The sequence below is a fragment of the Streptomyces rhizoryzae genome (genome assembly GCF_023155275.1).
Taxonomy (GTDB): Bacteria; Actinomycetota; Actinomycetes; order Streptomycetales; family Streptomycetaceae; genus Streptomyces; species Streptomyces rhizoryzae.
The window spans coordinates 1-54,963 of sequence record NZ_JALMUV010000013.1; the positions used below are offsets into that span (position 1 = coordinate 1).

The 54,963-nt window shown below is 73.8% G+C and carries 55 protein-coding genes and 1 riboswitch (1 of these 56 only partly in view); of the genes, 28 read left to right on the top strand and 27 right to left on the bottom strand.

The window, feature by feature from the left end; translation table 11 throughout:
• Positions 1-38: 38 nt before the first annotated feature.
• A complete protein-coding gene (locus MUU72_RS12965; protein WP_248013357.1) occupies positions 39-800 on the bottom strand; it encodes a class I SAM-dependent methyltransferase in 762 nt (253 codons plus the stop codon).
• A 92-nt stretch (positions 801-892) separates the two neighbouring features.
• Between MUU72_RS12965 and MUU72_RS12970 the strand changes: the two genes are divergently transcribed.
• A complete protein-coding gene (locus MUU72_RS12970; RefSeq protein WP_248013358.1) occupies positions 893-1,504 on the top strand; it encodes a CGNR zinc finger domain-containing protein in 612 nt (203 codons plus the stop codon).
• Here the strand turns inward: MUU72_RS12970 and sodX are convergent.
• Positions 1,426-1,872 (bottom strand): nickel-type superoxide dismutase maturation protease, encoded by a 447-nt coding sequence (gene sodX, locus MUU72_RS12975; protein WP_248013474.1) that lies wholly within the window; start codon positions 1,870-1,872, stop codon positions 1,426-1,428. The two genes, MUU72_RS12970 and sodX, sit on opposite strands and share 79 nt — an antisense overlap.
• Before the next feature lie 165 nt (positions 1,873-2,037).
• Here sodX and sodN point away from each other — a divergent pair, with 165 nt between their 5' ends.
• Complete coding sequence (gene sodN / locus MUU72_RS12980) at positions 2,038-2,433, top strand: superoxide dismutase, Ni (protein ID WP_033298259.1); 396 nt, start codon at positions 2,038-2,040, stop codon at positions 2,431-2,433.
• A 172-nt stretch (positions 2,434-2,605) separates the two neighbouring features.
• On the opposite strand, the gene MUU72_RS12985 is transcribed toward sodN, so the two are convergent.
• Complete coding sequence (locus MUU72_RS12985) at positions 2,606-3,583, bottom strand: LysR family transcriptional regulator (protein ID WP_248013359.1); 978 nt, start codon at positions 3,581-3,583, stop codon at positions 2,606-2,608.
• Positions 3,584-3,827: 244 nt separating this feature from the next.
• On the opposite strand from MUU72_RS12985, the gene snpA reads away from it, so the two are divergent.
• Positions 3,828-4,487, top strand: coding sequence for a snapalysin (snpA, locus tag MUU72_RS12990; protein ID WP_248013360.1), 660 nt, complete (start codon positions 3,828-3,830; stop codon positions 4,485-4,487).
• Positions 4,488-4,720: 233 nt separating this feature from the next.
• Here the strand turns inward: snpA and crcB are convergent, their stop codons facing one another.
• Genes crcB through MUU72_RS13005 form a run of 3 tightly spaced genes read right to left on the bottom strand, consistent with a single transcriptional unit; the run spans position 4,721 to position 5,918 of the window.
• Positions 4,721-5,095 carry a fluoride efflux transporter CrcB gene (gene crcB / locus MUU72_RS12995; RefSeq protein WP_248013361.1) on the bottom strand — a complete coding sequence of 125 codons (375 nt, stop codon included), beginning with the start codon at positions 5,093-5,095 and terminating at the stop codon, positions 4,721-4,723.
• Positions 5,092-5,484 (bottom strand): DUF190 domain-containing protein, encoded by a 393-nt coding sequence (locus MUU72_RS13000; RefSeq protein WP_248013362.1) that lies wholly within the window; start codon positions 5,482-5,484, stop codon positions 5,092-5,094. The genes crcB and MUU72_RS13000 overlap by 4 nt, the downstream gene beginning before the upstream one ends.
• Positions 5,481-5,918, bottom strand: coding sequence for a fluoride efflux transporter FluC (locus MUU72_RS13005; protein WP_248013363.1), 438 nt, complete (start codon positions 5,916-5,918; stop codon positions 5,481-5,483). Before MUU72_RS13005 ends, MUU72_RS13000 begins: the two co-directional genes overlap by 4 nt.
• A gap of 198 nt (positions 5,919-6,116) precedes the next feature.
• Between MUU72_RS13005 and MUU72_RS13010 the strand changes: the two genes are divergently transcribed.
• Together MUU72_RS13010 and MUU72_RS13015 are read left to right on the top strand one after the other, a co-directional pair.
• The gene (locus MUU72_RS13010; protein ID WP_248013364.1) at positions 6,117-6,872 is read left to right on the top strand and encodes a FadR/GntR family transcriptional regulator; all 756 of its coding nucleotides are present in this window, start codon (positions 6,117-6,119) and stop codon (positions 6,870-6,872) included.
• Positions 6,869-8,146, top strand: coding sequence for a CynX/NimT family MFS transporter (locus MUU72_RS13015; RefSeq protein WP_248013365.1), 1,278 nt, complete (start codon positions 6,869-6,871; stop codon positions 8,144-8,146). The genes MUU72_RS13010 and MUU72_RS13015 overlap by 4 nt, the downstream gene beginning before the upstream one ends.
• Positions 8,147-8,164: 18 nt before the next feature.
• On the opposite strand, the gene corA is transcribed toward MUU72_RS13015, so the two are convergent.
• Positions 8,165-9,250 carry a magnesium/cobalt transporter CorA gene (gene corA / locus MUU72_RS13020; protein ID WP_248013475.1) on the bottom strand — a complete coding sequence of 362 codons (1,086 nt, stop codon included), beginning with the start codon at positions 9,248-9,250 and terminating at the stop codon, positions 8,165-8,167.
• 209 nt (positions 9,251-9,459) lie between these two features.
• Between corA and MUU72_RS13025 the strand changes: the two genes are divergently transcribed.
• The 4 genes from MUU72_RS13025 (at position 9,460) to MUU72_RS13040 (ending at position 14,464) form a co-directional block, all read left to right on the top strand.
• Positions 9,460-10,500, top strand: a complete 1,041-nt coding sequence (locus MUU72_RS13025) for a helix-turn-helix transcriptional regulator (protein WP_248013366.1) — start codon at positions 9,460-9,462, stop codon at positions 10,498-10,500.
• A gap of 84 nt (positions 10,501-10,584) precedes the next feature.
• Positions 10,585-12,858 carry a heavy metal translocating P-type ATPase gene (locus tag MUU72_RS13030; protein WP_248013367.1) on the top strand — a complete coding sequence of 758 codons (2,274 nt, stop codon included), beginning with the start codon at positions 10,585-10,587 and terminating at the stop codon, positions 12,856-12,858.
• 159 nt (positions 12,859-13,017) lie between these two features.
• Positions 13,018-13,956, top strand: coding sequence for a beta-ketoacyl-ACP synthase III (locus MUU72_RS13035; RefSeq protein ID WP_248013368.1), 939 nt, complete (start codon positions 13,018-13,020; stop codon positions 13,954-13,956).
• A gap of 103 nt (positions 13,957-14,059) precedes the next feature.
• On the top strand, positions 14,060-14,464 hold the full coding sequence (locus MUU72_RS13040; RefSeq protein ID WP_248013369.1) for a VOC family protein: 405 nt from the start codon (positions 14,060-14,062) through the stop codon (positions 14,462-14,464).
• An 11-nt stretch (positions 14,465-14,475) separates the two neighbouring features.
• Here MUU72_RS13040 and MUU72_RS13045 read toward each other — a convergent pair whose 3' ends face one another.
• The 3 genes from MUU72_RS13045 to MUU72_RS13055 all read right to left on the bottom strand — a co-directional run bounded on the left by MUU72_RS13045 (position 14,476) and on the right by MUU72_RS13055 (position 16,540).
• On the bottom strand, positions 14,476-14,709 hold the full coding sequence (locus MUU72_RS13045; protein WP_248013370.1) for a hypothetical protein: 234 nt from the start codon (positions 14,707-14,709) through the stop codon (positions 14,476-14,478).
• Positions 14,710-14,838: 129 nt separating this feature from the next.
• Entirely contained in the window at positions 14,839-15,756 is a 918-nt protein-coding gene (locus tag MUU72_RS13050) for a glutaminase (protein ID WP_248013371.1), read from the bottom strand.
• Between the two features lie 10 nt (positions 15,757-15,766).
• On the bottom strand, positions 15,767-16,540 hold the full coding sequence (locus MUU72_RS13055; protein WP_248013372.1) for a helix-turn-helix domain-containing protein: 774 nt from the start codon (positions 16,538-16,540) through the stop codon (positions 15,767-15,769).
• 228 nt (positions 16,541-16,768) lie between these two features.
• On the opposite strand from MUU72_RS13055, the gene MUU72_RS13060 reads away from it, so the two are divergent.
• A complete protein-coding gene (locus MUU72_RS13060) occupies positions 16,769-17,002 on the top strand; it encodes a hypothetical protein (protein WP_248013373.1) in 234 nt (77 codons plus the stop codon).
• A gap of 49 nt (positions 17,003-17,051) precedes the next feature.
• A complete protein-coding gene (locus MUU72_RS13065; RefSeq protein ID WP_248013374.1) occupies positions 17,052-17,957 on the top strand; it encodes a 1-aminocyclopropane-1-carboxylate deaminase/D-cysteine desulfhydrase in 906 nt (301 codons plus the stop codon).
• A gap of 19 nt (positions 17,958-17,976) precedes the next feature.
• On the opposite strand, the gene MUU72_RS13070 is transcribed toward MUU72_RS13065, so the two are convergent.
• Positions 17,977-19,569 (bottom strand): Na+/H+ antiporter, encoded by a 1,593-nt coding sequence (locus tag MUU72_RS13070; protein WP_282504047.1) that lies wholly within the window; start codon positions 19,567-19,569, stop codon positions 17,977-17,979.
• A gap of 149 nt (positions 19,570-19,718) precedes the next feature.
• Here MUU72_RS13070 and MUU72_RS13075 point away from each other — a divergent pair, with 149 nt between their 5' ends.
• From MUU72_RS13075 to MUU72_RS13090, 4 genes are all read left to right on the top strand, one after another.
• Positions 19,719-19,979, top strand: a complete 261-nt coding sequence (locus MUU72_RS13075; protein ID WP_248013376.1) for a UBP-type zinc finger domain-containing protein — start codon at positions 19,719-19,721, stop codon at positions 19,977-19,979.
• A 66-nt stretch (positions 19,980-20,045) separates the two neighbouring features.
• On the top strand, positions 20,046-20,534 hold the full coding sequence (locus MUU72_RS13080; RefSeq protein WP_248013377.1) for a GNAT family N-acetyltransferase: 489 nt from the start codon (positions 20,046-20,048) through the stop codon (positions 20,532-20,534).
• A gap of 304 nt (positions 20,535-20,838) precedes the next feature.
• Positions 20,839-21,252: an ATP-binding protein gene (locus tag MUU72_RS13085; protein WP_066973894.1), complete on the top strand. Its 414-nt coding sequence runs from the start codon at positions 20,839-20,841 to the stop codon at positions 21,250-21,252.
• Between the two features lie 43 nt (positions 21,253-21,295).
• A complete protein-coding gene (locus MUU72_RS13090) occupies positions 21,296-22,258 on the top strand; it encodes an RNA polymerase sigma factor SigF (RefSeq protein ID WP_248013476.1) in 963 nt (320 codons plus the stop codon).
• Positions 22,259-22,434: 176 nt separating this feature from the next.
• On the opposite strand, the gene MUU72_RS13095 is transcribed toward MUU72_RS13090, so the two are convergent.
• Positions 22,435-22,896: a hypothetical protein gene (locus MUU72_RS13095; RefSeq protein WP_248013378.1), complete on the bottom strand. Its 462-nt coding sequence runs from the start codon at positions 22,894-22,896 to the stop codon at positions 22,435-22,437.
• Positions 22,897-22,991: 95 nt separating this feature from the next.
• Between MUU72_RS13095 and MUU72_RS13100 the strand changes: the two genes are divergently transcribed.
• Positions 22,992-23,975, top strand: a complete 984-nt coding sequence (locus MUU72_RS13100; protein ID WP_248013379.1) for a diacylglycerol/lipid kinase family protein — start codon at positions 22,992-22,994, stop codon at positions 23,973-23,975.
• A gap of 320 nt (positions 23,976-24,295) precedes the next feature.
• Positions 24,296-24,553, top strand: a complete 258-nt coding sequence (locus MUU72_RS13105; protein ID WP_003983230.1) for a WhiB family transcriptional regulator — start codon at positions 24,296-24,298, stop codon at positions 24,551-24,553.
• A gap of 178 nt (positions 24,554-24,731) precedes the next feature.
• On the opposite strand, the gene MUU72_RS13110 is transcribed toward MUU72_RS13105, so the two are convergent.
• The gene (locus MUU72_RS13110) at positions 24,732-26,204 is read right to left on the bottom strand and encodes a sensor histidine kinase (RefSeq protein ID WP_248013380.1); all 1,473 of its coding nucleotides are present in this window, start codon (positions 26,202-26,204) and stop codon (positions 24,732-24,734) included.
• A 389-nt stretch (positions 26,205-26,593) separates the two neighbouring features.
• Positions 26,594-27,229, bottom strand: a complete 636-nt coding sequence (locus MUU72_RS13115; RefSeq protein ID WP_248013381.1) for a TetR/AcrR family transcriptional regulator — start codon at positions 27,227-27,229, stop codon at positions 26,594-26,596.
• 137 nt (positions 27,230-27,366) lie between these two features.
• On the opposite strand from MUU72_RS13115, the gene MUU72_RS13120 reads away from it, so the two are divergent.
• Both MUU72_RS13120 and nagB read left to right on the top strand, forming a co-directional pair.
• On the top strand, positions 27,367-28,140 hold the full coding sequence (locus MUU72_RS13120) for an SDR family oxidoreductase (protein ID WP_248013382.1): 774 nt from the start codon (positions 27,367-27,369) through the stop codon (positions 28,138-28,140).
• A gap of 199 nt (positions 28,141-28,339) precedes the next feature.
• Entirely contained in the window at positions 28,340-29,122 is a 783-nt protein-coding gene (gene nagB / locus MUU72_RS13125; RefSeq protein WP_248013477.1) for a glucosamine-6-phosphate deaminase, read from the top strand.
• 246 nt (positions 29,123-29,368) lie between these two features.
• On the opposite strand, the gene MUU72_RS13130 is transcribed toward nagB, so the two are convergent.
• From MUU72_RS13130 to MUU72_RS13145, 4 genes are all read right to left on the bottom strand, one after another.
• The gene (locus MUU72_RS13130) at positions 29,369-30,895 is read right to left on the bottom strand and encodes a glycoside hydrolase family 3 protein (protein WP_248013383.1); all 1,527 of its coding nucleotides are present in this window, start codon (positions 30,893-30,895) and stop codon (positions 29,369-29,371) included.
• 3 nt (positions 30,896-30,898) lie between these two features.
• Positions 30,899-31,729: a carbohydrate ABC transporter permease gene (locus MUU72_RS13135; protein ID WP_248013384.1), complete on the bottom strand. Its 831-nt coding sequence runs from the start codon at positions 31,727-31,729 to the stop codon at positions 30,899-30,901.
• Positions 31,726-32,700 carry a carbohydrate ABC transporter permease gene (locus MUU72_RS13140; RefSeq protein ID WP_248013385.1) on the bottom strand — a complete coding sequence of 325 codons (975 nt, stop codon included), beginning with the start codon at positions 32,698-32,700 and terminating at the stop codon, positions 31,726-31,728. The genes MUU72_RS13135 and MUU72_RS13140 overlap by 4 nt, the downstream gene beginning before the upstream one ends.
• A 110-nt stretch (positions 32,701-32,810) precedes the next feature.
• Entirely contained in the window at positions 32,811-34,079 is a 1,269-nt protein-coding gene (locus MUU72_RS13145) for an extracellular solute-binding protein (RefSeq protein ID WP_248013386.1), read from the bottom strand.
• Between the two features lie 240 nt (positions 34,080-34,319).
• Between MUU72_RS13145 and MUU72_RS13150 the strand changes: the two genes are divergently transcribed.
• The 3 genes from MUU72_RS13150 to mctP all read left to right on the top strand — a co-directional run bounded on the left by MUU72_RS13150 (position 34,320) and on the right by mctP (position 37,180).
• The gene (locus tag MUU72_RS13150; RefSeq protein WP_248013387.1) at positions 34,320-35,081 is read left to right on the top strand and encodes a GntR family transcriptional regulator; all 762 of its coding nucleotides are present in this window, start codon (positions 34,320-34,322) and stop codon (positions 35,079-35,081) included.
• Between the two features lie 177 nt (positions 35,082-35,258).
• Complete coding sequence (locus tag MUU72_RS13155; RefSeq protein ID WP_248013388.1) at positions 35,259-35,519, top strand: DUF3311 domain-containing protein; 261 nt, start codon at positions 35,259-35,261, stop codon at positions 35,517-35,519.
• The gene (gene mctP, locus MUU72_RS13160; protein WP_248013389.1) at positions 35,516-37,180 is read left to right on the top strand and encodes a monocarboxylate uptake permease MctP; all 1,665 of its coding nucleotides are present in this window, start codon (positions 35,516-35,518) and stop codon (positions 37,178-37,180) included. The genes MUU72_RS13155 and mctP overlap by 4 nt, the downstream gene beginning before the upstream one ends.
• 67 nt (positions 37,181-37,247) lie before the next feature.
• Here mctP and MUU72_RS13165 read toward each other — a convergent pair whose 3' ends face one another.
• Positions 37,248-37,835 (bottom strand): Uma2 family endonuclease, encoded by a 588-nt coding sequence (locus tag MUU72_RS13165; protein WP_248013390.1) that lies wholly within the window; start codon positions 37,833-37,835, stop codon positions 37,248-37,250.
• A 172-nt stretch (positions 37,836-38,007) separates the two neighbouring features.
• Positions 38,008-38,157, top strand: a riboswitch (cobalamin riboswitch).
• Positions 38,158-38,315: 158 nt separating this feature from the next.
• On the opposite strand from MUU72_RS13165, the gene MUU72_RS13170 reads away from it, so the two are divergent.
• The 3 genes from MUU72_RS13170 (at position 38,316) to MUU72_RS13180 (ending at position 43,741) form a co-directional block, all read left to right on the top strand.
• The gene (locus MUU72_RS13170) at positions 38,316-40,742 is read left to right on the top strand and encodes a ribonucleoside-diphosphate reductase subunit alpha (RefSeq protein WP_248013391.1); all 2,427 of its coding nucleotides are present in this window, start codon (positions 38,316-38,318) and stop codon (positions 40,740-40,742) included.
• On the top strand, positions 40,733-41,755 hold the full coding sequence (locus MUU72_RS13175; RefSeq protein ID WP_248013392.1) for a ribonucleotide-diphosphate reductase subunit beta: 1,023 nt from the start codon (positions 40,733-40,735) through the stop codon (positions 41,753-41,755). The genes MUU72_RS13170 and MUU72_RS13175 overlap by 10 nt, the downstream gene beginning before the upstream one ends.
• A 105-nt stretch (positions 41,756-41,860) precedes the next feature.
• Positions 41,861-43,741, top strand: coding sequence for a transglycosylase domain-containing protein (locus MUU72_RS13180; protein WP_248013478.1), 1,881 nt, complete (start codon positions 41,861-41,863; stop codon positions 43,739-43,741).
• Between the two features lie 19 nt (positions 43,742-43,760).
• On the opposite strand, the gene def is transcribed toward MUU72_RS13180, so the two are convergent.
• From def to MUU72_RS13220, 8 genes are all read right to left on the bottom strand, one after another.
• Entirely contained in the window at positions 43,761-44,390 is a 630-nt protein-coding gene (gene def, locus MUU72_RS13185) for a peptide deformylase (protein WP_248013393.1), read from the bottom strand.
• Positions 44,391-44,459: 69 nt separating this feature from the next.
• A complete protein-coding gene (locus MUU72_RS13190) occupies positions 44,460-45,458 on the bottom strand; it encodes a tetratricopeptide repeat protein (RefSeq protein ID WP_248013479.1) in 999 nt (332 codons plus the stop codon).
• 331 nt (positions 45,459-45,789) lie between these two features.
• The gene (locus MUU72_RS13195) at positions 45,790-47,013 is read right to left on the bottom strand and encodes an HD domain-containing protein (RefSeq protein WP_248013394.1); all 1,224 of its coding nucleotides are present in this window, start codon (positions 47,011-47,013) and stop codon (positions 45,790-45,792) included.
• A complete protein-coding gene (locus MUU72_RS13200; RefSeq protein ID WP_248013395.1) occupies positions 47,010-48,500 on the bottom strand; it encodes an HD-GYP domain-containing protein in 1,491 nt (496 codons plus the stop codon). The genes MUU72_RS13195 and MUU72_RS13200 overlap by 4 nt, the downstream gene beginning before the upstream one ends.
• 208 nt (positions 48,501-48,708) lie before the next feature.
• Entirely contained in the window at positions 48,709-49,101 is a 393-nt protein-coding gene (gene rsrA / locus MUU72_RS13205; protein WP_248013396.1) for a mycothiol system anti-sigma-R factor, read from the bottom strand.
• A complete protein-coding gene (locus MUU72_RS13210; protein WP_248013480.1) occupies positions 49,098-49,799 on the bottom strand; it encodes a sigma-70 family RNA polymerase sigma factor in 702 nt (233 codons plus the stop codon). Before MUU72_RS13210 ends, rsrA begins: the two co-directional genes overlap by 4 nt.
• Positions 49,800-50,168: 369 nt before the next feature.
• Positions 50,169-50,825 (bottom strand): alpha/beta hydrolase family protein, encoded by a 657-nt coding sequence (locus MUU72_RS13215; RefSeq protein ID WP_248013397.1) that lies wholly within the window; start codon positions 50,823-50,825, stop codon positions 50,169-50,171.
• 55 nt (positions 50,826-50,880) lie between these two features.
• Positions 50,881-51,711, bottom strand: a complete 831-nt coding sequence (locus tag MUU72_RS13220; protein WP_248013398.1) for an SOS response-associated peptidase — start codon at positions 51,709-51,711, stop codon at positions 50,881-50,883.
• 35 nt (positions 51,712-51,746) lie between these two features.
• Here MUU72_RS13220 and MUU72_RS13225 point away from each other — a divergent pair, with 35 nt between their 5' ends.
• The 3 genes from MUU72_RS13225 to rsgA form a co-directional block, all read left to right on the top strand.
• Positions 51,747-52,460 carry a M50 family metallopeptidase gene (locus MUU72_RS13225; RefSeq protein ID WP_248013399.1) on the top strand — a complete coding sequence of 238 codons (714 nt, stop codon included), beginning with the start codon at positions 51,747-51,749 and terminating at the stop codon, positions 52,458-52,460.
• 202 nt (positions 52,461-52,662) lie between these two features.
• Positions 52,663-54,015: a 3-phosphoshikimate 1-carboxyvinyltransferase gene (gene aroA, locus MUU72_RS13230; RefSeq protein WP_248013400.1), complete on the top strand. Its 1,353-nt coding sequence runs from the start codon at positions 52,663-52,665 to the stop codon at positions 54,013-54,015.
• A 13-nt stretch (positions 54,016-54,028) separates the two neighbouring features.
• Positions 54,029-54,963, top strand: the 5' portion of a protein-coding gene (gene rsgA, locus MUU72_RS13235; RefSeq protein WP_248013401.1) for a ribosome small subunit-dependent GTPase A. It continues 73 nt past the right edge of the window; only the first 935 of its 1,008 coding nucleotides appear in the window; its start codon is at positions 54,029-54,031; its stop codon lies beyond the right edge, outside the window.

Below are 54,963 nucleotides of genomic sequence, written 5' to 3' on the forward strand. Positions count from 1 at the left end.
GACGGCACCCGCGCGGTCCGTCCGCCGCGCCGCCCGCGCTACTTCAGCGCCAGGACGAGGCTGTCCGTCGGCGAGGCCCACACCGGGCGCACCTCGCCGAACCCGGCCGCGCGCAGCGCCTCCGCGTGCCACCGCACGGCGGGCGTCTCCCCGTCCGCGTGCTCGCCGTAGAGGGCGAAGCGCTCGGCGACCGGTCCGGCCAGCCGCGGGTCGGCGGCCGCCAGCCGCCACCACTCGGCCCAGTCGACCGCGCCGGCCTCCTTGTCCCGCGCCATCCGCGCGTGCCGGAACTCCCGCTCGGCGGCGTTGATCCGCGGGGTGGCCGGATCGGGCATGTGGTCGGCGTTGAGGAACACCCCGCCGTCCCGGACCAGCCCGGCCAGCTGCCCGTACAGCGTCCGCAGCTCGGGGACGTGCAGCCAGTGCAGGGCGGTGGCGGTCAGCACCGCGTCGAACGAGGCGTGCGGCAGCCGCTCCGGCCACCGCGGGTCCTTCAGGTCGGCCCGGACGAACCGGATCCGCGGCTCCCCGGCGAAGTACCCCTCCGCGATCGCCAGCAGCGCCGGGTCCAGGTCCACGCCGACGCTTACCGCGCGCGGGAACCGCTTCAGCAGCCGGTCGGAGATACTGCCCGTACCGCACGCCAGATCGAGCACCCTGGGCTCGGGGCCCACCAGCGCCTCGACCATGTCGAGCATCACCCGGAACCGCTCCTCGCGGTCGGGCATGTACCACTCCTGCTGGCGGTCCCAGCTCTCCTGCCACGCCTGCCAGTCGCCGCCGACAACGGTCTCGGTCATCGCCACCCCTCCGGCCCGTAATACCCTCGTACTGACAACACCCATTACGCATGGGTAGCCGTACCCTAGCCCCCCGCCCGTAAGGACTACAAGTGGAACTGGCCTATTACTCGGACTACGCCGTGCGGCTGGTCAACACCGAGCAGCCCGAGCGCGGCGGCGACACCCTGACCTCCGTCGAAGCGGTCCGCGAGCTGTTCGGCGAGGCCCAGCAGGCGGCCCGACGGGCCACCGAGAGCGATGTGACCCGGCTGCGCACCGTCCGCTCCCGGCTGCGCGCGGTCTTCGAGGCCGCCGACCGCGGCGACGAGGTGCTCGCGGTGGACCTGCTGAACGCGCTGATGATGGAGTTCCCGGTCAGCCCGCAGATCTCCGGCCACGAGTACCGCGACGACGACAACCGCCCCAAGTGGCACATGCACATCGCCGACCACGCCGCCAACGCCACCGCAGGCTTCACCGCGACCGCCTGCATGGGCCTGGCCTTCCACCTCACCGAGCTGGGCGTGGACCGCCTGGGCATCTGCGAGGCCAAGCCCTGCCGCAACGCCTATCTGGACACCTCGACCAACCGGTCCCGGCGCTACTGCTCCGACCGCTGCGCCACCCGCGCCAATGTCGCCGCCTACCGCGCCCGCAAGCGCCGGGAGAGCGGCCGCACCGCCGTCGCCGCCCAGGAGAGCACCGCCCGCGGCGAGCGCTGAAGGCCGCGCGGCGGCCGCACCCGCAGCCACGCCCGGGCGATCACCAGCTCGTCGGGGACCGCCCCGAACTCCCGGCTGTCGTTCTCCACGTACGGGTTGTCCCCGCGCACCCACCAGCCGCCGTCCCGCCGCTCCACCGCGCGCTTGACGATCAGCAGGTCCTGCCGGAACGGATGCCGCAGCACGACCACGTCGCCGGGCCGCACCACCGCCCCGTACTGGACCACCAGCTGGTCGCCCGGCCGGAGCGTGGGCACCATCGAGGGGTTGTAGACCTCCGCCAGCCCGAACGCCCGCAGCGCCCCGGCCCGCCCGGCACCCGCGCCGCCGCCGCTCTCCCGCTCCGGCTCGCGCACCCGCTCCGGCATCCGTACCTCCCGGTCCAGCCCCCGTGGAACCTCCACCGGACCATCCTCCATCAGTCCCGCCCCGGCCCCGGACTTTTGCCCTAAGACCCCCGGGCCGCCCGAGAAAAGCCTTCCCGTACCGAGTAATCTCGCACCTGAGAAGACGATCACGAGGAAGGACTGAACATGCTTTCCCGCCTGTTCGCCCCCAAGGTCAAGGTCAGCGCGCACTGCGACCTGCCCTGCGGTGTGTACGACCCCGCCCAGGCCCGCATCGAGGCCGAGTCGGTCAAGGCCGTCCAGGAGAAGTACCAGGCCAACGAGGACGCGGACTTCCGCACCCGCGCCGTCCTGATCAAGGAGCAGCGGGCCGAGCTGGCCAAGCACCACGTCTCGGTGCTGTGGAGCGACTACTTCAAGCCGCCGCACTTCGAGAAGTACCCGGAGCTGCACCAGCTGGTCAACGACACCCTCAAGGCGCTCAGCGCCGCCAAGGGCTCGAACGACCCGGCCACCGGCCAGAAGGCGCTGGACCTGATCGCCCAGATCGACAAGATCTTCTGGGAGACCAAGAAGGCTTGAGCCTTACCCAGGCGGTCTGACCTGCACTTTCCCGGGTCGTCCCGCCTACCTGTCCGCACCCGGTCCGCAGACCGCCGCCCTCCGGCGGCAACCGCGGACCGGGTGCGGCCGTTCCGGGGCCGGGCGCGCGGTCGCCCGGACGGCGCAGGCCGGGCCCGGTGATAGTCCCGGGCTATAAGCCCCTGACGCCCTGGCGGCCGGTGGCCAGCAGGCCGCCGTGGCGGACCAGCCAGTCGTGGTACGCCTCGCTGGCCCAGGCGATCTCGGCGTAGGCGGCGGTGAGGTCGGCGAAGAGGTCCCCGGCGGAGGCGGCCGGCGGGCCGTCCGCGCGGCAGGCCATGAAGAGCCGGACCGCGAGCGGGTCGCCGTGCAGCGGGCGGATCGCCATCCCGGGGCGGGAGCGGGCGGTGGGCTGGCAGGGGGTGACCACCTCGCCGGCCATGACGAGGTCCACGGCGGTGAGGTAATCGCCGTGCACGACCCGGGGGTTGATGCCGGCCGCCGCCCAGATGCGGCGCAGCCCGGCCCATTCGCCGTCCACCGTCGGGTCGACCATCCACTGGTCGGCGGCCAGGTCGGCGACCCGGACGACGGGGTGCGCGGCGGCCGGGTGGCTCTCCGCCAGCGCGAGGAACTGCGGTTCGCGGGCGAGGAGTTCGTGGCAGACCAGGCCGTCCGGGATGCGCAGCGGGGCGCCCTCGACCTCGTGCACGAAGGCCGCGTCGAGCTGGCCCATGGCGACCATGTGCAGCAGGGCGTTGGCGGACACATCGGTCCGTATCGTGGTGTCGGTCTCCGGCAGGCGGGTGCGCAGCCGGCGCAACCACCCCGCGACGGCGGGGCTGTTGGTGCTGCCGATGCGCAGCCGGGTGCCCTCCTCGCGGACCGAGACCGAGGCGATGTCCTCGACAAGTGCCCGCATCTCGGCCACTATCGGGCGGGCGCGGCAGAGCACCGAATGCCCCAGCGGGGTGGGCCGGCTGCCGGTCGGCTCGCGGAAGAAGAGCTGGCCGCCCAGGGCCTTCTCGATGCGGTGGAGCTGGGTCGTCAGGGAGGGCTGCGTCATCCCCAGCTGACGGGCCGCCTTGCGCACACTGCCGGTGTCGGCGATGGCGCACAACGCGCGAAGATGCCTTACCTCAAGCTCCACGCCGGGAGCATAAACGCGCGGGCGCGGCTCACACCAGCCTCTTCCGGCTCCTGCGAACTCCCGCCTTTCACCAGCACGTTGCCCGCCCGCCACCGGGGGTATTGCCCGGCGCTATCGCCACCTGGCATCTCCGCCGGGCGGGTGAACTCCGTCCACACTCAACGGCACCAAGAAATCCGCAGGGCCCCGGCCGCCGCCCCACACGGCGGCCGTACGGCCTCTCGGAAATGAAGGAGCCCCCCACATGAGATCTCACAGGACGGCGCTGTCGGCTGCGCTCGGTCTTGGTCTCGCCGCCGCGCTCGCCGCGGCGGCGCCGGTGTCCGCGACCCCCTCCGCGCACCCCGCCCCGCACCGCAGCACCCCCGCCTCGATCGCCGCCTACACCGGCTCGGCGGCCGAGAAGGCGGACACCAAGGCGTTCTTCGACGCCGTGATGGCCTCCGCCCGGGCGAAGCTGAAGGCCCACCCGGAACTGAAGACGGTCACCGTCACCTACGACGCCAGCGCGGCCCCCACCTTCGCCGGCGAGATATCCCAGAGCGCGTCCATCTGGAACAGCGCGGTCAAGAACGTCAAGCTCCAGGCCGGCAGCGGCGGCGACTTCCAGTACCGCGAGGGCAACGACCCGCGCGGCTCGTACGCCAGCACCGACGGCCACGGCAAGGGCTTCGTCTTCATCGACTACAGCCAGGCCCAGCAGTACAACCGCACCCGCATCGTCGCGCACGAGACCGGCCACGTGCTGGGCCTGCCGGACCACTACGAGGGCCCGTGCAGTGAGCTGATGTCCGGCGGCGGGCCCGGCCCGTCCTGCCAGAACACCCAGCCCGACGCCAACGAGCGGGCCCAGGTGGACCAGCTCTGGGCGAACGGCCTGGCCGGGGCCCGCTTCGGCGGCTGACCTCGCGGGCCGTTCCGGGGCGGCGTGACGGCGGTTGGCCCGCCGCTCCCCGGCCGGGCTGACGGCGGCCGGGCGACGGACGGGCCGGGGCTGACGGAGCCGGTACCTGGCGGCCGGCCCCGTACCCCCCACCAGTCCCCGCGATCCCGTGCGTCCACCCCCGCGGTGGGGCTCCTCCCCGAGCCCCACCGCTTCGGCGTGCCAGGGCGGCCGGCGGCCGGGCCCCCGGGCGGTCAGGACAGCAGCGCGTGGCCGAGGGCGACCCCGGCGAACGCGGCGGCCAGCCCGGCCACCAGACTCATCGCCACATTGAGCGCGGCGTACCCGCGGGCGCGGTCGGCGGCCAGCCGCAGCGTCTCGTAGGAGAACGTCGAATAGGTCGTCAGCGCCCCGCACAGGCCGGTGCCGAGCAGCAGTTGGAGGTGCGGGCCGGCGGCGCCGGCCGCGACCGCGCCGGTCAGCAGGCCGAGGACCAGGCTGCCGGCGGCGTTGACGGTGAACGTCCCCCAGGGCAGCACGGAGTCGTGCCGGGCCTGCACGAAGCGGTCGGTCAGGAAGCGCAGCGGTGCCCCGACCACGGCACCGGCCACCACCAGCAGCCAGTTCACGCGTGTGTGCCCTCCCCGCCGGTGCCGTCCGCCCGGCCCCCGAACGCGATCACCTCGCACGGATCGAGGGTCACCAGGCCCCCGCCGGCGAGCAGTTCCGCCAGGTGCGGGAGGAAGGCCCGCACCCGCTCCTCGGTGTCCACGACGACCACCGCGACCGGCAGTTCCTCGCTGAGCGACAGCAGCCGCTGGGTGTGGATCACCGACGTCGCCCCGAAGCCCTCGACGCCGCGGAAGGCGCTGGCGCCGGCGAGCCCGGCCGCGCGGGCCCGGTGGACGATCTCGGCGTAGAGCGGCCGGTGGTGCCAGGCGTCCTGCTCGCCGACGAGCACGGTCATCCGCAGCCCCGGCCGCCCGGGGGGCACCGCGTGCGCCGCCCCGCCCGTCATGCCGTCCGCCGCCGCAGGCCGAGGAGCGCACGGGTGGCCGACGCCGCCAGCGCCACCGCCGCGAGCGCGGCGAGCAGGGTGCCGGCGAGGTAGGCCGCCGCGAGCGGCAGCCGGTCGGCGTCCACCAGGCGCGCGATGTCCACGGCGTACGTCGAGAAGGTGGTGAAGCCGCCGAGGATGCCGGTGCCCAGGAACGGGCGGAGCAGCCGGTGGGCCGTCCACGCCTCGGTGATCAGCACCATCAGCACGCCCATCGCGGCGCAGCCGGCCACGTTGACCAGCAGGGTGGTCCAGGGGAAGGTGCCGGCGGGGGTGGACCAGAGCAGGCCGGCGCCGTAGCGGGCCGTGGCACCGAGGGCGCCGCCGGCGGCCACCGCGCCGATCACCGGCCACTCGCCCCGCCAGGGCAGCGCCCGGCGGGCTCGCTCGTCCATGCTCCGCGGTCTTCCTGTCCGTCCGGTCCGTCGGCGGGTCCGGCCGCACAGGGCGCGGCACTCGCCGCCCCCAGGCTAAACCCGGCCGTTTGACACCGCTAAACATGGGATGTTCCCATCACCGGTGGAATCCGGCGCCCGGACGGCGGGCGCCGGCGGGGCGCGGCCCCGGGCACGACGGACGAGAGGACGGCGCCGATGCCGCTGCGCAGCACCGCCCGCACCAGCCTGGTCGAGCTGGTCATCGAGCAGATGGAGCGGCTGATCGCCGACGGCGAGTGGCCGGTCGGCGAGAAGATCCCGGCCGAGCCGGTGCTCGTGGACCAGCTCGACGTCGGCCGGAACACCGTCCGGGAGGCGGTCCGCGCGCTGGTGCACACCGGGATGCTGGAGCCCCGCCAGGGCGACGGGACGTACGTCCGGGCCAGCAGCGGCTTCGGCGCCGCGGTCCAGCGCCGGCTGCGCCGGGCCGCCGACCTGGAGACGTACGAGGTCCGCGCCTGCCTGGAGCGCGATGCCGCCCGGTACGCGGCCGAGCGCCGCACGGACGAGGACCTGGCGGCGCTGCGGGAGGCGCTGGCGGTGCGCGGGCGGGCCTGGGAGGCCGGCGACGCGGCACGGTTCATCGAGGCGGACGTGCGGTTCCACCGGGCGGTGGCCGCGGCCGCCCACAACAGCCTGCTCGCCGAGCTGTACGAGCACGTCAGCGATGCGCTGCGGGAGGCGCTGGAGGCCGTGGTCGGCGCCCCGCTGCTGCCGGACGCGGTCCGCCACCAGGTGGCCGCGCACACCGCGATCGTCGACGCCATCGAGGCGCGGGACGCGGACGCCGCCGAGCGCGCCTGCCTGGCGCACCTCGCCGAGGCCGCCGCCGCGCTGCGCGAACCGCCCGCCGCCCCCGCCCCCGCCCCGCCCCCCACCCCCGACAGCACCCAGGAGGAGTCCCCGCGATGACCCACGGACCGGCAACGGACATACCCCAGGCCGGGCCGCGGCCGGCCGGCGGCGCGGTGGACGGCACCCCGGCGGCGCCCGCGCCCGCCGGCGTCACCGGCCGCCGCGCCCTCTTCCTGGGCGCCGGCGTGATCCTGCTGGCGCTGAACCTCCGGCCGGCCCTGGTCGCGGTCTCCCCGCTGGCCGGCACCATCCGCGCCGACAGCGGGATGTCGGCGGCCGCCACCAGCCTGCTGACCGCGCTGCCGCTGCTCTGCTTCGGGCTGCTGGCGCCGGTCGCGCCGCGGCTGGGCCGGCGGTTCGGGATGGAGCGGTCGCTGCTCGGCACCATGGCGCTGATCTGCGCGGGCACCGCGCTGCGGCTGCTGGACTCGGTGGTGGCGCTGTTCGCCGGGACGGTGGTGATCGGCGCCGGCATCGCGGTGGCCAACGTCCTGCTGCCCGGCCTGATCAAGCGGGACTTCCCGGCGCGGGCGGGCCTGATGACCGGGCTGTACTCGATGTCGCTGTTCGGCGGCGCGGCGCTGGCGGCCGGGATCACCGTCCCGGTGCGGCAGGCCGCCGGGCTCTCCTGGCAGGCGACGCTGGCCTGCTGGGGCGCGCTGGCGGTGCTGGCGCTGGTCGTCTGGCTGCCGCAGCTGCGCGCCCGTACGCGGGTGCCGGCGGGGGCCGCGCGGGACGCCGCGCACCCGGTCCGCGGACTGTGGCGGTCCCCGCTGGCCTGGCAGGTCACCGGCTACATGGGCCTCCAGTCGCTGAGCTACTACGCGGCCGCCGCCTGGCTGCCGACGATGCTCCGGGACGCCGGGACGGGCGCGGGCGACGCCGGCTGGCTGCTGTCGTACTCCTCGCTGCTGGGCATCGCCGGCTCGTTCCTGGCACCGGTGGTGGTCGGCCGCCGGCTGCGGGCCGGGACGCTGGCCGCGCTGGGCGCGGTGCTGTGCGCGGCGGGCTTCGCCGGGATGTGGACGGCGCCGGTGGCCGGCGCGTACCTGTGGATGACGCTGCTGGGCCTGGGCCAGGGCGCGGCGATCAGCCTGGCGCTGCTGTTCATCGTGGAGCGCGCCCCGGACACCCGGCACACCGCGCAGCTGTCCAGCATGGCGCAGTGCTTCGGCTACATCCTGGCGGCGACCGGACCGGCGGTGCTGGGCGCGGTGCACGACGCCTCGGGCACCTGGAGCGTGCCGCTGGCGGTGCTCCTGGTGCTGCTGGTGCCGCAGGTGGCGGCGGGGTGGGGGGCGGCCCGGCCCCGGCACGTCGCGGGCCGGTGAGCGCCGCCCCCGGCGCCGCTACAGCCAGCCGTTCCGCTTGAAGCCGCGGTACATCAGCCAGCAGACGACCACCATCACGGCCATCACCAGCGGGTAGCCGAAGGTCCAGCTCTTCTCCGGCATGTACTCGAAGTTCATGCCGTAGACGCCGGTGACCATGGTGGGCACGGCGAGGATCGCGGCCCAGGCGGACATCCGGCGCATCGCCTCGTTCTGCGCGTTGGCGACCTGGGCGAGGTGCGCCTGGAGTATCGAGTTCAGGAGTTCGTCGAAGCCGTTGATCTGCTCCCGGACCCGGTCGAGGTGGTCCGCCACGTCCCGGAAGTAGGTCTTGATCCGGGGGTCGATGTACGCCAGGGAGCGGGTCGCCAGCTCCTGGAGCGGGCGGTCCAGCGGGGTCACCGCCCGCTTCAGTTCGAGGAGTTCGCGCTTGAGCTGGTAGATCCGGCCGGCGCCGCGGCTGCCGCGGACCGAGAAGACCTCGCTCTCGACGTCGTCGATGTCGTCCTGGACGGCGGCGGCGACGTCGAGGTAGTCGTCCACGACGAGGTCGGCGATGGCGTGCAGCACGGCGGACGGACCGAGCGCGAGCTGGTCCGGGTCGCGCTCCAGCTGCTCGCGCAGCGGGCCGAGCGAGCCGTGGCCGCCGTGCCGCACCGTGATCACGAAGTCGGCGCCGGTGAAGACCATGATCTCGCCGGTGTCGACCACCTCGCTGGTGTCGGTGAGCTGGTCGTGCTCGACGTAGCGGACGGTCTTGAAGACGGTGAACAGCGAGTCGTCGTAGCGCTCCAGCTTGGGGCGCTGGTGGGCGTGGACGGCATCCTCGACGGCGAGCGGGTGCAGTCCGAACAGCTCGACGATGCCGGCGAACTCGACCTCGGAGGGCTCGTGCAGGCCGATCCAGACGAAGCCGTCGCCGGTCTCCCGGACCTGCCGGAGGGCCTCCTCGGCCGGCCGGTGGCCGTCCTGGCGCACCCCGGACACGTAGACCGCGCAGTTCACCACGGCGGTGCCGAGCGGCGAGCGGGCCGGGTGGCTGAGGTCCACCCCGGCCTGGCGCGGCTGCGGCAGCCGGACCGCTTTGCGGAGATTGCTGATCATCGACACCGGGCCAGTATCGCTCGCACCGGCGCGCGGCGGGTACGGCCGGGGCGCGATTTTGCGCACTCCGCACCGCGCCATGGTGCGGGCCGTGCCCGCCATGTGCCCGCGCGCCGGGGGGGGCGTGCGCCGGGCCCGCGGCGCCGGGACCGGCCCTGGTAGGACAGCATCTGTCCTGGATCCCCGGCTCCCCCGCCATCATCGACGCCATGAGTGAGACATCGGCACGTCTGCTGAACCTGCTGTCGCTGCTCCAGACGCCGCGCGAGTGGCCGGGCCGGGAGCTGGCCGACCGGCTGCGGGTGACCACCCGCACCATCCGCCGCGACATCGAGCGGCTGCGCGACCTGGGGTACCCGGTGCACGCCACGATGGGCGCGGACGGCGGCTACCGGCTTGCCGCGGGCGCCGCGCTGCCGCCGCTGCTGCTGGACGACGAGGAGGCGGTGGCCATCGCGGTGGGGCTGCGCTCGACCGCCGGGCACACCATCGCCGGCATCGAGGAGGCGTCGGTCCGGGCGCTGGCCAAACTGGAGCAGGTGCTGCCGGTCCGGCTGCGGCGGCGGGTGGCCACCCTGGGCACGGCCACCGTCCCGATGCCGGCCGGGGACGGCCCGACGGTCGATCCGGAGCACCTGACGGTGCTGGCCGCGGCGATCGCCAACCACGAGCGGGTGCGCTTCCGCTACCGCGCGGGCGCCGGCGAGCTGAGCCGCCGCGTGGTCGAACCGCACCGCCTGGTCCCCGCCGGCCGCCGCTGGTACCTCGTCGGGTACGACAACGACCGTGAGGACTGGCGGATCTTCCGGGTGGACCGGCTGAGCGAACCGTTCGCCACCGGGGTGCGGACCCCGCCCCGGGAGCTGCCGGCCGCGGACGCCGGGGCGTACGTCCGGGAGCGGATGCGCGGGCTGGCGGCCGCCTATCGGGCGGTGGTGACGGTGTCCGGGCCGGCCGAGGAGGTGGCCGCGCGGCTCGGCGGCCCGGCGGCGGGCGAGGTGGTGCCGCTGGACGGCGAGCGCTGCCGGTGGCACAGCGCCCCCGACTCGCTGGAGTGGCTGGCGATGCGGCTGGTACTGCTGGGCCGGGAGTTCACCGTGCACAGCCCGCAGGAGCTGACCGGGTACCTGCGGGAGCTGGGCGGCCGGGCGCTGCGGGCCGCGGCGGGCGAGGGGGCCGCGGGGGCCGAAACGCCCGGGGAGGGCGGCAGCGCGGCGGGCCCGATCCACGGGAATACCCCAGGGGGGTAGGCTGTCCACGCGGGGGCGGGCACACGGTGGGCGGGACGCCGTCCGGCCGTGCCCCACGGCCCCGCAAGGAGAGGAAGCAGCCGTATGACCACCGCGATCGACGGGCCCGTCGTCGAGCTGGAGATCGGCGGGATGACCTGCGCCTCGTGCGCGGCCCGGGTCGAGAAGAAGCTCAACCGCATGCCCGGGGTCACCGCCACCGTCAACTACGCCACCGAGAAGGCCCAGGTGGTGCTCGCGGAGGGCAGCGGCGTGGCGACCGCCGACCTGATCGCCACGGTGGAGCGGACCGGCTACACCGCCGCCGTCCCGGCGCCGCCCGCCCCGGAGCCCCCCGCCCAGGAGGCCGGCCCCCCGGCCGCGGAGGGGGACGCCGGCCCGCTCGCCGCGCTCCGGCAGCGGCTGCTGGTGTCCCTGGTCCTCACCGTCCCGGTGGTCGCGATGGCGATGGTCCCGCCGCTCCAGTTCACCCACTGGCAGTGGCTCTCGCTCACCCTGGCCGCCCCGGTGGTGGTGTACGGGGCATGGCCGTTCCACCGGGCCGCCTGGACGAACCTGCGGCACGGCGCGGCCACCATGGACACCCTGGTCTCGATGGGTACCCTCGCCGCCTTCGGCTGGTCGCTGTGGGCGCTCTTCCTCGGTACGGCCGGGATGCCCGGGATGACCCACCCGTTCACGCTGACCGTGGCCCGCACCGACGGCGCCGGGAACATCTACCTGGAGGCCGCGGCCGGGGTGACCACGTTCGTCCTGGCGGGCCGGTACGCCGAGGCGCGCGCCAAGCGGAAGGCCGGCGCGGCGCTGCGCGCCCTGCTCGAACTGGGCGCCCGGGACGTGGCGCTGCTGCGCGCCGGGCGGGAGGTGCGGGTGCCGGCCGGTGAGCTGCGGGTCGGCGACCGCTTCGTGGTCCGCCCCGGCGAGAAGATCGCCACCGACGGCACGGTGGTGGAGGGCTCCTCCGCGGTGGACGCCTCGATGCTGACCGGCGAGTCGGTGCCGGTGGAGGTCGCCCCCGGGGACACCGTCACCGGGGCCACGGTCAACGCGGGCGGCCGCCTGGTCGTCGAGGCCACCCGGGTCGGCGCGGACACCCAGCTGGCCCGGATGGCCAGGCTGGTCGAGGACGCGCAGAACGGCAAGGCCGCCGCCCAGCGGCTCGCCGACCGGATCTCCGCGGTCTTCGTCCCGGTCGTCCTCGTGCTCGCGCTGGCCACCCTCGCCTTCTGGCTGGGCACCGGCCGCGGCACGGTGGCCGCATTCACCGCCGCGGTCGCCGTACTGATCATCGCCTGCCCGTGCGCGCTCGGACTGGCCACCCCGACCGCGCTGATGGTCGGCACCGGCCGCGGCGCCCAGCTGGGCATCCTCCTCAAGGGGCCGGAGGTGCTGGAGACCACCCGCCGCGTCGACACCGTCGTCCTGGACAAGACCGGCACGGTCACCACCGGGGTGATGACCCTGACCGCCGTGCACCCCGCCGACGGAGTGAGCCGGGCGCAGGCGCTGCGGCTGGCCGGCGCGCTGGAACACGCCGCCGAGCACCCGATCGCCCGGGCCGTCGCCACCGCCGCCCAGGAGGAGGCGCCCGGCGGTGCCCTGCCGGTCCCGGAGGACTTCGCGGCCGTCCCCGGCCTCGGGGTCCGCGGCACCGTGGACGGGCACGCCGTCCTGGTGGGCGGGGAGCGGCTGCTCACCGGACAGGGTCAGCAGCTGCCGCCCGCCCTGGCCGCCGCCAAGGAGACCGCCGAGAAGGCCGGGCACACCGCGGTCGCGGTCGGCTGGGACGGTGCGGCCCGCGCCGTGCTGGTGGTCGCCGACGCGGTGCGGCCCACCAGCGCCGAGGCGGTCCGCCGGCTGCGCGCGCTGGGGCTGCGGCCGGTGCTGCTGACCGGCGACCACGAGGCGGTCGCCGCCTCCGTGGCCGCGGAGGCCGGGATCGACGAGGTGATCGCCGGGGTCCTGCCCGAGGAGAAGGCGGCGGTCATCGCCCGCCTCCAGGCCGAGGGCCGCTCGGTCGCCATGGTCGGCGACGGCGTCAACGACGCGGCCGCGCTGGCCCAGGCCGACCTGGGACTGGCCATGGGCACCGGCACCGACGCCGCCATCGAGGCCGGCGACCTCACCCTGGTGCGCGGCGACCTGCGCGCCGCGGCGGACGCCATCCGGCTCGCCCGCGCCACCCTGGGCACGATCCGGACCAACCTCTTCTGGGCGTTCGGCTACAACGTCGCCGCGCTGCCGCTGGCCGCGGCCGGCCTGCTCAACCCGATGATCGCCGGCGCCGCGATGGCCTGCTCCTCACTCTTCGTCGTCGGCAACAGCCTGCGGCTGCGGCGCTTCACGGCCCTGTCCTGAAGGCCCCGCCCGCCCCGGCCGCACACCGCGCGACCGGGGCGGCGCGTGGGAAGCCTCCAGTTCTGGCGCCCGAACATTGGCGGATCGCGCAGCCGCACGGGACCGCGCAGCGGCGACACTGTCCGGGTACCGCCCGCTCCACGTACCGCAGGGGACCTCATGACCGGGTCGCGCATCCTGGCCCTCGGCCATTACCAACCCTCCCGGGTGCTCACCAACGACGACCTCGCCCGGCTCGTCGACACCGACGACGCCTGGATCCGCAGCCGCGTCGGCATCCGCACCCGCCATGTCGCCGCGCCGGACGAGACGGTGGACGCGATGGCGGCCGCCGCCGCGGAGAAGGCGCTGGCCGCGGCCGGGCTGGCCGCCGGCGACATCGACCTGGTGCTGGTCGCCACCTGCACCGCCACCGACCGCAGCCCGAACACCGCGGCCCGGGTCGCCGCCCGGCTGGGCATGGCCTCCCCCGCCACGATGGACCTCAACGTGGTCTGCGCGGGCTTCACGCACGCCCTGGCCACCGCCGACCACGCCATCCGGGCCGGTTCCGCGGCCCGCGCCCTGGTGATCGGCGCGGAGAAGTTCACCGGCGTGGTGGACTGGTCGGACCGCTCGACCTGCGTCCTGGTCGGCGACGGCGCCGCGGCCGCGGTGGTCGCCGCCTCGCCGGAGCCGGGGATCAGCCCGGTCCTGTGGGGCTCGGTGCCGGAAATGGGCAACGCGGTCCGCATCGAGGGCGAACCGGCCCGCTTCGCCCAGGAGGGCCAGACCGTCTACCGCTGGGCCACCACCCAGCTGCCCGCGATCGCCCGCCAGGTCTGCGAACGGGCCGGCCTGGCCCCCGAGGACCTGGCCGGTGTGGTCCTGCACCAGGCCAACCTGCGGATCATCGAGCCGGTCGCGGAGCGCCTCGGCGCGGTCAACGCGGTGATCGCCCGCGATGTCGTCGACTCCGGCAACACCTCCGCCGCCTCGGTCCCGCTGGCCTTCGCCAAGCTCGTCGAACGCGGCGAGATCCCGGCCGGCGCGCCGGTGCTGCTCTTCGCCTTCGGCGGCAACCTCTCCTACGCCGGCCAGGTCGTCCGCTGCCCCTGAGGCCGCGCGGCGGCGGGCGCGGCGGCGGGTCCGCCGGGGGCGCGCCGGCCGGTGTCCGTTTCCTTCAAGACCGGCCCGCCGGGGACCCCCTACGCTCCCCGCCATGAGCACTGTCCCCGTACCCCGACTGGACGCGATCGGCCTGGTCACGGCCGACCTCGCGGCGTCCCTGGCCTTCTACCGCCTGCTGGGCCTGACCGTGCCCGACGGCGCGGAGAACGCACCCCACGCCGAGGCCCCGCTGCCCGGTGGCCTGCGCCTGATGTGGGACACCCACGAGACCGCCCGCGCCCTGGACCCCGGCTGGACGCCGCCGGCCCCCGGCGGCCACACCGGGCTGGCCTTCCGCTGCCCGGACCCGGCGGCGGTCGACGCCCTGTACGAGGCGCTGACCGCCGCCGGGCACAAGGGCGCCAAGGCCCCCTGGGACGCCGACTGGGGCCAGCGCTACGCGGTCGTCCAGGATCCCGACGGCCAGGGGGTGGACCTGTTCGCCCCGCTCCCGTAGGCCGGCGGCCGTCAGTCGGTGTCCTGCGGGTGCTCCTCCAGATACATCACGCCGCAGGTCCGGCAGAACGGCTGCGCCTTGGCCGTCCCCCACTGACCGGCCGTTTGGGTGGCGGCGGCCGGGGCGAGCGGCTGTCCGCACATCGCCGTGGTCGCTCCCACCCGGGTCATGTGCCACTTCTTGACCGGCGTGTCCTCGTGCGGCAGCACGCCTTCCTCGTACTCAGCGCGCATCTCGTGCTCCATGGCGGGTGCACCTCCTACCGCCCACCATGCGCCCGCGCCCCGGCCGCCACAACGCCGCCCGCGCCCGGCGGCCCGGCGCCCGTCCGGGTGACCGGCGGGGCGGGCGGCGCGGGCGGGGCGGGGTCCGGCCTAGAAGACCGACCACCCGGTGAGCGTGGTGAACTGGTCGAGCGCGGCCATGCCCGCCACGGAGTTCCCGCGCGCGTCCAGCCCCGGGCTCCACACGCACAGCGTGCACCGGCCCGGTACCACGGCCACGATGCCGCCGCCCACCCCGCTCTTCGCCGGCAGCCCCACCCGGTAGGCGAACTCGCCCGCCGCGTCGTACGTCCCGCAGGTGAGCATCACCGCGTTGATCCGCTTGGCCGCGCGGGCCTCCAGCAGCCGGCTGCCGTCGGCCCGCAGCCCGTGCCGGGCCAGGAAGCCGCCGGCCACCGCCAGGTCCCGGCAGGACATCTCGATGGAGCACTGCCAGAAGTAGTGCTCGATGACGGTCGGGACCGGGTTCTCCAGGTTGCCGAACGAGGCCATGAAGTGCGCCAGCGCCGCGTTCCGGTCCCCGTGGTCGGCCTCCGAGCCGGCCACCGCCTGGTCGAACGCCACGTCCGGGTTGCCGCTCTCGGCCTGTAGGAACTCCAGCATCGAGGTGCTGGCGTCACCGGTCATGGTCAGCAGCCGGTCGGTGACCACCAGCGCGCCGGCGTTGATGAAAGGATTCCGCGGAATGCCGTTCTCCCACTCCAGCTGCACCAGGGAGTTGAACGGCGACCCCGAGGGCTCCCGCCCCACCCGCCGCCAGATGTCCTCGTCCCCGTGGGACCCGGCCATCACCAGCGCCAGGGAGAACGCCTTCGAGATCGACTGGACGGAGAACGGAACCTCCCAGTCGCCGGTCCCGTGCACCTCGCCGTTGATGTCCGCGACGGCGATGCCGAAGCGGTCCGGGGAGACCCGTTCCAGCGCCGGGATGTAATCGGCGACGTGCCCGCGCCCCACGAACGGCCGCGCATAGGCCGCTACCTCCTCGAGAACGGCCTGGTAGTCCATGCCGCACACGCTATCCCGCGCCGAGCAGTACCCTCATCGGAGCCCCCGCGAGCGACTTCACCTCGCGCGCCAGATGGGCCTGGTCCGCGTAGCCGGCGCGGGCGGCGACCTCGGCGTACGGGACGCCGGCCCGGGCCAGTTCGAGCGCCCGCACCAGCCGCAGCACCCGGGCCAGGGTCTTCGGCCCGTACCCGAACACCGCCAGGCTGTGCCGGTGCAGCCGCCGTTCGCCCATACCGGCCAGCCGGGCCACCTCGGCCACCGGCAGGCCGCGCCGGAGCCCGGCCACGATCGCCCCGGTGCGGCCGGAGCGGCCGGGCAGCGCGCCCGGCCCGCCGGTCCACGCCCCGCCGTCCCGCAGCCGGTCCCGCGCGGCCGCCTCCAGCACCGCGCCCGGCGCACCGGCCGCCGCCCGCTCGGCCAGTTCCCGGGCCCGCCGGTCGCCCCACAGGTCCGCGAGCGGTACCCGGCGGTCGCGCAGTTCGCCGGCCGGCACCCCGAAGACCGCCGGGCCCTGGCCCGGTGCGAACCGCAGCCCCGTCCAGCGGGTCCCGGCCGGCGCCCCGGCGCCCGCCCGCTGCGGCCCGGTGTCCGGTCCGGCCACCAGCAGCCGCCCGCCGCCCCAGATCAGGTCGGTGCAGCCGTCGGGCAGCACCGGTCCCGCCCCGGGCACCGTGGTGGTCGTCCACAGCACGGCCCCCGGCACCCGCGACGCCCGCTCCTGGTAGACCCCGGCGGCCGCCCGGCCGCCGTCCGCCCCCGGTGCGCCAACCGGCTCACCCATGTCGCGCTCCTCGCCCACATCCCCCAGCCTGGCACGGGAACCCCGTGGCCGTCCCCGCCGTTGATCCCTTGCAGAGCACGGAACGACAGCACGGAACCGGCAAGCACGGCACCGGCACAGCACAGAACCGACACGTACGGAACCGACACCGCGGACCGCCGCCCCCGGCAGCGCGTCCCCGGCACCGACACCGACCGGGTCCACCGACCCGTAGCCCAGGAGGCAGCAATGTCAGGGTTTCTCGACCGCGCCAAGGAGCAGGCCAAGCAGGGCCTGGCCCAGGGCAAGCAGAAGGTCGACGAGCTCCAGCAGCAGCGGGCCGGCAACGAGCTCCTGCGCAAGCTCGGCGCCGCCTACTACGCCGAGCACCGCGGCAGCGGCACGCCCGAGGCCACCCAGAGCGCGCTGACCGCCCTGGAAGCGCACATCGCCGCGCACGGCGACAGCTTCCTGCACGGCTGACGCCCCGCCCCGCACCCCCGTCCCCACCCGTCCCGCTCCCCTCCCCCTCGTGACCAGCCCCGGCCCACGGCCCCTGCGCCCCCGCCTGCCCTCGCCCCTCCAGCCCCTCGACGACGCGCCGTTCGCCCGCCGCGGCGTCCGCCTCGTCCTCAAGCGCGACGACCTCATCCACCCGGACCTGCCGGGCAACAAGTGGCGCAAGCTCGCCCCCAACCTCCGGGCCGCGGCCGAGGCCGGCGACCGCACCCTGCTCACCTTCGGCGGCGCGTACTCCAACCACCTGCGCGCCACGGCCGCCGCGGGCCGGCTGCTGGGCTTCGCCACCATCGGCGTGGTCCGCGGCGACGAGCTGGCCGGCGCCCCGCTGAACTGGTCCCTGGCCCGCTGCGCCGCCGACGGCATGCGCCTGCACTTCACCGACCGCGCCACCTACCGCCGCAAGGCCGAGCCGGAGGTGCTGGCCGCCCTCCGCGCGCGCTTCGGCGCCTTCCGGGTCATACCGGAGGGCGGCAGCAACTCCCTCGCCGCCCAGGGCTGTTCGGAGCTGGGCCGGGAGCTGCGCGGGCAGGCCGACACGGTCGCGGTGGCCTGCGGCACCGGCGGCACGCTGGCCGGTCTGGCGGCGGGCCTCGGCCCCGGCCAGCGCGCCCTGGGCGTCCCGGTCCTCAAGGGCGGCAGCCCGCACTTCCTCCATGACACGGTCGCCGGGCTCCAGCAGGCGGCCTTCGGCGGCGTGCGCGGCGACTGGTCGCTGGCCGAGGGCTTCGACTGCGGCGGCTACGCCCGCAGCACGCCCGAACTCGACGCGTTCGCCGACGCCTTCGAGCAGCGGCACGGCCTGCCCGTGGAGCGGGTCTACGTCGCCAAGCTGCTGTTCGCGCTGACGGCGCTGGCCGGGCGGGGCGCCTTCCCGCCGGGCAGCACCGTCGCCGCCGTCGTGACCGGCACCCCGTGAGGGCCCGTTCGGCGGGCCGCTACGACGTGCCCTCCCGGTAGGCCGCGGCCTCCTCCAGGTCCAGCCGGCGCAGCAGGGTCCGCATCATCTCGTCGTCGATCCGGCGGGCGTCCCGCAGGGCGACGAAGACCCGCCGCTCGGCCTCGATCATCTCGCGGGCCAGCCGGCGGTAGGTGTCGTCGGCGGTCTCCCCGGTCACCTCGTTGACCGTGCCCAGCCGCTCCCAGACCGCGTTGCGGCGGCGCTCCAGAACGGTGCGCAGCCGGTCGGCGAGGGGGCCCGGCAGGGCGTTCCGCTCGTCCTGGAGCAGGGCGTCGAGCCGGTCCTCGGCGGCCCGCGACGCCTCGTTCTGGGCCTGCGCCTCGGCGAGCGTCTCGGCCTGGACGTCCCGGCCGGGCAGCCGCAGCGCCCGGATCAGCGGCGGCAGCGTCAGCCCCTGGACGACGAGGGTGCCGATGACGGTGGTGAAGGTCAGGAAGAGCACGAGGTTGCGGGCCGGGAAGGGCCCGCCGCCGGGCAGCTGCGCCGGGATGGAGAAGGCGATGGCCAGCGAGACCACCCCGCGCATCCCGGCCCAGCCGACGATGACCGGCGCGGTCCAGGTGGTGTCCGGCTCCCGGGTGCGGATCCGGGCCGAGAGCAGCCGCGGCAGGTACGTCGCGGGGAAGACCCACAGGTACCGCGCCAGCACCACCACGGCGAACACCACCGCCGCGTACGCCAGGGCCTGCGCGGTGCTGAACGCGCCCAGCCCGCGCAGCACCACCGGCAGCTGGAGCCCGATCAGCGCGAACACCGCGGACTCCAGCACGAAGGAGACCATCTTCCACACCGCCTCCTCCTGGAGCCGGGTCTCGAAGTCCACCTGCCAGGAGCGGTGCCCGAGGTAGAGGCCGACCACCACGACGGCCAGCACCCCGGACGCCTTGACCTGCTCGGCGGCGGCGTAGGCGGTGAACGGGATGAGCAGCGAGAGGGTGTTCTCCAGGAGGGGCGAGGTGCGCAGCCGGCGCCGCAGCCAGTGCAGCGGCACCATCAGCACGACGCCGATCCCGATGCCCCCGAGGGAAGCCAGGGCGAACTCCGACAGGCCGCTGCCCCAGGTGGCCGCCGTCCCCAGCGCGGCGGCCAGCGCCACCTTGTAGGCGGTGATCGCGGTCGCGTCGTTCACCAGCGATTCGCCCTGGAGGATCGTGGTGATCCGGTGCGGCAGCCCCAGCCGGCGGGCGATGGCGGTGGCCGCGACGGCGTCCGGCGGGGCGACCACGGCGCCCAGCACCAGTGCGGGGGCCAGCGGCAGCCCCGGGATCACCAGGTAGGCGGCGTACCCGACGGCCAGCGTCGCGAACAGCACGTAGCCCACCGAGAGCAGCGCCACCGGCCGCAGGTTGGCCCGCAGGTCCAGGTAGGAGCTGTCCAGCGCGGCGGTGTGCAGCAGCGGGGGCAGCACCAGCGGCAGCACGATGTGCGGATCGAGCGGGTAGGCGGGGACGCCCGGGAGGTAGGAGGCGCCCAGCCCCGCGGCGACCAGCAGCAGCGGCGCCGGCACCGGCGTCCGCCGCGCCAGCCCGGCCACCCCCGCACTGCCCGCCACCAGCAGCAACAACGGCATCACGTTCACGCCCGCACCGTCCCCACACAACTCCCCCGCCGGCCGTCCCGGCGATCTAACCTGGCCATCATGAGCGAGCGCAGCGAACGGATCATCCGAAGGCGGGGCGCGCCCGGTGCGGGCGGGGCCGGGCGGAGCGGGGTGCCGGCATGACCGACTGCGCGCACGCCTCCGGTCTGCCGGACCCCGAACCGGCGCCGCTGAGCGAGACCTGCCGGGAGTGCCTGGCCGCCGGCAGCCACCCGGTGCAGCTGCGGCTGTGCCTGGTGTGCGGGTACGTCGGCTGCTGCGACTCCTCGCCGTACCGCCACGCCACCGGGCACTTCCACGAGACCGGCCACCCGGTGATGCGGTCCTTCGAGCCGGGCGCCTCGTGGCGGTGGTGCTTCGTGGACGAGGTGCTGGTCTGAGCCCGCGCGGCGGCGGGCGGGGCACCGCCGTCGGCCCCGCCGGGGCGCCGGTCTAGCCTGTGCGGCATGATCCGCGAAGCGACACCCGACGACGTCCCCGACATCCTCGCCATGATCGGCGAACTCGCCGCCTACGAACGGGCCGCCGAGGCCGCGCAGGCCACCGAGCCGCAGCTGAAGGAGGCGCTGTTCGGCCCCCAGCCGGCCGCCTTCGCGCTGATCGCCGAGGACGCCGGTACACCGGTCGGTTTCGCCCTGTGGTTCCGGAACTTCTCCACCTGGACGGGCACGCACGGTGTCTACCTGGAGGACCTCTACGTACGCCCCGAGGCGCGCGGCGGCGGCCACGGCAAGGCGCTGATGGCGGCCCTGGCCCGGATCTGCGTGGCGCGCGGCTACCAGCGTTTCGAGTGGTCGGTCCTGGACTGGAACGAACCGTCCATCGGTTTTTACCGGTCCATCGGCGCCCGCCCCATGGACGAATGGACCGTCTTCCGGCTCACTGGAGGGGCGCTGCACACGCTCGCGGAGACCGCGCCCGCCAACGGAGCGTGACCGAACGCGATTTGACGGCGCAGACCCCTACCACCGTCCGTGCCCGAGGTTTTACACTCTGTAACAGACGCGCCGCCGGCGAGCCGGCCGTCGCCGTCCGGACGGCTGCCCTGCTCCTTCCGGGCGACACCGGCCCGCCGATCGCGATAGCGTCACAGCCGAACCACGACCCGCGCCGGATCGTTCTCCTTGCACCAGGCGGGAGAGCCGCCCGGCACGGATACCCCGAAGTACGCGAAGTACGCGAACGCAAGAGCTTCAACGCATTCCAGCTCTACCAGCTTGTGCCACCTTGGAGGTGAGGGTGTCCCAGATCGCAGGCGAGCCCGGGACTCAGGACTTCGTGGAAGTCCGTCTGCCCGCTGCGGGTGCCTACCTGTCCGTGCTGCGAACGGCCACGGCCGGGCTCGCAGCCCGCTTGGACTTCACCCTCGACGAGATCGAGGATCTGCGCATCGCGGTCGACGAGGCGTGCGCGATCCTGCTGCAACAGGCCGTCCCCGGCTCCGTGCTCAGCTGCGTCTTCAAGCTCATCGACGACGCGCTGCTGGTGACGGTGTCGGCCCCGACGACCGACGGCCGCGCCCCGGAGCGCGACACCTTCGCCTGGACGGTGCTCTCCGCACTGGCCGGCAAGGTCGATTCCGACGTCGCCGAGGACCGCACGGTCACCATCAGTCTGTACAAGGAGCGCGGCGCCGGTCCCGGACCGTCATGACCGAACAGGGGGCCCCGTGAAAGATCTCGAAGGCGGCGCGAGGATGGCGGCGGGCGCGGTCATCCCCGAGCAGCATGTCCGGCCGCACCCGGTGGGCGCGGACGACCACGGCGGCAGGTTGGACGCGGAGCAGGCGGAGCGGGCGGACCACATGGACCACAGCGAGCAGCAGGACGAGCGCGCGGACCGGCAGAGTCCGCCGGCCTCCGGCGACCGGCCCCGGGACGGGCAGGCCCCGGAGCCGGCGGCGGCGCAGGACCGCGGCGGCGCCCGCGCGATGTTCTACGAGCTGCGCAAGCTCCCGGACGGCTCCCCGGAGCGCGCCGAGCTGCGCAACACCCTCGTACGGATGCACCTGCCGCTGGTCGAGCACCTGGCCCGGCGGTTCCGCAACCGCGGTGAGCCGCTCGACGACCTCACCCAGGTCGCCACGATCGGTCTGATCAAGTCGGTGGACCGGTTCGACCCGGAGCGCGGCGTGGAGTTCTCCACGTACGCCACGCCCACCGTCGTCGGCGAGATCAAGCGGCACTTCCGCGACAAGGGCTGGGCGGTCCGCGTCCCGCGCCGCCTCCAGGAGCTGCGGCTGTCGCTGACCACCGCGACCGCGGAGCTGTCCCAGCGGCACGGCCGGGCGCCCACGGTGCACGAGCTGGCCGAGCACCTGAGCATCTCGGAGGAGGAGGTGCTGGAGGGCCTGGAGTCCGCGAACGCCTACAGCACCCTCTCCCTGGACGTCCCGGACACCGACGACGAGTCCCCGGCGGTCGCCGACACGCTCGGCGCGGAGGACGAGGCGCTGGAGGGCGTGGAGTACCGCGAGTCCCTCAAGCCGCTGCTGGAGGACCTGCCGCCGCGCGAGAAGAAGATCCTGCTGCTGCGGTTCTTCGGCAACATGACCCAGTCCCAGATCGCCCAGGAGGTCGGCATCTCCCAGATGCACGTCTCGCGCCTCCTGGCCCGCACCCTGGCCCAACTCCGCGACAAACTCCTCGTCGAGGAGTAACCCCCACCCGAAAAGCCCCACCGGCCCCCGACCCGGCCGGCCCAGGCCCCCACCCCGGGGCCCGCCCGCCGACTGGGCTGCCACGACCCGTCTCGGGCCCCGCTCGGCAGTCGAGCTGCCACGCCCGTGCCGGGGACCCCGCCCGGCGGCCCCGGCCCGCGGTGGCCGGTACGGGCCTACGGTGCTTCGCGCGGCCCGATGCCGAGGGCCGTGGTGGCCGTCGGGTTGACCAGCAGGACGAGCACGACCACCGCGGCCACCGCCAGCGCGGCCCCGGCGGCGATCAGCGCCCCGCCGCCCTTCACCAGCGTCCAGGCGACCGGCAGCGCCACGATCTGGGTGATCAGCGAGGGCCCCCGGCTCCACCGGCGGCGCAGCCACAGGCCCCGCGCGGCGACCAGCGGCAGCAGCGCCAGCGCCAGGATCGTCACCCCGCCCATCTCCGCCTGCTGCGGGCTGTCGGGCGACCCGGTCAGCCCGTCGATCAGCATGTACGCGCCGAGGGCGGCCAGCGCCAGCCCCTCGACGGCGGTGAGTGCCGCGGCGGCGCTCAGCCGGGCGGGGCGCGGGCCGGCCGGCTCGGCCACCGCGGGGGCGCCGGCGGCTCGCTTCGGGGACTGCTTCTGCTGACTGGTCACCCCAGCAGGGTAGCGCCGGGCCCCGGCCGGTCCCGGGCCGCCCGCACCGTGGACAGGGACGAGGCCGGTACCGGCAGGTAGGTACGCTGCTGCATATGCGCGCACTTCTCGTGGTCAATCCCGCTGCCACCACCACGAGTGCCCGTACCCGTGAGGTACTCGCCCATGCACTGGCCAGCGACCTCAAACTGGAGGTCGCCGAGACGCGGTACCGCGGGCACGCCCGCGACCTGGCCCGGGAGGCCGCCGAGGGCGGGGAGACCGACCTGGTGGTGGCGCTCGGCGGCGACGGCACGGTCAACGAGGTCGTGAACGGCCTGCTGTCCACCGGCCCCGACCCGGAGTCGCACCCCCGGCTCGCGGTGGTCCCCGGGGGCTCCACCAATGTCTTCGCGCGCGCCCTGGGCCTGCCCAACGACGTCGTGGAGGCCACCGGCGCCCTGCTGGACGCGCTGCGCGACCGCAGCGAGCGCACGGTCGGGCTGGGCCTGGCGTCGGGCACGCCGGGCAGCGCCGACGAGGGGGTGCCGCCCCGCTGGTTCACCTTCTGCGCGGGTTTCGGCTTCGACGCGGGCGTGGTCGGCCGGGTCGAGCAGCAGCGCGAGCGCGGCAAGCGCTCCACCCACGCCCTCTACGTGCGACAGGTCGTACGGCAGTTCCTGGGCGAGGCCAACCGCCGCCGGGGCTCCATCACGCTCGAACGGCCGGGCGAGGAGCCGGGGACCACGCAGACCACCGAGAACCTCGCGATGTCGATAATCTGCAACACCGCGCCGTGGTCGTACCTGGGCAACCGCCCGATCTACCCGTCGCCGGACGCGTCCTTCGACACGGCCCTGGACCTCTTCGCGCTGGACAAGTTCTCGGTGCCGGCGGTGACCCGGTACGCGTCCCAGCTCCTGGCGTCCACACCGGAGCGCGGCCCACGGGGCAAGCACGTCCTCTCCCTGCATGACCTCACCGACTTCACCTTGCATTCACAGGTTCCGCTGCCGTTTCAGATGGACGGTGACCACTTGGGACTGCGGACGAGTGTGACGTTCACAGGCGTACGCCGTGCACTGCGTGTGATTGTGTGAGCAGTAGGGCCTAAAGTCCTTTCACTCGAACGTTTAGGCTGGCTTCCACCCCCTGGAATGACGGCTGTGAGCTAGGCGACACCAAGGAATCAAAAAAAAGTTTCCGGAAGGGGTTGTATCCGCCGCCGAGGTTTGCGAGTCTCTTCATGGCGATCGGGACGGCCGCTTTACCGGCCCCCTTGAGAGCCCGAATCCTCCTCCTCATCCCACAGGACCGCACCAGTCCTTGACTGGCTTTCGGCCCTTCCCTTGTGGAGGGATTCGTGAAAGCGTTCACATTCACAAGCAACGTTCCCGTCACACGAGGAGATGGAGCAGCCATGGACTGGCGTCACCGCGCCGTTTGCCGCGAAGAAGACCCCGAGCTCTTCTTCCCCATCGGCAACACCGGTCCCGCGCTGCTGCAGATCGAGGAAGCCAAGGCCGTCTGCCGCCGCTGCCCCGTCATGGAGCAGTGCCTGCAGTGGGCGCTCGAGTCCGGCCAGGACTCGGGCGTCTGGGGTGGTCTGAGCGAGGACGAGCGCCGCGCGATGAAGCGCCGTGCAGCTCGCAACCGGGCGCGCAACGCCAGCGCCTGAGCCAGCCTCCCCGTGGCCCCCGAGCCGCAGCGCGCAGTACCTTCGATGCCCGCCCGGAGCTGAGACCCGGTCGTGACCGCATCGCAATAGCTTTGAGCCCCGGACCGACACCGGTCCGGGGCTTGTTGCTGTCCTGGTCCGAGACCGGCCTCCCCGGGAGGGGCGGCCGACCGGGCGGTCAGTGCTTCTTCTCGGCGCGGACGGGGATATCGAGCAGCACCCGGGTGCCGCCCTCGGGCCGGCGGACCATGTCGAACGTGCCGCCCAACTCCCCCTCCGCGAGGGTCCGTACGATCTGGAGCCCGAGGTTCCCGGCACGGTGCGGGTCGAAGCCCTCGGGGAGTCCGCGGCCGTTGTCCTGGACGGTGACCAGCAGCCGGGGTTCGGTGCGGCTGCCGCCGCGGACCGCGCCGACCTCGACGGTGCCGTGCTGCACCTGGTCGAAGGCGTGCTCCAGGGCGTTCTGGAGGACCTCGGTGAGGACCATCGACAGCGGGGTCGCCACCTCGGCGTCCAGGACGCCGAAGCGGCCGGTGCGGCGGGTGGCGACCTTGCCCGGGGCGATCTCGGCGACCATGGCGAGCACCCGGTCGGCGATCTCGTCGAACTCCACCCGCTCGTCGAGGGTCTGGGAGAGCGTCTCGTGGACGATGGCGATCGAACCGACGCGGCGGACCGCCTCGTTGAGCGCCTCGCGGCCCTGCGCGGATTCCATCCGGCGGGACTGGAGGCGGAGCAGGGCGGCGACGGTCTGGAGATTGTTCTTCACCCGGTGGTGGATTTCCCGGATGGTGGCGTCTTTCGTGATCAGTTCGCGTTCGCGGCGGCGCAGTTCGGTGACGTCGCGCAGCAGGACCAGCGAACCGATATGCGTTCCTTTGGGCTTGAGCGGAATGGCCCGCAATTGGATCACGCCGTCGTTGCCCTCCACCTCGAATTCCCTGGGGGCCCAGCCGCTGGCCAGTTTGACCAGCGCCTCGTCCACCGGGCCGCGGGCCGGGGCGAGTTCGGCGGTGGCCCGGCCGAGGTGGTGGCCGACCAGGTCGGCGGCGAGGCCGAGACGGTGGTAGGCGGAGAGCGCGTTGGGGCTGGCGTACTGGACGACGCCGTCGGCATCCAGCCGGATCAGGCCGTCGCCGGCGCGCGGTGAGGCGTCCATGTCGACCTGCTGGCCGGGGAACGGAAACGTTCCGGCAGCGATCATCTGGGCCAGGTCGGAGGCGCTCTGGAGGTAGGTCAGCTCCAGCCGGCTGGGGGTGCGGACGGTCAGCAGGTTGGTGTTGCGGGCGATCACGCCGAGCACCCGGCCCTCGCGGCGGACCGGGATGGACTCGACCCGCACCGGCACCTCCTCGCGCCACTCCGGGTCGCCCTCGCGCACGATGCGGCCCTCGTCCAGGGCGGAGTCCAGCATGGGGCGGCGGCCCCGGGGGACGAGGTGGCCGACCATGTCGTCCTGGTAGGACGTCGGGCCGGTATTGGGACGCATCTGGGCAACCGACACATAGCGGGTGCCGTCGAGGGTGGGGACCCACAGGACGAGGTCGGCGAAGGAGAGGTCGGAGAGCAGCTGCCACTCCGACACCAGCAGGTGCAGCCACTCCAGGTCGGAATCGCTCAGGGCGGTGTGCTGGCGTACGAGATCGTTCATCGAGGGCACACCTGCGAGCCTACCGGCGTACGGTATGTGTTGTGCCTGCACGGCCATGGACAGGAAAGAATGGTCTAGTCCAGAATGTGCGGTGCGACACCCCGGGGGCGGAAGGCCCCCGGCGGCCAGAACTTCCGCTCTCCCCGCACAGGAGGGCGGATCGAGGCCCACGGCGCTCTCTGCCCTGACTGCGCCCGGGCCTCCGATCGACCGGTCCCGGGACGGGGCCGTGCCCCCAACCGCACAGGGGGCACCTCCCGCCCATCGGTACGGGGCCGGCCGATGTCAGCTCCGGGCTGCGGTGCCGGACAGGTTGAGGGTCCTGTCCCGGCGCCGCGGCCCGCGGGTGTTTTCGGGGCCGGGCGCCAGGCTCCGCCCCGGGCCGGGCGCTAGGGGGTGTCCGGGGCCGGCTGCTCGGTGCGCGGCCAGGCGTTCATGGCGAGGTCGGCGACCGCCTCCAGGGTGTGCCGGTCGGTGCCGTCCCGGGCGGACTGGGACATCCCGGCGAGGATCGCGCTGACGTATTCGGCCAGGGCGCGGGCGTCGGTGCCGGGCGGAAGGTCGCCGGCGGCGATGTCGGCCCGGACCGCGCGCTCGATCTCCCGGACGTTCTGCTGCCGCTTCTGCCGCAGGGAGGCGGCGACTTCGGCGGAGGCCGGTGCGGTGTTGAGGGCGGCGCTGATCACCATGCAGCCGCGCGGGCGGTCCGGGACGGTGTACTCGGCGGCGGCCTCGCGCAGGGCGCGCTCGACGCCGCGGCGGCCGGTGGGCTCCTCGGCCAGGGCACGGGTGATGAAGCCGCCGTAGAGCCGGCCGTAGACCGTGACCGCCTCCTCGAACAGAGCCCGTTTGTCGCCGAAGGCCGCGTAGAGGCTGGGGGCGCTGATGCCCATCTCGCGAGTGAGGTCGGAGATGGACGTGGACTCGTAGCCGTGCTCCCAGAAGGAGCGGATCGCCTTCTCCAGGGCCGTGTCGCGGTCGAAGGACCGGGGCCGGCCGCGCTGCTTGCTCTCCTTCGCCACCATGGAGGGAATTCTATAGCGGTCGATAAGAAAGGCGTGCTACGGTTTTTGTGTAGCGAGCGATACAGAAAGTTCGCCGAGGTCGGCGTGCGTACGGACGAGCCGTGCGGCGCCCGCGAGACGAAGGGGAGGGACCCGCGATGGGGGCACTCAGCGGCAGGACGGCACTGGTGACGGGCGGCGGCCGGGGGATCGGCCGGGCGATCTCGGAGCGGCTGGGGCGGGACGGCGCACGGGTCGGCGTGCACTACTCCGGTGACGAGACCGCGGCGAAGGAGACCGCCGCGGCGATCGAGGCGGCGGGCGGGGAGGCGTTCACGCTCCGCGCCACGCTGGGGGCGCCGGGGGACGCCGAAGCGCTGTGGTCGGCGTTCGACGCCCACGCCGACGGCCTGGACATCCTGGTGAACAACGCCGGGATCAACAAGACACTGGACAACACCCTGCGGCCGTTCACCGAGATGACCCGCGCCGACGTCGAGCACCTCTTCGCGGTCAACAGCACCGCGCCGTTCTTCGTCATCCAGGAGGGGCTGTCCCGGCTGCGGGACGGCGGGCGGATCGTCAACGTCTCCACCGGGCTGACCCAGACGGCGCCCCAGTCGGAGCTGCTCGCCTACGCGATGTCCAAGGGCGCGGTGGACGTGCTGACCCGCGGGCTGGCGCAGGAGCTCGGCCCGCGCGGCATCACGGTCAACGCCGTGTCCCCCGGCGCGGTCGACACCGATATGAACGCCGCCTGGCTGCGCGGTGCGGACAACGCCGCGGCGCGCGCCGCGACCGGTGCGCGCTCCCCGCTGGGGCGGGTGGCGGATCCGACGGACATCGGCGACATCGTGGCCTTCCTCGCCTCGAACGACAGCCGGTGGGTGACGGGCCAGTGGATAGACGCCACGGGGGGCGCCCTGCTGTGACGGGCGGCGCGGGCCGCGGCCGGCCCCTCCCCTGCCCCGTGGCCGCCGCCCCGCAACGGCCGTTCGGCGGTCACCGGGGCGCCGGGAAGCGGTGGGGAAAATGTGCCGTTCTGTTCAATGACGCCACGGGGTCGGCCGGGCCCAGCTCTGCTAGATTGGTCTATACCACATGAGACCACTCCAGAACGGCAGGCCAAGCGTGGAAGTTGTCATCGTCCCGGATGCCGCGGCAGGCGGCGAGCTCATCGCCGAGGCCCTCGCCACCCTGGTGCGCCGCAAGCCCGAGGCGCTGCTCGGCGTGGCCACCGGCTCGACCCCGCTGCCCGTCTACGAGGCGCTGGCGGCGAAGGTCCGGGCCGGCGAGGTGGACGCCTCGCGGGCGCGGATCTGCCAGCTCGACGAGTATGTGGGCCTGCCCGCCGGGCACCCCGAGTCCTACCGCTCGGTGGTGCTGCGCGAGGTGGTGGAGCCGCTGGGGCTCGACGAGAGCGCGTTCATGGGACCGGACGGCACGGCTGAGGACGTCCAGGCGGCGTGCGAGGCGTACGACCGGGCGCTGCGGGAGGCCGGTGGGGTGGACCTCCAGCTGCTCGGCATCGGCACCGACGGCCACATCGGCTTCAACGAGCCCTGTTCGTCGCTGGCTTCGCGCACCCGCATCAAGACCCTCACCCAGCAGACCCGGGAGGACAACGCCCGCTTCTTCGACAGCCTGGACGAGGTGCCGCACCACGTCATCACCCAGGGCATCGGCACGATCCTGGAGGCCCGCCACCTGGTGCTGCTGGCCACCGGCGAGGGCAAGGCGGACGCGGTGGCGCAGGCCGTCGAGGGCCCGGTGGCCGCACTGGTGCCGGCCTCCGCGCTCCAGCTGCACCCGCATGCCACGGTCGTGGTGGACGAGGCGGCGGCGGGCAAGCTGAAGCTGGCCGAGTACTTCCGCGCGACCTACGCCGCCAAGCCGGAGTGGCAGGGGCTCTGACCCCGCAGCGCCGGCGGCCCGAGGGCCCGTACCGGCACCGGGCCCTGACCGGCCGGTGCGGGTACGGGCCCTCGGTGGTGGGGGGCCGGTGCCGGGTGGACGGGTGGGCGCCGGGCCGGTGACGGGTGAGCCGACGGTGGGTGGTGCGGGGGCTCGGGGGCCGGGGGCCGGTGGGGCGGCGGCGGGCGGACCGGTGGCGGGTGGGGCAGGGGCTCGTGGGGCGGGCGTGGTCGGCCCGCCCGGGGGTCATGCCGTCCGGCCGGTGAGGGCTTCGGCGGCGGCCTGGGCGCAGACCCGGGCGGCGCCGTGGGTGGCGAGGTGCGGTGCGCCCTGCGGCGGGGCCTGGGGGACGCCCATCTCCACCACGGCGGTGCCGGGGCGCGCGGCGAGGAGGGCGTGCAGGGCGTCGGCCATCCAGGGGTGGCGGTGCAGATCGCGGACGACGGCGACGACGGGGCGTTCGCCGGCGGCGGTGAGCAGGGTCTCGACGAGGGCGGAGGTACCGGCCGCGGCCTGGTCGGCGGTGTAGGTGGCGGTGCCGGTGCCGGGCAGCAGCCGGGTGAGTTCGGCGGCCAGGCCCCAGGGGGTCTCGTCCCCGACGGCGATGTTGGCGAGGGGGGTGAAGGCGGCGACGTAGGCCGGTTCGGTGAGCGGTGCGTAGGGGGCGGTGGCGGTCAGGCGGAGGGCGCGGCGGGCGGCGGCCAGACCGATGCCGGGGGCGGGCGCGGCCCCCTCCCCCGCCCCCGCGACCCGGGTCCAGTGGGCCAGGGCGCGGACGCGGGCGGCGGCGTCGGCGAGCCGCTCCGCGGGGAGTTCGCCGTCCCGGACGGCGCGTACCAGTGCGTCGCGCAGGCGCAGCACGGTGTCCTCGTCGGACAGGCCGCCGCCCACGCAGATGGCGTCGGCGCCGGCGGCGAGCGCCAGGACGCTGCCGCGTTCGATGCCGTAGGTGGCGGAGATGGCCCGCATCTCGATGCCGTCGGTGACGATCAGGCCGTCGAAGCCGAGGCCGCCCTCGGCCTCGGGGGCGCGCAGCAGGCCGGTCAGGGCGGCCGGGCTGAGGGTGGCGGGGCGTTCGGGGTCGACGGCCGGCAGCAGCAGGTGGGCGCTCATCACGGCCCGGGTGCCGGCGGCGATCGCGGCGCGGAACGGCACCAGTTCGCGGTCCTGGAGGGTCGCCAGGTCGGCGGTGACGCGGGGGAGGTCGTGGTGGGAGTCGACGGCGGTGTCGCCGTGGCCGGGGAAGTGCTTGGCACAGGCGGCGACGCCGGCGGATTGCAGTCCCTCGATGTAGGCGGCGGTGTGCCGGGCGACGAGGTGCGGGTCGGCGCCGAAGGAGCGGACGCCGATGACGGGGTTGCGGGGGTCGGAGTTGACGTCGGCGGAGGGGGCCCAGTTGAAGGTGATGCCGCAGTCCGCCAGCCGGCGGCCGAGTTCCCGGGCGACGTCCCGGGTCAGCTCCGTGTCGTCGACGGCGCCGAGCGCGAGGTTGCCGGGGAAGGAGGAGCCGCCGCGCACTTCGAGGCGGGTGACGTCGCCGCCCTCCTCGTCGATGGCGACCAGGAGGTCCTCCCGGGCGCGGCGCAACTGGCCGCACAGGGCGGCGAGTTGTTCGGGGCTGCGGACGTTGCGGCCGAAGAGGGCGACGGAGACCAGGCCCTCGTCCAGCCGCCGCAGCAGCCAGTCCGGTGCGGTGGTGCCGGGGAAGCCGGGCTGGAGGACGGCGAGCGCGTCCCGGGTGAGGGTGTCGGCGGAGCTGATCACGGTGGCCATGGGCTATCCCTTCACTGCGCCGGAGGTGAGACCGCCGACCGCCTTGCGTTGCAGGATCAGGAAGAGGATCAGGATCGGGAGGGCGAACAGCGAGGCGGCGGCCATGGTCGCGCCCCAGTCGTTGCCGAACTGGGTCTGGAACTGCGAGAGCCACAGCGGCAGGGTGCCGGCGCCGGGCTCCTTGTTGAGGACCAGGACGAGTGGGAATTCGTTCCAGGCGGTGATGAAGCCGAAGAGGGAGGTGGCCATCAGGCCGGGGGCCAGCAGCGGCAGGACGACCCGGACGAACGCCTGGCGGCGCGAGCAGCCGTCCACCATCGCGGACTCCTCCAGTTCCTTGGGGACCGCGGCGACGTAGCCGCGCAGGGTCAGGAGGGTGAAAGGGAGGACCATCAGCATGTAGAAGACGGTGAGCGGCAGCAGGCTGTTGAGCAGGTCGGCGTCGCGGACGATCAGGTAGATGGAGATCACCATGACCTCCCAGGGCGCCATCTGGGCGACCATGAAGGTCAGCAGGATCCCCTTGCGGCCCTTGAAGCGCATCCGGGCGATGGCGAACGATCCGCAGAGCCCGACGACCAGCGAGAGCCCGACGGCGGCCACGGTCACCAGTACGGAGTTCCCGGCCAGCCGCCAGAAGTTGGGGGCGTTCACCGCGGTGGTGAAGTGGTCGAGGGTGGCGTGCAGCGGGAACCACACCGGGTTCTCGCTGAGGATGTCCCGGGTCGGTTTGAAGGCCGTGGCGAACATCCAGTACACGGGGAAGACGAAGCCGAGCGCGAGGACGGCGGCGGTCGCGTTGGGCCAGATCCGGCCGGCGAGTGAGCGCTTCACAGCGCGTCCTCCTCTTGCTTGAGCGTCAGGCGCAGGTAGTAGGCGGTCAGGACGAGCAGCACGGCGATGGTCAGGACGGAGATCGCGGCGCCCATCCCGAAGTGCAGGTTGCCCACGCCCTCGGTGAAGGCGTAGATCGGCAGGGTCTCGGTGAGCCGGTCGGGACCGCCCTGGTTGATGGCGAAGATCTGCGGGAACGCCTTGAAGACCCAGATGACTTCGAGGAACGTCGTGGCCATGAAGAACGGGCGCAGGAAGGGGAAGGTGACGGAGGTGAAGACCTTCCAGGTGCCGGCGCCGTCCATCCGGGCGGCCTCGTAGAGCTCCTTGGGGATGGTCGTGGTGGCCGCGTAGAGGTTGAGGGCCACGAAGGGCAGCGACTGCCAGACGATCAGCACGGTGATGACGAAGAAGGTGGACAGCTGGGTGCCGACCCAGTCGTAGCGGGCCATGCCGTGCCCGCCGAGGTGGTCCAGGACCCAGTTGACGACGCCGTAGCGGGAGTCGAAGAGCCACTGGAAGACGGTGGTGGCGGCGATCGAGGGCATCGCCCAGGCCAGGACGAGCGCCGCCGACAGCACCAGCCGCATGGTCTTGCCGAGCCGGGCCAGCAGCAGTCCGAGCAGGGTGCCGAGCAGCATGATCAGCACGACGTTGACGGCGGTGAAGACGATGGTGCGGCCGGTGACCCGCCAGAACTGCTCGCTGCCCAGGACCTCCTGGTAGTTGCCCGGCCCGCGCCAGTCGGTGAGGTGCTGGATCAGCTCCTTCATGTTGAGGTTCTGGAAGGAGAGCACCAGGTTGCGGACGAGGGGCCAGCCGAGGAAGACGGCGGTGGCGAGCAGGGCCGGGAGCAGCAGGAGGTAGGGCGCGGCGCGCCGGCCGCCGGGGCCGCGCCGGGCGGCCGGGGCGCCGTCCGGGCCGGTGCCCGGTCCGGTGTCCGCCGCCGCTTCGTCGAGCTGCACTGCCATGAGCGTGTGGTCCCCTCGTTCCCGTGGTTGCGCCGGTGGCCCCCGCGGCGGCGGGGGTTACGCCAGGCGTACGGGCCGGGGGCGGCCGGCCCGTACGCGGACGGTGGCGGCTACTGCTTGGCGAGCCGCGAGTTGATCTCGGCCTCGATGTCCTTGGCGGCGTCGGCCGGGGTCTTTCCGTTGAGCACCGCGGTCATGTAGTTCTTGATCGGGTTGGGCACGTTCTCCACCGCGGCCCACTGGGGGATCAGCGGGGTGGTGCCGCCGGACTTCTCGGCGGCCGGGGCGGCGGCCGCGGCGGCCGGGTTCTCCTTGGCGGCGCCGGCCAGGGCCGGGGACTTGGGCGTCCAGCCGGCTTCCTTGACCATCTGGGCGTCGTTGTCCTTGGAGAGGGCGACCTTCAGGAATTCCTTGGCGAGTTCCTGGTTCTTGCCCATTCCGGCGACCGCGAAGTTGGAGCCGCCGAGGAAGACGCCCTCGGGCTTGTCGGCGGTCTCCCCCGGAATGGTGAAGAAGCCGATGTCGTCCTTGATGGCGGGATTGGCCTTGACGGCGGTGGCGGCCTCATAGCCCATGGCGATGAGGGCGCCGGTCTTCCCCTTGGCGAAGATCTCGGCCTGCTGCGGGGTGGCCTCGTCCTTGTTCTTGGGGGCGGTGCTGAATGCCATGTACTGCTTGTAGATGTCCATGGCCTTGGCGACCTTGGGGTCACCGAAATTGGAGACCCATTTCCCGCCTTCCTGCTTCACCAGCTGCGCACCGGTGCCGATGGTGAGGCCGTCGAGGAAGTACCAGTTCTGGCCGGGCAGGTAGAGCGGCTCGGCGTCGGTCTTGTCCTTGATGGTCTGGAAGTCGTGGAAGAGTTCGGCGCGGGTGGTGGGCGGCTTGGTGAGCCCGGCCGCGGCCCAGATCTTCTTGTTGTACATCACCACGCGGTTACCGGCGAACCACGGCAGCGCGTACTGCTTGCCGTCCACCAGGGCGGCCTTGTTGAAGGCGTCGCTCCAGTCGGCGCCGATCTCCTTCTTGAGATCGCTGAGGTCGGCCAGCGCGCCGGCCTTGGCGTAGGCGGCGGTCTGGGTGTTGCCGATTTCGACGACGTCCGGCGGGGTGTCCTCGGAGAGCGCGGTGCTGAGTTTCTGCTGAATGCCGTTCCACTGCTGGACCTTGAATTCCACCGTGGCGCCGGTCTTCTTCTCGAATTGCTCGGAGACCTGCTTGGTCCATTGCGCCGGGTTGGAGCCGGACATCACCCAGACGGTCAGCTTCTTCCCCTTGAAGCCGTCGGCGCCGGCGCCGCTTTCGCCGCTCGACCCACAGGCAGCGACACTCACCAGCATTCCCGCGACCGCGGTCGCCGCTATGAGCCCACGCTTCATCGCGCTCTCTCCCTCAAGACGGGTGTGGCTTAAATGGTTTAGACCAGTTCCCGCAGCTTGGCCTAGACCTTTAGGGGTGTCAAGGGTGTATAAGAGTCGCTGTCAGGTCCGTTACCGGACCGACATCTGGCGGGGCGGGACCCGCGACAGCGCACGGCCACCCCGTCCGTGCCACGATGTGAGCCGCTACGTACGGAGGAGCCGGTGACGGCAGCAGGACAGGCAGCGGAGAGGCGGGTCATGGAGACCGAGGCGGGCAGCGCCGAGAGCGGCGGCGGGGCCACGCGCACCGCCCGGGTGCCCAAGTACTACCGGCTCAAGCGGCATCTGCTGGAGATCACCGAGACCCTGCCGCCGGGCACCCCGGTCCCGCCCGAGCGCACCCTGGCCGCCGAGTTCGACACCTCCCGGACCACGGTCCGGCAGGCCCTCCAGGAGCTGGTCGTCGAGGGCCGCCTGGAGCGCATCCAGGGCAAGGGCACCTTCGTCGCCAAACCGAAGGTCTCCCAGGCGCTGCAACTGACCTCCTACACCGAGGACATGCGGGCGCAGGGCCTGGAGCCGACCTCGCAGCTGCTGGACATCGGCTACGTCACCGCCGACGACCGGCTGGCCGGGCTGCTGGACATCACCCCCGGCGGCCGGGTGCTGCGCATCGAGCGGCTGCGGCTGGCCAGCGGGGAGCCGATGGCCATCGAGACCACCCACCTGTCCGCCAAGCGGTTCCCCGCGCTCCGCCGCAACCTCGTCAAGTACACGTCCCTCTACACCGCGCTGGCCGAGGTGTACGGGGTCCGCCCGGCGGAGGCGGAGGAGACCATCGAGACCTCGCTGGCCACGCCCCGCGAGGCCGGGCTGCTGGGCACCGACGTGGGCCTGCCGATGCTGATGCTCTCCCGGCACTCGCTGGACGCCGAGGGCCGGCCGGTGGAGTGGGTCCGGTCGGTCTACCGCGGCGACCGCTACAAGTTCGTCGCCCGGCTGCGGCGGCCGGCCGACTGACCGCGGGCGCCGGCCCGCCCCGCGCGGCCGCCGCCCGCCCCGGCCCCCGGACACCCAACTCCCCCGTGGTCACCGGTCCATACCGATATGCGGACAGCTGGTGACGCGTGCCGCGACCCTGGCTTACATTTCCAGCCTCTTGCACAGGAGTTCAGACAGGGACGGGAGCCAACGGTCATGGCCGAGAACGCCGCATCACCGGTCCGCAGACCGGTCGTCACCCCCACACGGGTGGTGGCCGGATTGTGTCTGCTCGCCCCGTTCATCGCGATGCTGTGGGTGAGTTCCTACGCCCGGATCGAGCCGACGCTGATCGGCATCCCGTTCTTCTACTGGTACCAGATGGCGTGGGTGCTGATCTCGACGGCGCTGACCGCCGTCGCCTACCGGCTCGTCCGGCGCGAGCAGCGCGCCCGCAAGGGCGGTGAGGTCCGATGACCACCCCCGTCACCACGCTCGCCGCGGGCTCCCAGGGCGTCGACGGCGTGGCCCTCACGGTCTTCGTCCTCTTCTTCCTCGCCGTGACGGTCATGGGCTTCCTGGCCGCGCGCTGGCGCCGCGCCGAGCAGTCCGCCAACCTCGACGAATGGGGCCTGGGCGGGCGGAGCTTCGGCACCTGGATCACGTGGTTCCTGCTCGGCGGCGACCTGTACACCGCGTACACGTTCGTGGCCGTCCCGGCGGCCGTCTACGCGGCGGGCGCGTCCGGCTTCTTCGCCGTCCCGTACACCATCCTGGTCTACCCGCTGATCTTCACCTTCCTGCCGCGCCTGTGGTCGGTCTCGCACCGGCACGGGTACGTCACCACCTCCGACTTCGTCCGCGGCCGCTTCGGCTCCAAGGGGCTGTCGCTGGCCGTGGCGCTCACCGGGCTGCTGGCCACGATGCCGTACATCGCGCTCCAACTGGTCGGCATCCAGGCCGTGCTGGACGTGATGGGCCTGGGCGGCGGCGAGCACGCCAACTGGTTCGTCAAGGACCTGCCGCTGCTGATCGCCTTCGCGGTGCTGGCCGCGTACACCTACTCCTCGGGGCTGCGGGCGCCGGCGCTGATCGCGTTCGTCAAGGACGGGCTGATCTACCTCGTCATCGCGGTGGCCATCATCTACATCCCCATCAAGCTGGGCGGTTTCGGCGAGATCTTCCACTCGGCCGGCACCGCGCTGGCCCAGCACGGCCCGACCGGCAAACCGCGCGGTGAACTGGCCAGCGGCCCCAACGCCCAGTGGGCGTACGCCACCCTGGCGCTCGGCTCGGCGCTGGCGCTGTTCATGTACCCGCACTCGATCACCGCGACGCTCTCCTCGCGCAGCCGCAACGTGATCCGCCGCAACACCACCATCCTCCCCCTCTACTCGCTGATGCTGGGCTTCCTCGCCCTGCTCGGCTTCATGGCGATCAAGGCCGGGACGGACACCCACGGGAACGCGCAGCTGGCGATCCCGCAGCTCTTCGAGGACATGTTCCCGAGCTGGTTCGCGGGCGTGGCGTTCGCCGCGATCGGGATCGGCGCACTGGTGCCCGCGGCGATCATGTCGATCGCGGCCGCCAACCTCTTCACCCGGAACGTCTACAAGGACTTCCTCAAGCCCGGTGCCACGCCCGAGCAGGAGCACAAGGTCGCCAAGCTGGTGTCCCTCCTGGTCAAGGTCGGCGCGCTGGCCTTCGTCCTCACCATGGACAAGACCGTCGCGATCAACTTCCAGCTGCTGGGCGGCATCTGGATCCTCCAGACCATGCCGGCGCTGGTCGGCGGGCTCTTCACCCGCTGGTTCCACCGCTGGGCGCTGCTGGCCGGCTGGGCGGTCGGCATGGTCTACGGCACGCTCGCGGCGTACGGGGTGGCCAGCCCGACCCAGAAGCACTTCGGCGGCTCCAGCGCGGAGATCCCCGGCCTCGGCCAGATCGGCTACATCGGTCTCACCGCCTTCGTCCTGAACGTCCTGGTGACGGTCGTCCTGACCGTCGTCCTCAAGGCCCTCAAGGCCCCCGGGGGCGTCGACGAGACCTCCCCCGGCGACTACACCGCCGACCTCGGCGACGAGGGCGTCACCGCCGACCTCCCCCCGGCCACGGCGGGCGCTCCGGCCGGCCACTGACGGCTCCTCACCTCCCGCCCGGGGCCGCCGCGTTCAGCCGAACGCGGCGGCCCTTCGCCGTGCGGGGTCAGTGCGCCCAATCCTTCAGCGCCTCGGTGTCGAGTGTGATACCAACCGGGTCGGGCAGGTGCAGGGACTTGCCGAACGGCACGGTGCGGACATTCTCGTAGCGATCACCATCCGGCTCGCTGTACAGCGACACCTGGCCCGACGTCCGGTCGATCAAGAGAGAGAGGGGGAGGCCGGTTTCCGCATAGGCGCGAGGCTTCTCGACCCTGTCACGCTGATCGGTGTCGGAGTCGTGGGAAGTGACCTCGACAACCATCAGCACCGGGTCGGGGTCAGCCCACTCGCCCTTCCCGACGAAGGCATCCATGTGCGCAAGTGTGCCGTCCGGCCGCGCCCGGCCATCACGGTACGACTGCACCTTGATGCCTTGGCTCGGGTCGAGCCAGAGCTCGGGACGGTGCTGCATGCAGATGCGCGTCAGCCACTGGATGATCCGCCCGTGGTCTCCGTCCGGCATGGGCTTGCTCTTGACCTTCCCGTCGATGAGTTCCAACCGCGTGCCCTCTTCCAGGCGGGCACGTATCCGGGCGGCCTCTTCGAAGTGCTCGGGAACAGTGATGTGCGGCCGGTCGGCGAGGGCGGTCATGGCGCTTTCTCCTTGCTGTCGGACCGAGCAGGGGAACCTGAAACCGACGATATCCGAGCCCACTGACAGTCACCCCGTGATCACAACTGCGCGGGCGACCCGGGCGGCGCGCACCCGAAGCCGCCCACCCACCGGCACAAGATGTGGGGCTGCGTGCGGACATCGGCACAAGATGTATGCTCGTGCTCGCTGTCGCCGCAGGGGAATCCGGTGCGAATCCGGAACTGTCCCGCAACGGTGTGAGCGCACACGACACGGCCCGCTCCCGCGGTCCGGCCGTGCGCGCTCGAGTCCGATGACCTGCCGACGGTACGTCCGCACCGCCACCGGTGCGGCGTCGATACGTCCGGGCCCCGAGGGATGGGCCGGTGGACGCCGCGCGGTCCGGATCGCGCACCCCGCTGTGCCCGGGGTGCCGCCGCCCGCGCGCCCGTCACGCCGCCGCCCTCCCGGCCCCCGCCGAGTGAGGGAGAGCATCAGGTGACCATCGCGCCAACGGAGCCCGCGTCAGACGCCGAGGCCGGACAGCAGCCCACCACCGCCACCGCGCCCGGCGCCGGGGACGGTCCGGGCGCCGCCCTGCTGCGGACGCTGACCGAGCTGACCGCGGACCTGGCCGCCACCGACCCCGGCAAGGTCGCCGCCGCCGCGCTGCGCGGCCGGCACCCCGGTTCCGACGAGGCCGAGCTGCGCGCCCTGGCGACCGAGGCCGCGGCCGGGCTGATCGGCGAGGAGCCGCAGTACTCCCGGCTCGCCGCCCGCCTGCTCACCCGCGCCATCGCCGAGGAGGCGGCCGGCCAGGGCGCCACCGCGTTCTCCGCGTCGGTCGCGGCCGGCCACCGGGAAGGGCTGATCGCCGACGCCACCGCCGCGTTCGTCCGCACCCACGCCGGGCGGCTGGACGCACTGGTCCGCGCGGCGCTGGAGTCCGGCGCCGACGACCGCTTCGGGTACTTCGGACTGCGCACCCTGTATTCCCGCTACCTGCTGCGGCACCCGGTCACCCGCAAGGTCATCGAGACGCCCCAGCACTTCCTGCTGCGAGTGGCCTGCGGCCTGGCGGAGGACGGTTCGCAGCGGGCGCTCGCGGACGTCGCCGAGCTGTACCGGCTGACCAGCACGCTCTCCTACCTGCCGTCCTCCCCCACGCTGTTCAACTCCGGCACCCGGCACCCGCAGATGTCCTCCTGCTACCTGCTGGACTCCCCGCTGGACGAGCTGGACTCGATCTACGAGCGCTACCACCAGGTGGCGCGGCTCTCCAAGCACGCCGGCGGGATCGGCCTGCCGTACTCCCGGGTCCGCGCCCGCGGTTCGCTGATCCGCGGCACCAACGGGCACTCCAACGGCATCGTGCCGTTCCTGCGCACCCTGGACGCCTCGGTGGCGGCCGTCAACCAGGGCGGCCGCCGCAAGGGCGCGGCCTGCGTCTACCTGGAGACCTGGCACGCCGACATCGAGGAATTCCTGGAGCTGCGGGACAACACCGGCGAGGAGGCCCGGCGGACCCACAACCTCAACCTCGCGCACTGGATCCCGGACGAGTTCATGCGCCGGGTGGCGGCCGACGAGGAGTGGTCGCTGTTCTCGCCGGCCGAGGTGCCGGAGCTGGTGGACCTGTGGGGCGCGGAGTTCGACGCGGCGTACCGCGCGGCGGAGGCGGACGGCCGGGCGGCCAAGCGGATCCCGGCCCGGGTCCTGTACTCCCGGATGATGCGGACGCTGGCGCAGACCGGCAACGGCTGGATGACGTTCAAGGACGCCGCCAACCGCACCGCCAACCAGACCGCCGAACCGGGCGCGGTGGTGCACTCCTCCAACCTGTGCACCGAGATCCTGGAGGTCACCAGCGACGGGGAGACCGCCGTCTGCAACCTGGGGTCGGTGAACCTCGCCGCCCACCTGGGCGAGGACGGCCGGATGGACTGGGAGCGGCTGGACGCCACCGTGCGCACCGCCGTGACCTTCCTGGACCGGGTGGTGGACATCAACTTCTACCCGACCGAGCAGGCCGCCGCCTCCAACGCCCGCTGGCGGCCGGTCGGGCTGGGCCTGATGGGCCTCCAGGACGTGTTCTTCCGGCTGCGGCTGCCGTTCGACTCGCCGGCGGCGCGGGAGCTGTCCACCCGCATCTCGGAGCGGATCATGCTCGCCGCGTACGAGGCGTCGGCCGATCTGGCCGAGCGGCACGGCCCGCTCCCGGCGTGGCAGGCGACCCGCACCGCCCGCGGCGTGCTGCACCCGGACCACTACCCGGACGCGGAACCGCGCTGGGCGGACCGCTGGGCGGCGCTGCGCGCCCGGATCGCGAGGACCGGGATGCGCAACGCGCTCCTGCTGGCCATCGCGCCGACCGCGACCATCGCCTCGATCGCCGGGGTCTACGAGTGCATCGAGCCGCAGGTCTCCAACCTCTTCAAGCGCGAGACGCTCTCCGGTGAGTTCCTCCAGGTCAACACCTACCTGGTCGAGGAGCTCAAGGAGCTGGGGCTGTGGGACGCGCGGACCCGGGACGCGCTGCGCGAGGCCAGCGGCTCCGTCCAGGAGCTGGCCTGGATCCCCGAGGAGGTCCGGCACCGCTACCGCACCGCCTGGGAGATCCCCCAGCGCGCCCTGATCGACATGGCCGCGGACCGCACGCCCTACCTGGACCAGAGCCAGTCGCTCAACCTCTTCATGGCGTCGCCGACCATCGGCAAGCTCAGCTCGATGTACGCCTACGCCTGGCAGCGCGGCATCAAGACCACGTACTACCTGCGCTCGCGGCCGGCCACCCGGATCGCCCAGTCGGCGCGCGCCGGCGCCGGCGCCGCCGTGCCCGCGCACCCCGCGCCACCCCCGGTGACCGGCCCCGAGGCCGTCGCCTGCTCCCTGGAGAACCCCGAGTCCTGCGAGGCATGCCAGTAATGACCACCACCCCCAAGAACCTCCTCGACCCGGGCTTCGAGCTGACCCTGCGCCCGATGCGCTACCCGGCCTTCTACGACCGCTACCGGGACGCGATCAAGAACACCTGGACGGTGGAGGAGGTCGACCTGCACTCCGACGTCGCCGACCTCGCCAAGCTCTCCCCCGGTGAGCAGCACCTGATCGGCCGGCTGGTGGCGTTCTTCGCGACCGGCGACTCGATCGTCGCCAACAACCTCGTGCTGACGCTCTACAAGCACATCAACTCCCCCGAGGCGCGGCTCTACCTGAGCCGCCAGCTCTTCGAGGAGGCGGTGCACGTCCAGTTCTACCTGACGCTGCTGGACACCTACCTGCCCGATCCGGAGGACCGCGCCGCCGCCTTCGCCGCGGTGGAGAGCATCCCCTCCATCCGGGAGAAGGCGCAGTTCTGCTTCCGGTGGATGGACCACGTCGAGGAGGTGGAGCGGCTGGAGACCAAGGCCGACCGCCGCCGCTTCCTGCTCAACCTCATCTGCTTCGCCGCCTGCATCGAGGGCCTGTTCTTCTACGGCGCGTTCGCGTACGTCTACTGGTTCCGCTCGCGCGGTCTGCTGCACGGGCTGGCCACCGGCACCAACTGGGTCTTCCGGGACGAGTCGATGCACATGGAGTTCGCGTTCTCCGTGGTGGACACCGTCCGCGAGGAGGAGCCGGACCTCTTCGACGAGGAGCTGGGGCGGCAGGTCACCGAGATGCTCGAGGAGGCGGTGGAGGCCGAGCTCCAGTTCGCCCGGGACCTGTGCGGGGACGGCCTGCCGGGGATGAACACCGCGTCGATGCGCGAGTACCTCCAATGCGTCGCCGACCAGCGGCTGCGCCGCCTGGGCTTCCCGGCCGTCTACGGCTCGGAGAACCCGTTCTCCTTCATGGACCTCCAGGACGTCCAGGAGCTGACCAACTTCTTCGAGCGGCGGGCCTCGGCCTACCAGGTCGCCGTCGAGGGCTCGGTCTCCTTCGACGACGACTTCTGAGAAACCCGCCCGGCCCCGGAACCCGGCCGTCCGCCGATTGTGAGCGTTCGATCAGCGGACGGCCGCACCGGCAACCGGAGCCTGTGCCACCACATCTACCGGAACATGGAGGGCAAAAAAACTCGCCGGTACATCGACTATCCCCGCCTGGGCCGGAAGGGGGTGCGCCGCTGGCTGCCGTCGTGGCGGCTGTGGCTGGGCACGTCCACCTTCGTCCTGGCCTGTCTGGCGGGGCTGTTCGCGTTCGTCTACGCCAAGGTCGACATCCCCGATGAGAACGCACTGGCCGGGAAGGAGGCCAGTGTCTACTACTGGGCGGACGGCAGCCAGATGGTCAGCGTCGGCGCCGTCAACCGGCAGAACGTCGCCCTCGACAGAGTGCCGAAGCACGTCCAGAACGCGGTGATAGCCGCGGAGAACGCCACCTTCTACAGCGATTCCGGGGTCTCCTTCACCGGGATCGCCCGCGCGGTGGTCACCATGCTCTTCGGCGGGGACACCCAGGGCGGTTCGACCATCACCCAGCAGTACGTGAAGAACACCTATCTCTCACCGGACCAGACCGCGACCCGCAAGGTGAAGGAATTCATCATCGCGCTGAAGGTCAACAACCGGAAAACCAAATCGGAGATCCTGCGCGGGTATCTCAACACCAGCTGGTTCGGCCGCGGTTCGAACGGCATACAGGCGGCCGCGCACGCCTATTACGGTATCGACGCCAAGGACCTGAATCCCAGCCAGGGCGCCCTGCTGGCCGCCGTCCTGAAGGGCTCCGAGCAGTACGACCCCGGGCTGAGCCGGGCCAACCACGAGCGTGCGGTGGCCCGTTGGAAGTGGATCCTCGACCGGCTGGTCGCCACCGGCGCGATGGACGCCGACGAGCGGGCCCGGTACCAGGAATTCCCCGAGCCGCGCCCGGTCACCAAACCCACCAGCCAGGCCGGCCAGATCGGTTATCTCGTCGATATCGCCAACAAGTTCGTCAAGAGCGCCACCGGGCTGACCGACAAGGACCTGGCCCGCGGCGGCTACCGCATCCACACCACCTTCGACAAACAGCGCACCCGCCGGCTGGAAAAGGCGGTGCAGGACGTCCGGGCGAAGCGCCTCGATCCGGAAAAGCGCGCCGAGGACACGTTCGTGGAATTCGGGGCGGCCTCCGTGCGGCCCGCCGACGGCGCGATCGTCGCGCTCTACGGCGGCACGGACGCCACCCGGCACTTCAGCAACAACGCGGACACCACGGCGGTCCCGGCCGGCTCCGCCTTCAAACCGTTCGTACTGGCCGCCGCCCTCCAGGAGGAGGCCGAGCGGTACGGGGACCGGGCCCGCCCGGTCGGCTCCCCCAGCCGGGCGGACGAGCTGCGCGGCGCCCTGATGCAGGGCCGCAGCGGCCCGTTCGTCCAGGCCGGGAAACAGCTCGGGCTGGAGCGCATCCGGGACCTGGTGCTCGCGGCCGGGCTGCGCAAGGAGAGCCTGGCCCAGCTGGAGCAGACCTTCCCGCTGGGCACCTCGGCGCCCAGCGCGGTCCGGCTGGCCAGCGCGTACACCACCTTCGCCAACGGCGGGCGGCACGCCGAGCCGTACGCGGTGGCGCGGATGACCTACCGGGGGAAGCCGGTGGCGGGCTTCGACCGGGCCGAACCGCAGCAGGTGGTCGGCCCGGCGGTGGCGCAGCAGGTGACGGCCACGCTGGAGGGGGTGGGCTGGCGCATCCTGGGCTCCCCGGACGCCAAGCCGGCGCAGCAGCCGCCGGCCGCCGGGTCCACCGAGTCCGGGGACCGGCTGAAGTCGGCGTGGTTCGTGGCCACCCCGCCGCCGTCCGGCAGCGGGGAGGGCACGGAGCCCACCACCGCCGTCACCCTCTTCCGGAACAAGCCGGGGGCGCCCCAGCTGCTGCCCCTGAACGGCGTCGGCGGCCCCGGCACCGGGCTGGGCACCGCGCTCCCGCCCCAGGTCTGGGCCGCCGCGCAGAACGCCGCGTAGGCCCCGCGCGGGGCCCCGCTCAGTCGTTGGGGACGACGGGGTAGCGGGGCTCCCGCTCGGCCATCTGCCGCAGCACGTCCTTGCGCTCCCGCTTGGAGAGCCGGTCGATGTAGAGGTAGCCGTAGAGGTGGTCGGTCTCGTGCTGGAGGCAGCGCGCGAAGTAGCCGGTGCCCTGGACCACGATCGGCTCGCCCTTGGCGTTCTGCCCGCGGACCACGGCGTAGTCGGGGCGGGGCATCGGGGCATAGGCGCCGGGGACGGACAGGCAGCCCTCGTTGGAGTCGTCCAGCACCCGCCGCTCGGCCGGCAGCTCGTCCAGGACGGGGTTGCAGACGTGGCCGACGTGGCGCACGCCCTCGTCGTCCAGGCAGTCGTAGACGAAGACCTTGAGGTCCACGCCGATCTGGTTGGCGGCCAGGCCGACGCCCTCGGCGGTGCGCTGGCTGGCGAACATGTCGTCGATCAGCCGCGCCAGCTCGTCGTCGAACGCGGTGACGTCCTTGCACTCCTTGTGGAGGACGGGGTTGCCGACCACGGTGATCGGGCGGGAGGTGCCGCGCTCCCGGTGGGCCGCCTCGCGCTCCTTCGCGTCCGTGACGTCGTCGAGGAACTCGACACTCACCTGCTGGTCACTGTCCTGCTGGGCCATCTCCGCCGCACGCCTTCCTGCAAAACCCTGGGGTAACGCCTTACAGCCTACGGGGACGCGGCCGGCCGCTCAGCAGACCTCTTCCAGATCACGCCATTCCCGGGTGTCCGGGCTGTCCGCGACCCAGCCGTCCAGCAGGCCGCGCACCAGGGCCGCGGGCGCCGCGATACCGCACTCGCGCTCGGGCACCCACAGCGAGCCGGAGCCGGCGGTGCGGTGGCCCAGCGGCCCGGGGTGGCCGGGCTCGCTGTGGTCGTGCGGGTCCAGGTGCTCGCCGTCGCCCTCGTCGCTGGGCATCCGGCTCTCCGAGCACGTGCGGCACAGCAGCCGCACCGACGAGGACCAGTCCTCGGCGGCGAAGCCGGCGTCGGCGGCCAGCTGCTCCAGGGCGTCCCGGTCGGCCTCGGTGGCGGCCTCCAGCAGCACCACCCAGGTGGGCACCGGGGACGGCGCCCACAGCTCGATCTCGTCGAAGACCGGGAAGGCGCGGGTCTCCCCGCCGGCGCCGGTCGTGGTCCGCTCGCCGTGCGGGACGCCGTCGTGCAGCACCACCTCGCCCCAGCGCCGCCCGGAGGACGGCAGCGGGATGGAGAGCACCTCGATCCGGGCCGGGTCCAGCCGGCGGCCCCAGACCACCTCGGCCTCGCCCTCGGGCGAGAGCCGGACCGCGGCGCTGCCCAGCGCCATGCCCACCGGCTCACCGGTCGGCGAGCCCTCGCCGGGCACCTTCAGGCCGTACGCCTGCCAGGCCCGGCGGGCCAGCGGCCAGTCCTGGAGGGCGGTGGCGGCGATGCCCACGTTCCACCAGTCGGGCGCTCCGGTCTCGCGGTCCAGCAGCGCCACCGCGCGCAGCCCGGCGGCCCTGGCCTGCTCCCAGTCGTGCCGGAACTTGTGCAGCAGCGCGAGGTTGAACCAGGACTCCGACAGCCACGGCTCCATGTCCGCCGCGCGGGTCAGCAGCGCCCCCGCGTCGTCGTAACGGCCGTCACCGATCAGCGTGAAAGCGCGGTCGGTCGTCTGCCGCCACGAGGCGGAGGGCCGGTGCCGTACCTTGCCGAAGATCCTCACGATTCCCGCCTGCTGGTTGCTCTTGTGCCGCTCCGGAGAGTCCCGGGCGGCGCCCGGGGCCTTCTGGGGGCCCACTCGACAACCTGCCACAGATTGCCGTCGGGCTCAGCCCGGTGTGCTGCGCCCCTGTTGCGGCTCTTGCCCTGCGCCGACCCCCTGAACCCCCTGCGGGGGCCTTCCTTCGCATCCAACCATGCCCATCTCGCGGGCCGCTCATTACCCATGGGTTCCCGCTCGGTGGACGGGCCGGGAACACGGGGCGGCGGGGGTGTGCGGGGGCCGCCGCGGGGCTTGCGGGCCGCTTCCGCGCCCCGGCGCGCACCCGGGCGGTTCAGGCCGCCGGGCCGCCGCGCGCCAGGACCCGGCCGAGGGCCTCGACGACCCGCGGCTCGTGGTCCCGGGCGGTGGCCAGCCGCAGCGCCTCCAGGGCCGCCGGCCCGCCCCCGGGCCCGCCGCCCGCCACCAGGTCGTCGTAGGCGTCGACGGTGCGCACGATACGGGCGGTGACCGGCTGCTCCCGGTACGGGTCGGCCTGCCGCTCGACGATCACCGCGACCTCCGGCGGGGCGCCGGTCCGGCGGGCCACGGCGGCGCCGAGCTGCGCGATGCGGCGCCGTTCGGCGGGCGGCAGCGGGGCCGGGGCGCCGCCGGGCGCCGGGTCCGGGAGCGCGAGCCGGCCGATGTCGTGCAGCAGCGCGGCGTGCTCCAGGCTCTCCAACGCGGGCCCGGCGAGCCCCAGTTCGCGGCCCACCGCGCGGCTGAGCGCGGCCACCCGGCGGGCGTGGCCGGGCGGCGCGCAGCCGGCGATCTCGGTGGCCCGGGCCAGGGCGGCGATGGTCTGCCGGCAGGTGGCGCGGGCCGCCGCGTACCGGCGGACGGCGTACTGGGCGAGCAGCAGCGGCAGACCGGCCACCGGCAGCGCCCACAGTCCACCGGCCGCGACGGCCAGTGCGAGCACCACCCCGGCGGCGCCCACCGCCGTCCCGATGCCCGGCAGCGCCCGCACCTCCTCGCGCAGCAGCGCCCCGTACGGCCGGCCGGTCCGGGCCCCGGCCAGCGCGGCCGCCAGCACCGCGTCGCAGAGCGCGGTGAGCACCGGCAGCGGCACCAGCAGCAGCGGGCACACCGGCCCGGCCGCGCCCCAGGCGCACAACCCGTCCGGGCCGGCCAGGGGTTGGCAGCAGGCGGCGGCGAAGCCGGCGGTCAGCACCCGGCGGGCCAGCGGGTCCAGCACCGGGCCGCCGCCGCGCGCCAGGTACGGGACGAGCCCGGCCAGCGACCCGGCCACCACGACCGCGACGGTCTGCGCCACCCCGTGGCCGGCCCCGCCGCCGCCCGCCGCGCCGAGCAGCGCGTAGCCGAGCGCCCCGGCGGCGGCGAGCGGGGCGCCCGGCCGGCCGCCGGGGTCCCGTACCGCCCCGCCGGCCGCGATCAGCGCCCCGAAGGCCAGCGCGGCCCGGGGGTCGGCGACGCCGTGCCAGAGGGTGTGGCCCAGGCCCCAGCAGGCCAGCAGAGCGGCCGGGCCGTGGACGCCGAGGGCGGCGCGGCGGGTCACCGGGCGGCGCCCCGGTCCGCGCCGGGCCGGCGGGACCGGACTGGAGGGACGTTTCCGCGCCCGGCCGGGACGGCCTCCGGCGCCCGCTCACCGCCCGCGGCCGCCGGGTCCACCGGGTCCGCCGGGTCCGCCGGGTCCGTCGGCCAGCCGTACTTGTCCAGCGCGGCGGCCAGCGCCCGGACCATCCGGGGGTCGAACTGGGTCCCGGCGCACCGGTGCAGTTCGGCGACGGCGGCGGGCACCGGGCGGGCCCGGCGGTAGGAGCGGGTGGAGGTCATCGCGTCGAAGGCGTCGGCGACCGCCACCACCCGGGCGCACTCCGGAATCTGATGCCCCATCAGGCCGTGCGGGTAGCCGCTGCCGTCCACCCGCTCGTGGTGGTGCAGCACCGCCGCCCGGGCCTCCCCCAGGAAGCCGAGGCCGCGCACGATCTCGTGCCCGTACTCGGGGTGCAGCTCGATGACCCGGCGCTCCTCCGGGGTCAGCGGGCCGTCCTTGCACAGCACCCCGGTGGGCACGCCGAGCTTGCCGACGTCGTGCAGGGTCCCGGCGAACCGCAGCACCTCCAGCCGGTCCCCGTCCAGGCCCAGCTCCCGGGCGATCAGCACCGAGGCCCGGCCGACCCGCTCGCTGTGCCCGCGGGTGTAGCGGTCCTTGAGGCCGACGGCCTGCACCAGGGCGCCCAGCGCGGCCTGGTGGGCGGCGCGCTCCCGGTGGCACTGCGCCAGCGCCCAGCAGGACAGGTGCACCGGCAGCAGCACCAGCAGCGCCGCGGGCGGCCCGTACGGGCTGCGCCAGAGCACCGCCATCAGGAGCCCGGTCGGCCCGTGGACGAGGTACGGGCCGAGCGCCCGAGCCGCGGCGGTGCGCCAGGCGGTGCGCGGCGGGCGCCGCTCGGCCAGGACCAGGATGCCGCCGCCGAGCGCGCCCAGCACCGCACCGCAGGCCCCGGCGGCGGCCAGGGCGGGCGGCAGCAGCCCAGGTAGGGCGGCGGAGTCGGCGGGCGGGGCCAGGGCCCGGAAGACCTGGGCGGCCGTCCAGGTGGCGAGGGCGAGTTCGGCGGCGCGCCAGAGGCGGCGGGCGGCGGGCCAGGGGCGCGCGGCCGGCGCGAGCACGGCGCCGGGGACGGCGGTCAGCGCGGCCAGCGGCGGGGGCAGCAGGAGGGCGGCGGCGAGCAGGACGGGGGCGGCCCAGCCCTGGGGGAAGCCGTCGGGCCCGGGACCGGGGTCCTGGGCGGTGCCGTGGCCGGCGCTGTCGGCGGTGCCGGTGCCGGTTTCGGGGAGCGGGGCGGCGTCGGGGCCGGGCCGGGCCGGGACACCGCTCGGCGGGCGGGGGATCCGCGCACACAGGGCGTACACGGCGCCCAGCGCCAGGGCGCCGGCCCAGGGGGCGGCGGCGCCGAGCCGTACCGCGGGGGCCGCGCACAGCCCCGCTGCCAGGGCGGCGCCGCCGATGTACAGCCGTGCGGCCGCCGGAAGTTCCCGCATCGCGCCCTCCTCGCCCCTGCCCGACGCACCCGCGCGGCGGCGGGTGGCCGCGCCCCGCGGGGATCCGGCGAGAATAGAGGCGGCGGGGCGCCCGAGGGGGCGCATCCGCGGATCGAGCAGGGCGGATCGCCCCGCCCGTCACCCCGGAGGGGGATGCGGACGCGCAGACGTTCGAGCGGTGGTGCGGGGGGGGGTGGCGCGCGGGCCGCTACTCGGCGGGCGCGGTGCTGCCGGCCGGGCCGGGCTCGGGGGCCGGCACGGCACCGCCCCGGGCCTCCGCGACCCGCTGCCGCTGGGCCTGCTCGTGCCGGGCCTGGTCCAGGACGCTCACCTCGGGCACGGTCTCCCCGGCCCGGATCAGCTCGATCCGGCCCATGACCTTGGACCGCAGGTCGGCCGGGACGTCGTCATGGCCGCAGCAGCGCTTGACGAGCTTCTTGACGGCCTGCTCCAGGCCGTACTTCTCCAGGCACGGCGAGCACTCGTCGAGATGGACCTGGAATTCGGCGCACTCCCCCGCCGGCATCTCCCGGTCGAGGTATTCGTAAAGGTGGTCAAGGACCTCTGAGCAGTCCTTCTCGTGCGGCTCTCCGCAGCTCATGATCCCGAGCCTTTCCGGTCGTGCGGCTCCGGCGTCCGCGCGGACTGCCCCTCGGCAGCCGCCCCCGCCGGGACCAGCCCGCGCTCACGGGCGTAATCCTCCAGCATGCCGCGCAGTTGGCGCCGGCCGCGGTGGAGACGGGACATCACCGTGCCGATGGGTGTCCCCATGATGTCCGCGATCTCCTTGTACGCAAAGCCCTCGACGTCCGCGAGATAGACGGCGATCCGGAATTCCTCGGGGATCGCCTGGAGCGCGGCCTTCACGTCCGAGTCCGGGAGGTGGTCCAGCGCCTGCGACTCGGCGGAGCGCAGACCCGTCGACATGTGGGACTCGGCGCGGGCGAGCTGCCAGTCCTCGATCTCGTCGGCGGCGCTGCGCTGCGGCTCCCGCTGCTTCTTACGGTAGGAGTTGATGAAGGTGTTGGTGAGGATGCGGTACAGCCACGCCTTGAGGTTGGTGCCCTCCCGGAACTGGTGGAAGGACGCGTACGCCTTGGCGTAGGTCTCCTGCACCAGGTCCTCCGCGTCGGCCGGATTGCGCGTCATGCGCAGAGCGGCGGAGTACATCTGGTCGAGGAAACCGAGGGCGTCCCGCTCGAAGCGCGCATTGCGCTCGGCGCCGCTCTCCGTCCGGCCCGCGGACTCCTCCGCGGCCGGGCCGTCGGTCCCTGCGTCGGTTCCGGTGACCGGACCCACCTCCTCCAACACCGTGGCGGATCCCGCTGCTGCGTGCGCCGCGGGTCCTCTCGATTCGGAGAATAGACGACGATCCGGTGCCACCGCCGCTCCGGCGAGAGCGGGCTGCGCCGCCTGCACCTGCGGCCACTGCAGGTCGGCGGCCGGTCGGGCCGGGCAAGCGATTCCCATGCGGCGGTCTCCCATTCCTCGTGCGCGCTTCGAGGCAACTCCACTGCCTACGCCTGCCACAACAGCGCCGCCCGCACGATCATTCCCCGCCCGGCCGCAAGATTTCTCCGCGCCTTCCCCGCGCCGCCCGCTGCCCCGCACCGGCCCGCCGGCCCCGCTGGGCGGCGTCCCGTCCGCGCGCCCCGCCCGTGCGCCCGGTCAGCCGGACACCCCGTCCAGCCCGTCCAGCCACGCCAGCACCGCGCCGGTGAGCTGCGCCATCGACTCCGCCTCACCCACCCCGGCCGACTTCGGCACCGCGAACCCGTGGTCGCCGTGCGCCACCTCGGTGAGCTCGGTGCCCTCCGGGAACTCCGCGGGCCGCCCGAACGGGTCCCGTCCGCCCTGCACCACCAGCACCGGCACCCCGGCACCGGCCAGTTCCCCGGCCCGGGACTTCTCCGGCTTCCCCGGCGGGTGCAGCGGGAAGCTCAGCGCCAGGACGGCGCGGGCGCCCAGCTCGCGCGCCGTACGGCAGGCCACCCGGGCGCCGGCGCTGCGGCCGCCCGCGACCACCGGCAGTCCGGGCCGGGCGAGCGCCGGCCACAGCGCCGTCCACCCGGCGTCCAGGGTCTTCGGCGCGGGCGCCACCTTCTTGCCCGCCACCCGCCACGGCTGCTCGACCAGTGCGACGGTGTAGCCGCGGGGCGGCAGCGCGGCCGCCAGCGCCTGGAGGTCGCGGGCCTCGATGCCGCCGCCGGCGCCGTGGCCGACCGCGACCACCGCCCGGGCCGGCCCGGCGCCGCGGTACCAGGAGATCCGGGCGTCGCCCGCCGGGGTCGCGACCGTCTCGCTCTCGTTCGCCCTCGTGCTCATGGGGCCATCCTGCCCGCGGTGCCCCGCACAGGTCACGGGCGGCCCGCCCGGCCGCTCAGAACAGCGTGCCGGCCTCGGGCGCGGCCAGCTCGGTGACCAGCTCGGGACCGTTGTTGCGGACGTTGCTGACGTCGGTGGGGACCGGGTAGGCGCGCATCGTCCCGGGCGGCGGCGGGGCGAGCAGCCCCCGCAGGTCGTCGGGGTCGGTGCGGGCCGGGTCGAGCCAGGCGTCCCAGCGGTCCGGGGGCAGCACCAGCGGCATCCGCGGGTGGATCTCGGCGAGCGACCGCGGGCCCTCGCCGCCGTCCGCCCCGGCCAGCGGGGTGGTCTCGGCCTCGGTGGTGACGACCGTGCACGTCACCCACCAGGCCAGCGGGTGGTCGGCGGGCAGCGTGCGGTCCCGCCAGAACTCGTAGAGCCCGGCCATCGCCATCACCGAACCGTCCGCGGGCGTCACGAAGTACGGCTGCTTGCGGGGCCGCTTCCGCTTCCCCTGCTCCTCCAGCTGCCGCTCGGCGGCGCCGGTGACCCACTCGAAGTAGCCGTCACCGGGGAGCAGGCAGCGGCGGGCGGCGAACGCCTGCCGGAACGAGGGCTTCTCGTGCACCGTCTCGGCCCGGGCGTTGATCATCCGCGCGGCGCCCTCGGGTGATTTCGCCCACGACGGGACCAGGCCCCACTTGAGCGTCCGCAGCTGGCGCACCGGTCCCGGCGGGAAGGCGGCGGCCGCCTCGCCCTTGAGGGGACGTTCCAGTACCGCGTGCACGTTGTCCGTCGGGGCGATGTTCCAGCTGGGCGCCAGGGTCTCCGTCGGCTCCCACTGCTGGACGCCGAAGATCCCCACCAGGTCCTCGGGCTTCCGGCTCGCTGCATACCTACCGCACATACATGCCACACTGCCATGCCACACGAAGGGGAGACATGGACACCCACCACCTCACCGACGTCTGGGACCGGGTCTTCTCGGCCCAGCCCGGACCGGCGCTCTGGCTGGTGATCGGCACCGGCGTGCTGGCCCTGGGCGCCGTCGTCCCGCGCACCGCCTGGCGGCTGTCCCGGAACGCGGTCACCATCGCGCACGAGGGCGGCCACGGGCTGCTGGCCCTGCTCACCGGCCGCCGCCTGGACGGCATCCGGCTGCACTCGGACACCTCGGGCCTGACCGTTTCGCGCGGCAAACCGCACGGTATCGGGATGATCCTGACCGCCGCGGCCGGCTACCTCGCCCCGTCCCTGCTGGGCCTGGCGGGCGCCGCCCTGCTGGCCGCCGGGCACATCACGGCGCTGCTGTGGGGGGCCACCGCGCTGCTGCTGGCGATGCTGGTGATGATCCGCAACGCCTACGGAGTGCTCACCGTGGTGCTGGCGGGCGGCACCTTCCTGCTGGTGTCCTGGCTGACGGAGCCCTCGGTGCAGGCCGTCTTCGCGTACGCGGTGGTGTGGTTCCTGCTGCTGGGCGGGGTGCGGCCGCCGTTCGAGCTGCACGGGAAGCGGCGGCGCGGCGGCGCGGTCGACTCGGACCCGGACCAGCTGGCCCGCCTCACCCACGTCCCGGCCGCCGTCTGGCTCGGCTTCTTCCACGTGGTGACGGTGTGCTCCCTGATGGGCGGCGGGCGCTGGCTGCTGGGCATATGAGGAGCGCCCCCGGCGCCCCGGCGGGCCGCGGCGGGGACCCGCGCCGGCCGCGTCCGGTAACCCACATTCCGTATGTCGGTGTCGCGCCGGTTGCCCCGACGAGGCCCGCTGCCTGCGGTTGCACCACAAAAGCCGTGTTTCGTGCAGGTTGCGACGCTTTTGATCAAGATCGGCACCCTTGTCCAGCCATTAAAGTAAGGGCATGACCGAGAGCCCCGCCCTCCCTGCCCTGTGGCCCGCCCCCGTAGCCTCCGGGGCGGTCGATGCCACCGTCACCGTGCCCGGCTCGAAATCGGTCACGAACCGCGGCCTGGTCCTGGCCGCCCTCTCCTCCGAGCCCGGCTGGCTGCGTCGCCCGCTGCGCTCCCGCGACACCCTGCTGATGGCCGAGGCGCTGCGCGCCATGGGCGTCGGCATCGAGGAGACCGCCTCCTCCAGCTCGTCGGGCACCTCCGGCGGCGAGGCGTGGCGGATCATCCCCGCCGGCCTGCACGGCCCCGCGGTCGTCGGCGTCGGCAACGCCGGCACGGTGATGCGCTTCCTGCCGCCGGTCGCCGCGCTCGCCGACGGCCCCGTCCGCTTCGACGGCGACCCGCGCTCCTACGAGCGCCCGCTCGGCGGCGTCATCGACGCGCTGCGCACCCTGGGCGCCCGGATCGACGACGACAACCGCGGCGCGCTGCCGATGACGGTGTTCGGCGGCGGCGCCCTCGAAGGCGGCGCGGTGGAGATCGACGCCTCCTCGTCCTCCCAGTTCGTCAGCGCGCTGCTGCTGTCCGCGCCGCGCTTCAACCAGGGCGTCGAGGTCCGGCACGTCGGCGCGGCGCTGCCGTCGATGCCGCACATCCGGATGACCGTCGACATGCTGCGCAGCGTCGGCGCCCAGGTGGACACCCCCGAGGCGGGCGGCGAGCCAGGCGTCTGGCGGGTCACCCCCGGCGCGCTGCTCGGCCGCGACCTGGTCGTCGAGCCGGACCTCTCCAACGCCCAGCCGTTCCTGGCCGCGGCGCTGGTCACCGGCGGCACGGTCACCATCCCGGACTGGCCCGAGCGCACCACCCAGCCCGGTGACGCGCTGCGCGAGATCTTCACCGCCATGGGCGGCTCCTGCGAGCTGACCGACCTGGGCCTGACGTTCACCGGCAGCGGCCGGATCCACGGCATCGACGTGGACCTCGGCGAGGTCGGCGAGCTGACCCCGGGCATCGCCGCGGTCGCCGCGCTCGCCGACTCCCCCTCCACCCTGCGCGGCGTGGCCCACCTCCGGCTGCACGAGACCGACCGGCTGGCCGCGCTCACCAAGGAGATCAACGAACTCGGCGGCGATGTCACCGAGACCGCCGACGGGCTGCACATCCGGCCGCGCCCGCTGCACGGCGGGGTCTTCCGCACCTACGAGGACCACCGGCTGGCCACCGCCGCCGCGGTCATCGGCCTGGCCGTCGAGGGCGTCGAGGTGGAGAACGTCGCCACCACCGCCAAGACCCTGCCGGACTTCCCCGCACTGTGGACGCAGATGCTCGATCCGGCGGCCGCCCCCGCCCGGAGAGCCTGAGGTCCGCCGCACCATGCGCCGCTACGGCAAGAACCCCGATGAGGACGACGTCCGGGTCCGCCCCAACCGCAAGGGCAACCGCCCGCGGACGAACATCCGCCCCAAGCACGAGGACGCCCGCGAGGGCCTGGTCCTGACCGTCGACCGCGGCCGGCTGACCTGCCTGATCGACGGCCGCAAGGTCACCGCCATGAAGGCCCGCGAACTGGGCCGCAAGAGCGCGGTGGTCGGCGACCGGGTCGCCGTGGTCGGCGACCTCAGCGGCGCCAAGGACACCCTGGCCCGGATAGTCCGGGTGGAGCCGCGCACCTCCACGCTGCGCCGCACCGCCGACGACGACGATCCGTACGAGCGGGTGGTGGTCGCCAACGCCGACCAGCTGGCGATCGTCACCGCGCTCGCCGACCCCGAGCCCCGGCCCCGGCTGATCGACCGCTGCCTGGTCGCCGCCTACGACGCCGGGCTGGAGCCGCTGCTGGTGCTGACCAAGTCCGATCTGGCGCCGCCGGACGCCCTGCTGGAGTCCTACGGCGCGCTCGGCGTCCCGTACGTGGTCACCAACCGCGAGGAGCTGGCCGACGGCAGCGCCGCCGACCGCGTCCGGGAGCAGCTGGCCGGCCGGATGACGGCGTTCGTCGGCCACTCCGGGGTCGGCAAGACGACCCTGGTCAACGCCCTGGTGCCGGAGCGCCGCCGGGCCACCGGGCACGTCAACGCGGTCACCGGCCGCGGCCGGCACACCACCACCTCGGCGCTGGCGCTGCCGCTGCCCGGTGACACCGGGTGGGTCATCGACACCCCGGGCGTGCGGTCCTTCGGGCTGGCGCACGTCGATCCGTCCCGGGTCATCCACGCCTTCCCGGACCTGGAGCCGGGCACCGAGGGCTGCCCGCGGGCGTGCAGCCACGACGAGCCGGACTGCGCTCTGGACGCGTGGGCGGCCGAGGG

Bases quoted from the DNA above. Each gene is read 5' to 3' on its own strand.
- MUU72_RS13115 (WP_248013381.1), bottom strand. From the start codon at position 27,229: ATGGTGGCGAAGGAGAGCAAGCAGCGCGGCCGGCCCCGGTCCTTCGAC.
- MUU72_RS13015 (WP_248013365.1), top strand. From the start codon at position 6,869: ATGACCCACGGACCGGCAACGGACATACCCCAGGCCGGGCCGCGGCCG.
- MUU72_RS13180 (WP_248013478.1), top strand. From the start codon at position 41,861: ATGGAGGGCAAAAAAACTCGCCGGTACATCGACTATCCCCGCCTGGGC.
- MUU72_RS13110 (WP_248013380.1), bottom strand. From the start codon at position 26,204: ATGAACGATCTCGTACGCCAGCACACCGCCCTGAGCGATTCCGACCTG.
- MUU72_RS13220 (WP_248013398.1), bottom strand. From the start codon at position 51,711: ATGTGCGGTAGGTATGCAGCGAGCCGGAAGCCCGAGGACCTGGTGGGG.
- snpA (WP_248013360.1), top strand. From the start codon at position 3,828: ATGAGATCTCACAGGACGGCGCTGTCGGCTGCGCTCGGTCTTGGTCTC.
- MUU72_RS13055 (WP_248013372.1), bottom strand. From the start codon at position 16,540: ATGGGTGAGCCGGTTGGCGCACCGGGGGCGGACGGCGGCCGGGCGGCC.
- MUU72_RS13075 (WP_248013376.1), top strand. From the start codon at position 19,719: ATGACCGACTGCGCGCACGCCTCCGGTCTGCCGGACCCCGAACCGGCG.
- corA (WP_248013475.1), bottom strand. From the start codon at position 9,250: ATGATCAGCAATCTCCGCAAAGCGGTCCGGCTGCCGCAGCCGCGCCAG.
- MUU72_RS13030 (WP_248013367.1), top strand. From the start codon at position 10,585: ATGACCACCGCGATCGACGGGCCCGTCGTCGAGCTGGAGATCGGCGGG.
- MUU72_RS13150 (WP_248013387.1), top strand. From the start codon at position 34,320: ATGGAGACCGAGGCGGGCAGCGCCGAGAGCGGCGGCGGGGCCACGCGC.
- MUU72_RS13025 (WP_248013366.1), top strand. From the start codon at position 9,460: ATGAGTGAGACATCGGCACGTCTGCTGAACCTGCTGTCGCTGCTCCAG.
- rsrA (WP_248013396.1), bottom strand. From the start codon at position 49,101: ATGAGCTGCGGAGAGCCGCACGAGAAGGACTGCTCAGAGGTCCTTGAC.
- MUU72_RS13225 (WP_248013399.1), top strand. From the start codon at position 51,747: ATGGACACCCACCACCTCACCGACGTCTGGGACCGGGTCTTCTCGGCC.
- MUU72_RS13080 (WP_248013377.1), top strand. From the start codon at position 20,046: ATGATCCGCGAAGCGACACCCGACGACGTCCCCGACATCCTCGCCATG.
- MUU72_RS13090 (WP_248013476.1), top strand. From the start codon at position 21,296: ATGGCGGCGGGCGCGGTCATCCCCGAGCAGCATGTCCGGCCGCACCCG.
- MUU72_RS13050 (WP_248013371.1), bottom strand. From the start codon at position 15,756: ATGGACTACCAGGCCGTTCTCGAGGAGGTAGCGGCCTATGCGCGGCCG.
- MUU72_RS13035 (WP_248013368.1), top strand. From the start codon at position 13,018: ATGACCGGGTCGCGCATCCTGGCCCTCGGCCATTACCAACCCTCCCGG.
- sodN (WP_033298259.1), top strand. From the start codon at position 2,038: ATGCTTTCCCGCCTGTTCGCCCCCAAGGTCAAGGTCAGCGCGCACTGC.
- MUU72_RS13060 (WP_248013373.1), top strand. From the start codon at position 16,769: ATGTCAGGGTTTCTCGACCGCGCCAAGGAGCAGGCCAAGCAGGGCCTG.
- mctP (WP_248013389.1), top strand. From the start codon at position 35,516: ATGACCACCCCCGTCACCACGCTCGCCGCGGGCTCCCAGGGCGTCGAC.
- MUU72_RS13100 (WP_248013379.1), top strand. From the start codon at position 22,992: ATGCGCGCACTTCTCGTGGTCAATCCCGCTGCCACCACCACGAGTGCC.
- MUU72_RS13140 (WP_248013385.1), bottom strand. From the start codon at position 32,700: ATGGCAGTGCAGCTCGACGAAGCGGCGGCGGACACCGGACCGGGCACC.
- aroA (WP_248013400.1), top strand. From the start codon at position 52,663: ATGACCGAGAGCCCCGCCCTCCCTGCCCTGTGGCCCGCCCCCGTAGCC.
- MUU72_RS13130 (WP_248013383.1), bottom strand. From the start codon at position 30,895: ATGGCCACCGTGATCAGCTCCGCCGACACCCTCACCCGGGACGCGCTC.
- MUU72_RS13200 (WP_248013395.1), bottom strand. From the start codon at position 48,500: ATGCGGGAACTTCCGGCGGCCGCACGGCTGTACATCGGCGGCGCCGCC.
- MUU72_RS13105 (WP_003983230.1), top strand. From the start codon at position 24,296: ATGGACTGGCGTCACCGCGCCGTTTGCCGCGAAGAAGACCCCGAGCTC.
- MUU72_RS13010 (WP_248013364.1), top strand. From the start codon at position 6,117: ATGCCGCTGCGCAGCACCGCCCGCACCAGCCTGGTCGAGCTGGTCATC.
- MUU72_RS13165 (WP_248013390.1), bottom strand. From the start codon at position 37,835: ATGACCGCCCTCGCCGACCGGCCGCACATCACTGTTCCCGAGCACTTC.
- MUU72_RS13145 (WP_248013386.1), bottom strand. From the start codon at position 34,079: ATGAAGCGTGGGCTCATAGCGGCGACCGCGGTCGCGGGAATGCTGGTG.
- MUU72_RS13005 (WP_248013363.1), bottom strand. From the start codon at position 5,918: ATGGACGAGCGAGCCCGCCGGGCGCTGCCCTGGCGGGGCGAGTGGCCG.
- MUU72_RS13175 (WP_248013392.1), top strand. From the start codon at position 40,733: ATGCCAGTAATGACCACCACCCCCAAGAACCTCCTCGACCCGGGCTTC.
- MUU72_RS13040 (WP_248013369.1), top strand. From the start codon at position 14,060: ATGAGCACTGTCCCCGTACCCCGACTGGACGCGATCGGCCTGGTCACG.
- MUU72_RS12965 (WP_248013357.1), bottom strand. From the start codon at position 800: ATGACCGAGACCGTTGTCGGCGGCGACTGGCAGGCGTGGCAGGAGAGC.
- MUU72_RS13215 (WP_248013397.1), bottom strand. From the start codon at position 50,825: ATGAGCACGAGGGCGAACGAGAGCGAGACGGTCGCGACCCCGGCGGGC.
- def (WP_248013393.1), bottom strand. From the start codon at position 44,390: ATGGCCCAGCAGGACAGTGACCAGCAGGTGAGTGTCGAGTTCCTCGAC.
- MUU72_RS13000 (WP_248013362.1), bottom strand. From the start codon at position 5,484: ATGACGGGCGGGGCGGCGCACGCGGTGCCCCCCGGGCGGCCGGGGCTG.
- sodX (WP_248013474.1), bottom strand. From the start codon at position 1,872: ATGCCGGAGCGGGTGCGCGAGCCGGAGCGGGAGAGCGGCGGCGGCGCG.
- MUU72_RS13070 (WP_282504047.1), bottom strand. From the start codon at position 19,569: ATGCCGTTGTTGCTGCTGGTGGCGGGCAGTGCGGGGGTGGCCGGGCTG.
- MUU72_RS13045 (WP_248013370.1), bottom strand. From the start codon at position 14,709: ATGGAGCACGAGATGCGCGCTGAGTACGAGGAAGGCGTGCTGCCGCAC.
- MUU72_RS13120 (WP_248013382.1), top strand. From the start codon at position 27,367: ATGGGGGCACTCAGCGGCAGGACGGCACTGGTGACGGGCGGCGGCCGG.
- MUU72_RS13155 (WP_248013388.1), top strand. From the start codon at position 35,259: ATGGCCGAGAACGCCGCATCACCGGTCCGCAGACCGGTCGTCACCCCC.